The organism is Roseomonas sp. AR75 (genome assembly GCF_005222815.1).
Classification (GTDB): domain Bacteria; phylum Pseudomonadota; class Alphaproteobacteria; order Acetobacterales; family Acetobacteraceae; genus Falsiroseomonas.
In genome coordinates, this window is the sequence record NZ_STGB01000004.1 from 111,832 (window position 1) to 163,734 (window position 51,903).

Annotated in this window: 64 protein-coding genes and 1 tRNA gene (2 of these 65 cut by a window edge); 37 read left to right on the top strand and 28 right to left on the bottom strand. The window is 70.7% G+C overall.

Annotated features, from left to right (window positions below; genetic code table 11):
- From E4T13_RS14435 to E4T13_RS14460, 6 genes are all read left to right on the top strand, one after another.
- On the top strand, positions 1-497 hold the 3' portion of the coding sequence (locus tag E4T13_RS14435) for a hypothetical protein (protein WP_137179014.1). Its footprint begins 166 nt before the window's first position; the window shows 497 of its 663 coding nt (coding positions 167-663); its start codon lies beyond the left edge, outside the window; its stop codon occupies positions 495-497.
- A gap of 88 nt (positions 498-585) precedes the next feature.
- Positions 586-999, top strand: coding sequence for a cytidine deaminase (locus tag E4T13_RS14440; RefSeq protein WP_137179015.1), 414 nt, complete (start codon positions 586-588; stop codon positions 997-999).
- A 38-nt stretch (positions 1,000-1,037) separates the two neighbouring features.
- Positions 1,038-1,412, top strand: a complete 375-nt coding sequence (locus E4T13_RS14445) for a hypothetical protein (protein ID WP_137179016.1) — start codon at positions 1,038-1,040, stop codon at positions 1,410-1,412.
- Positions 1,413-1,474: 62 nt separating this feature from the next.
- Positions 1,475-2,452: a patatin-like phospholipase family protein gene (locus E4T13_RS14450; RefSeq protein ID WP_137179017.1), complete on the top strand. Its 978-nt coding sequence runs from the start codon at positions 1,475-1,477 to the stop codon at positions 2,450-2,452.
- A 52-nt stretch (positions 2,453-2,504) separates the two neighbouring features.
- Entirely contained in the window at positions 2,505-3,788 is a 1,284-nt protein-coding gene (locus E4T13_RS14455) for an AmpG family muropeptide MFS transporter (RefSeq protein WP_306768494.1), read from the top strand.
- The gene (locus E4T13_RS14460; RefSeq protein ID WP_137179018.1) at positions 3,785-4,129 is read left to right on the top strand and encodes a DMT family protein; all 345 of its coding nucleotides are present in this window, start codon (positions 3,785-3,787) and stop codon (positions 4,127-4,129) included. The genes E4T13_RS14455 and E4T13_RS14460 overlap by 4 nt, the downstream gene beginning before the upstream one ends.
- Positions 4,130-4,135: 6 nt before the next feature.
- On the opposite strand, the gene E4T13_RS14465 is transcribed toward E4T13_RS14460, so the two are convergent.
- Complete coding sequence (locus E4T13_RS14465; protein ID WP_206030184.1) at positions 4,136-4,888, bottom strand: cyclase family protein; 753 nt, start codon at positions 4,886-4,888, stop codon at positions 4,136-4,138.
- A 146-nt stretch (positions 4,889-5,034) separates the two neighbouring features.
- Between E4T13_RS14465 and ald the strand changes: the two genes are divergently transcribed.
- Complete coding sequence (gene ald, locus E4T13_RS14470; RefSeq protein WP_137179020.1) at positions 5,035-6,150, top strand: alanine dehydrogenase; 1,116 nt, start codon at positions 5,035-5,037, stop codon at positions 6,148-6,150.
- 76 nt (positions 6,151-6,226) lie between these two features.
- Positions 6,227-6,475: a GlsB/YeaQ/YmgE family stress response membrane protein gene (locus E4T13_RS14475; protein WP_137179021.1), complete on the top strand. Its 249-nt coding sequence runs from the start codon at positions 6,227-6,229 to the stop codon at positions 6,473-6,475.
- Between the two features lie 30 nt (positions 6,476-6,505).
- On the opposite strand, the gene typA is transcribed toward E4T13_RS14475, so the two are convergent.
- A complete protein-coding gene (gene typA, locus E4T13_RS14480) occupies positions 6,506-8,335 on the bottom strand; it encodes a translational GTPase TypA (protein ID WP_137179022.1) in 1,830 nt (609 codons plus the stop codon).
- 190 nt (positions 8,336-8,525) lie between these two features.
- The gene (locus tag E4T13_RS14485; protein ID WP_137179023.1) at positions 8,526-9,503 is read right to left on the bottom strand and encodes an adenosine kinase; all 978 of its coding nucleotides are present in this window, start codon (positions 9,501-9,503) and stop codon (positions 8,526-8,528) included.
- Positions 9,504-9,580: 77 nt separating this feature from the next.
- Here E4T13_RS14485 and E4T13_RS14490 point away from each other — a divergent pair, with 77 nt between their 5' ends.
- The 4 genes from E4T13_RS14490 to E4T13_RS14505 all read left to right on the top strand — a co-directional run bounded on the left by E4T13_RS14490 (position 9,581) and on the right by E4T13_RS14505 (position 12,584).
- The gene (locus E4T13_RS14490) at positions 9,581-10,237 is read left to right on the top strand and encodes an EI24 domain-containing protein (protein WP_137179024.1); all 657 of its coding nucleotides are present in this window, start codon (positions 9,581-9,583) and stop codon (positions 10,235-10,237) included.
- A gap of 330 nt (positions 10,238-10,567) precedes the next feature.
- A complete protein-coding gene (locus E4T13_RS14495; RefSeq protein WP_137179025.1) occupies positions 10,568-11,086 on the top strand; it encodes a polymer-forming cytoskeletal protein in 519 nt (172 codons plus the stop codon).
- Positions 11,086-11,646 carry a hypothetical protein gene (locus tag E4T13_RS14500; RefSeq protein WP_137179026.1) on the top strand — a complete coding sequence of 187 codons (561 nt, stop codon included), beginning with the start codon at positions 11,086-11,088 and terminating at the stop codon, positions 11,644-11,646. Before E4T13_RS14495 ends, E4T13_RS14500 begins: the two co-directional genes overlap by 1 nt.
- 20 nt (positions 11,647-11,666) lie before the next feature.
- Positions 11,667-12,584 carry an AEC family transporter gene (locus tag E4T13_RS14505; protein ID WP_137179027.1) on the top strand — a complete coding sequence of 306 codons (918 nt, stop codon included), beginning with the start codon at positions 11,667-11,669 and terminating at the stop codon, positions 12,582-12,584.
- A gap of 22 nt (positions 12,585-12,606) precedes the next feature.
- On the opposite strand, the gene E4T13_RS14510 is transcribed toward E4T13_RS14505, so the two are convergent.
- From E4T13_RS14510 to E4T13_RS14525, 4 genes are all read right to left on the bottom strand, one after another.
- Positions 12,607-13,029 carry a DUF3775 domain-containing protein gene (locus E4T13_RS14510; protein WP_137179028.1) on the bottom strand — a complete coding sequence of 141 codons (423 nt, stop codon included), beginning with the start codon at positions 13,027-13,029 and terminating at the stop codon, positions 12,607-12,609.
- A gap of 72 nt (positions 13,030-13,101) precedes the next feature.
- Complete coding sequence (locus E4T13_RS14515; protein ID WP_137179029.1) at positions 13,102-13,929, bottom strand: aldo/keto reductase; 828 nt, start codon at positions 13,927-13,929, stop codon at positions 13,102-13,104.
- Positions 13,926-14,948, bottom strand: a complete 1,023-nt coding sequence (locus E4T13_RS14520; RefSeq protein WP_170985003.1) for a WD40 repeat domain-containing protein — start codon at positions 14,946-14,948, stop codon at positions 13,926-13,928. The genes E4T13_RS14515 and E4T13_RS14520 overlap by 4 nt, the downstream gene beginning before the upstream one ends.
- Before the next feature lie 94 nt (positions 14,949-15,042).
- Entirely contained in the window at positions 15,043-16,023 is a 981-nt protein-coding gene (locus E4T13_RS14525) for a GTP-binding protein (protein WP_137179031.1), read from the bottom strand.
- Between the two features lie 182 nt (positions 16,024-16,205).
- Here E4T13_RS14525 and E4T13_RS14530 point away from each other — a divergent pair, with 182 nt between their 5' ends.
- Both E4T13_RS14530 and E4T13_RS14535 read left to right on the top strand, forming a co-directional pair.
- Positions 16,206-16,778 carry a hypothetical protein gene (locus E4T13_RS14530; protein ID WP_137179032.1) on the top strand — a complete coding sequence of 191 codons (573 nt, stop codon included), beginning with the start codon at positions 16,206-16,208 and terminating at the stop codon, positions 16,776-16,778.
- A gap of 116 nt (positions 16,779-16,894) precedes the next feature.
- On the top strand, positions 16,895-17,155 hold the full coding sequence (locus tag E4T13_RS14535) for a hypothetical protein (RefSeq protein ID WP_137179033.1): 261 nt from the start codon (positions 16,895-16,897) through the stop codon (positions 17,153-17,155).
- Positions 17,156-17,222: 67 nt separating this feature from the next.
- On the opposite strand, the gene E4T13_RS14540 is transcribed toward E4T13_RS14535, so the two are convergent.
- The gene (locus E4T13_RS14540; protein ID WP_137179034.1) at positions 17,223-18,551 is read right to left on the bottom strand and encodes an aspartate aminotransferase family protein; all 1,329 of its coding nucleotides are present in this window, start codon (positions 18,549-18,551) and stop codon (positions 17,223-17,225) included.
- An 85-nt stretch (positions 18,552-18,636) separates the two neighbouring features.
- On the opposite strand from E4T13_RS14540, the gene tsaB reads away from it, so the two are divergent.
- Together tsaB and E4T13_RS14550 are read left to right on the top strand one after the other, a co-directional pair.
- The gene (tsaB, locus tag E4T13_RS14545) at positions 18,637-19,320 is read left to right on the top strand and encodes a tRNA (adenosine(37)-N6)-threonylcarbamoyltransferase complex dimerization subunit type 1 TsaB (RefSeq protein WP_170985004.1); all 684 of its coding nucleotides are present in this window, start codon (positions 18,637-18,639) and stop codon (positions 19,318-19,320) included.
- Entirely contained in the window at positions 19,317-19,748 is a 432-nt protein-coding gene (locus E4T13_RS14550) for a GNAT family N-acetyltransferase (protein WP_137179036.1), read from the top strand. The genes tsaB and E4T13_RS14550 overlap by 4 nt, the downstream gene beginning before the upstream one ends.
- Here E4T13_RS14550 and E4T13_RS14555 read toward each other — a convergent pair.
- Positions 19,732-19,992, bottom strand: coding sequence for a sulfurtransferase TusA family protein (locus tag E4T13_RS14555; RefSeq protein WP_137179968.1), 261 nt, complete (start codon positions 19,990-19,992; stop codon positions 19,732-19,734). The genes E4T13_RS14550 and E4T13_RS14555 overlap by 17 nt on opposite strands.
- Before the next feature lie 159 nt (positions 19,993-20,151).
- On the opposite strand from E4T13_RS14555, the gene E4T13_RS14560 reads away from it, so the two are divergent.
- The 3 genes from E4T13_RS14560 (at position 20,152) to E4T13_RS14570 (ending at position 22,124) form a co-directional block, all read left to right on the top strand.
- Positions 20,152-20,601 (top strand): MucR family transcriptional regulator, encoded by a 450-nt coding sequence (locus tag E4T13_RS14560; protein ID WP_137179037.1) that lies wholly within the window; start codon positions 20,152-20,154, stop codon positions 20,599-20,601.
- Positions 20,602-20,749: 148 nt separating this feature from the next.
- The gene (locus E4T13_RS14565) at positions 20,750-21,238 is read left to right on the top strand and encodes a Fur family transcriptional regulator (RefSeq protein ID WP_137179038.1); all 489 of its coding nucleotides are present in this window, start codon (positions 20,750-20,752) and stop codon (positions 21,236-21,238) included.
- Between the two features lie 19 nt (positions 21,239-21,257).
- A complete protein-coding gene (locus E4T13_RS14570; RefSeq protein ID WP_137179039.1) occupies positions 21,258-22,124 on the top strand; it encodes a GNAT family N-acetyltransferase in 867 nt (288 codons plus the stop codon).
- A gap of 10 nt (positions 22,125-22,134) precedes the next feature.
- On the opposite strand, the gene E4T13_RS14575 is transcribed toward E4T13_RS14570, so the two are convergent.
- The gene (locus tag E4T13_RS14575) at positions 22,135-22,896 is read right to left on the bottom strand and encodes an SH3 domain-containing protein (protein WP_137179040.1); all 762 of its coding nucleotides are present in this window, start codon (positions 22,894-22,896) and stop codon (positions 22,135-22,137) included.
- Between the two features lie 177 nt (positions 22,897-23,073).
- On the opposite strand from E4T13_RS14575, the gene E4T13_RS14580 reads away from it, so the two are divergent.
- Together E4T13_RS14580 and E4T13_RS14585 are read left to right on the top strand one after the other, a co-directional pair.
- Positions 23,074-24,051, top strand: a complete 978-nt coding sequence (locus E4T13_RS14580) for a formylglycine-generating enzyme family protein (RefSeq protein WP_240791142.1) — start codon at positions 23,074-23,076, stop codon at positions 24,049-24,051.
- Between the two features lie 158 nt (positions 24,052-24,209).
- Positions 24,210-24,488, top strand: coding sequence for a PEP-CTERM sorting domain-containing protein (locus E4T13_RS14585; RefSeq protein WP_137179041.1), 279 nt, complete (start codon positions 24,210-24,212; stop codon positions 24,486-24,488).
- A gap of 48 nt (positions 24,489-24,536) precedes the next feature.
- Here the strand turns inward: E4T13_RS14585 and E4T13_RS14590 are convergent, their stop codons facing one another.
- Both E4T13_RS14590 and E4T13_RS29915 read right to left on the bottom strand, forming a co-directional pair.
- Positions 24,537-25,097, bottom strand: coding sequence for a histidine phosphatase family protein (locus E4T13_RS14590; protein ID WP_137179042.1), 561 nt, complete (start codon positions 25,095-25,097; stop codon positions 24,537-24,539).
- Positions 25,094-25,252 carry a hypothetical protein gene (locus E4T13_RS29915; protein ID WP_170985005.1) on the bottom strand — a complete coding sequence of 53 codons (159 nt, stop codon included), beginning with the start codon at positions 25,250-25,252 and terminating at the stop codon, positions 25,094-25,096. The genes E4T13_RS14590 and E4T13_RS29915 overlap by 4 nt, the downstream gene beginning before the upstream one ends.
- Between E4T13_RS29915 and E4T13_RS14595 the strand changes: the two genes are divergently transcribed.
- From E4T13_RS14595 to E4T13_RS14605, 3 genes are all read left to right on the top strand, one after another.
- The gene (locus E4T13_RS14595) at positions 25,251-25,937 is read left to right on the top strand and encodes a Tim44/TimA family putative adaptor protein (protein WP_137179043.1); all 687 of its coding nucleotides are present in this window, start codon (positions 25,251-25,253) and stop codon (positions 25,935-25,937) included. The two genes, E4T13_RS29915 and E4T13_RS14595, sit on opposite strands and share 2 nt — an antisense overlap.
- A gap of 53 nt (positions 25,938-25,990) precedes the next feature.
- Positions 25,991-27,166, top strand: coding sequence for a murein transglycosylase A (locus tag E4T13_RS14600; RefSeq protein WP_240791143.1), 1,176 nt, complete (start codon positions 25,991-25,993; stop codon positions 27,164-27,166).
- Positions 27,167-27,440: 274 nt separating this feature from the next.
- Positions 27,441-28,034, top strand: a complete 594-nt coding sequence (locus tag E4T13_RS14605; protein ID WP_170985006.1) for a PEP-CTERM sorting domain-containing protein — start codon at positions 27,441-27,443, stop codon at positions 28,032-28,034.
- 41 nt (positions 28,035-28,075) lie between these two features.
- Here the strand turns inward: E4T13_RS14605 and hemE are convergent, their stop codons facing one another.
- Entirely contained in the window at positions 28,076-29,158 is a 1,083-nt protein-coding gene (gene hemE / locus E4T13_RS14610; RefSeq protein ID WP_137179045.1) for a uroporphyrinogen decarboxylase, read from the bottom strand.
- A gap of 324 nt (positions 29,159-29,482) precedes the next feature.
- Between hemE and E4T13_RS14615 the strand changes: the two genes are divergently transcribed.
- Both E4T13_RS14615 and E4T13_RS14620 read left to right on the top strand, forming a co-directional pair.
- The gene (locus E4T13_RS14615; RefSeq protein ID WP_137179046.1) at positions 29,483-30,370 is read left to right on the top strand and encodes a pyruvate, water dikinase regulatory protein; all 888 of its coding nucleotides are present in this window, start codon (positions 29,483-29,485) and stop codon (positions 30,368-30,370) included.
- Positions 30,367-30,981 (top strand): Maf family protein, encoded by a 615-nt coding sequence (locus tag E4T13_RS14620; RefSeq protein ID WP_137179047.1) that lies wholly within the window; start codon positions 30,367-30,369, stop codon positions 30,979-30,981. The genes E4T13_RS14615 and E4T13_RS14620 overlap by 4 nt, the downstream gene beginning before the upstream one ends.
- A 3-nt stretch (positions 30,982-30,984) precedes the next feature.
- On the opposite strand, the gene E4T13_RS14625 is transcribed toward E4T13_RS14620, so the two are convergent.
- The 5 genes from E4T13_RS14625 to E4T13_RS14645 all read right to left on the bottom strand — a co-directional run bounded on the left by E4T13_RS14625 (position 30,985) and on the right by E4T13_RS14645 (position 36,844).
- A complete protein-coding gene (locus tag E4T13_RS14625; RefSeq protein ID WP_137179048.1) occupies positions 30,985-32,142 on the bottom strand; it encodes a Xaa-Pro peptidase family protein in 1,158 nt (385 codons plus the stop codon).
- A gap of 179 nt (positions 32,143-32,321) precedes the next feature.
- Positions 32,322-33,302: a tripartite tricarboxylate transporter substrate binding protein gene (locus tag E4T13_RS14630; protein ID WP_137179049.1), complete on the bottom strand. Its 981-nt coding sequence runs from the start codon at positions 33,300-33,302 to the stop codon at positions 32,322-32,324.
- 79 nt (positions 33,303-33,381) lie between these two features.
- Positions 33,382-34,284, bottom strand: a complete 903-nt coding sequence (locus E4T13_RS14635) for a glycosyltransferase family 2 protein (RefSeq protein ID WP_137179050.1) — start codon at positions 34,282-34,284, stop codon at positions 33,382-33,384.
- A complete protein-coding gene (locus E4T13_RS14640) occupies positions 34,281-35,402 on the bottom strand; it encodes a glycosyltransferase (protein WP_137179051.1) in 1,122 nt (373 codons plus the stop codon). The genes E4T13_RS14635 and E4T13_RS14640 overlap by 4 nt, the downstream gene beginning before the upstream one ends.
- The gene (locus E4T13_RS14645) at positions 35,399-36,844 is read right to left on the bottom strand and encodes a radical SAM protein (protein ID WP_137179052.1); all 1,446 of its coding nucleotides are present in this window, start codon (positions 36,842-36,844) and stop codon (positions 35,399-35,401) included. The genes E4T13_RS14640 and E4T13_RS14645 overlap by 4 nt, the downstream gene beginning before the upstream one ends.
- A gap of 106 nt (positions 36,845-36,950) precedes the next feature.
- Between E4T13_RS14645 and E4T13_RS14650 the strand changes: the two genes are divergently transcribed.
- Positions 36,951-37,460, top strand: a complete 510-nt coding sequence (locus E4T13_RS14650; RefSeq protein ID WP_240791144.1) for a YdcF family protein — start codon at positions 36,951-36,953, stop codon at positions 37,458-37,460.
- A 39-nt stretch (positions 37,461-37,499) separates the two neighbouring features.
- On the opposite strand, the gene E4T13_RS14655 is transcribed toward E4T13_RS14650, so the two are convergent.
- The 7 genes from E4T13_RS14655 to E4T13_RS14685 all read right to left on the bottom strand — a co-directional run bounded on the left by E4T13_RS14655 (position 37,500) and on the right by E4T13_RS14685 (position 42,913).
- Entirely contained in the window at positions 37,500-38,324 is an 825-nt protein-coding gene (locus E4T13_RS14655) for an EcsC family protein (RefSeq protein WP_137179053.1), read from the bottom strand.
- A 31-nt stretch (positions 38,325-38,355) separates the two neighbouring features.
- Positions 38,356-38,745 carry a type II toxin-antitoxin system death-on-curing family toxin gene (locus E4T13_RS14660; RefSeq protein ID WP_137179054.1) on the bottom strand — a complete coding sequence of 130 codons (390 nt, stop codon included), beginning with the start codon at positions 38,743-38,745 and terminating at the stop codon, positions 38,356-38,358.
- Between the two features lie 19 nt (positions 38,746-38,764).
- Entirely contained in the window at positions 38,765-38,989 is a 225-nt protein-coding gene (locus tag E4T13_RS14665) for an AbrB/MazE/SpoVT family DNA-binding domain-containing protein (RefSeq protein WP_137179055.1), read from the bottom strand.
- A 107-nt stretch (positions 38,990-39,096) separates the two neighbouring features.
- On the bottom strand, positions 39,097-40,422 hold the full coding sequence (hslU, locus tag E4T13_RS14670; protein ID WP_137179056.1) for an ATP-dependent protease ATPase subunit HslU: 1,326 nt from the start codon (positions 40,420-40,422) through the stop codon (positions 39,097-39,099).
- Positions 40,419-40,979: an ATP-dependent protease subunit HslV gene (hslV, locus tag E4T13_RS14675; RefSeq protein WP_170985007.1), complete on the bottom strand. Its 561-nt coding sequence runs from the start codon at positions 40,977-40,979 to the stop codon at positions 40,419-40,421. Before hslV ends, hslU begins: the two co-directional genes overlap by 4 nt.
- Before the next feature lie 75 nt (positions 40,980-41,054).
- On the bottom strand, positions 41,055-41,702 hold the full coding sequence (locus E4T13_RS14680; protein ID WP_170985008.1) for a choice-of-anchor E domain-containing protein: 648 nt from the start codon (positions 41,700-41,702) through the stop codon (positions 41,055-41,057).
- A 503-nt stretch (positions 41,703-42,205) separates the two neighbouring features.
- The gene (locus tag E4T13_RS14685) at positions 42,206-42,913 is read right to left on the bottom strand and encodes a PEP-CTERM sorting domain-containing protein (RefSeq protein WP_170985009.1); all 708 of its coding nucleotides are present in this window, start codon (positions 42,911-42,913) and stop codon (positions 42,206-42,208) included.
- 410 nt (positions 42,914-43,323) lie between these two features.
- Between E4T13_RS14685 and hisB the strand changes: the two genes are divergently transcribed.
- From hisB to E4T13_RS14725, 8 genes are all read left to right on the top strand, one after another.
- Entirely contained in the window at positions 43,324-43,965 is a 642-nt protein-coding gene (gene hisB, locus E4T13_RS14690; RefSeq protein ID WP_137179060.1) for an imidazoleglycerol-phosphate dehydratase HisB, read from the top strand.
- A gap of 2 nt (positions 43,966-43,967) precedes the next feature.
- Complete coding sequence (locus E4T13_RS29920; RefSeq protein WP_170985010.1) at positions 43,968-44,369, top strand: DUF2628 domain-containing protein; 402 nt, start codon at positions 43,968-43,970, stop codon at positions 44,367-44,369.
- A complete protein-coding gene (hisH, locus tag E4T13_RS14700) occupies positions 44,366-45,019 on the top strand; it encodes an imidazole glycerol phosphate synthase subunit HisH (RefSeq protein WP_137179062.1) in 654 nt (217 codons plus the stop codon). The genes E4T13_RS29920 and hisH overlap by 4 nt, the downstream gene beginning before the upstream one ends.
- Complete coding sequence (locus E4T13_RS14705) at positions 45,016-45,600, top strand: GNAT family N-acetyltransferase (protein ID WP_240791145.1); 585 nt, start codon at positions 45,016-45,018, stop codon at positions 45,598-45,600. Before hisH ends, E4T13_RS14705 begins: the two co-directional genes overlap by 4 nt.
- Before the next feature lies 1 nt (position 45,601).
- Positions 45,602-46,333, top strand: coding sequence for a 1-(5-phosphoribosyl)-5-[(5-phosphoribosylamino)methylideneamino]imidazole-4-carboxamide isomerase (hisA, locus tag E4T13_RS14710; RefSeq protein WP_137179063.1), 732 nt, complete (start codon positions 45,602-45,604; stop codon positions 46,331-46,333).
- Positions 46,334-46,335: 2 nt separating this feature from the next.
- Complete coding sequence (locus tag E4T13_RS14715) at positions 46,336-47,151, top strand: serine protease (RefSeq protein ID WP_137179064.1); 816 nt, start codon at positions 46,336-46,338, stop codon at positions 47,149-47,151.
- 115 nt (positions 47,152-47,266) lie between these two features.
- Complete coding sequence (locus E4T13_RS14720) at positions 47,267-47,989, top strand: DUF433 domain-containing protein (RefSeq protein WP_137179065.1); 723 nt, start codon at positions 47,267-47,269, stop codon at positions 47,987-47,989.
- The gene (locus E4T13_RS14725; protein WP_137179066.1) at positions 47,965-48,423 is read left to right on the top strand and encodes a hypothetical protein; all 459 of its coding nucleotides are present in this window, start codon (positions 47,965-47,967) and stop codon (positions 48,421-48,423) included. The genes E4T13_RS14720 and E4T13_RS14725 overlap by 25 nt, the downstream gene beginning before the upstream one ends.
- 306 nt (positions 48,424-48,729) lie before the next feature.
- On the opposite strand, the gene E4T13_RS14730 is transcribed toward E4T13_RS14725, so the two are convergent.
- Positions 48,730-48,805: transfer RNA gene (locus E4T13_RS14730), tRNA-Ala, on the bottom strand.
- A gap of 144 nt (positions 48,806-48,949) precedes the next feature.
- Here E4T13_RS14730 and E4T13_RS14735 point away from each other — a divergent pair.
- Both E4T13_RS14735 and E4T13_RS14740 read left to right on the top strand, forming a co-directional pair.
- Positions 48,950-49,687: a CoA transferase subunit A gene (locus tag E4T13_RS14735; RefSeq protein WP_137179067.1), complete on the top strand. Its 738-nt coding sequence runs from the start codon at positions 48,950-48,952 to the stop codon at positions 49,685-49,687.
- Positions 49,688-49,840: 153 nt separating this feature from the next.
- Positions 49,841-50,491, top strand: a complete 651-nt coding sequence (locus E4T13_RS14740; RefSeq protein WP_137179068.1) for a CoA transferase subunit B — start codon at positions 49,841-49,843, stop codon at positions 50,489-50,491.
- A gap of 31 nt (positions 50,492-50,522) precedes the next feature.
- Here E4T13_RS14740 and E4T13_RS14745 read toward each other — a convergent pair whose 3' ends face one another.
- Together E4T13_RS14745 and E4T13_RS14750 are read right to left on the bottom strand one after the other, a co-directional pair.
- On the bottom strand, positions 50,523-51,326 hold the full coding sequence (locus E4T13_RS14745) for an undecaprenyl-diphosphate phosphatase (RefSeq protein ID WP_137179069.1): 804 nt from the start codon (positions 51,324-51,326) through the stop codon (positions 50,523-50,525).
- A gap of 126 nt (positions 51,327-51,452) precedes the next feature.
- Positions 51,453-51,903, bottom strand: partial view of a TRAP transporter substrate-binding protein gene (locus tag E4T13_RS14750; RefSeq protein WP_137179070.1) — the 3' end only. 635 nt of this gene lie beyond the right edge of the window; only the last 451 of its 1,086 coding nucleotides appear in the window; its start codon lies beyond the right edge, outside the window; its stop codon occupies positions 51,453-51,455.

Genomic DNA, 51,903 nt, shown 5'->3' on the forward strand with positions numbered 1-51,903 from the left:
AGGACCTGACGGCCAACCCGTCCTCGGCGAACGGGATCACGGTGTCCAGCGATGCCGGGCCATTCTCCGACCTGCGCTCGGTGATCACGGTCGGCAACGGCACGGTCGTCGTGGACGTGCTGACGCGACTGAACGGCAGCAGCATCACATTCGCCTTCGCCACCCCCATCAATGCCTTCGGAATCGACATCTTCGACCTGGGCACCCAGAACACGCCGACCACGCTGCGGCTCATCATCGCGAGCGGCAGCCAGGACCTGTTCGCGGGCTTCACCGGCACGGACAACAACCGCCAATTCGGCGGGGTGATCGACACGGAGACCGCCTTCACCTCGGTGACTTTCACCAACTCCACGCTGAACGACCGCGTGGCGATGGACGACCTGCGCTACGGCCGCACCGGCCTGCCCGCGCCAGCCCCGGAGCCAGGGGCGCTGGTGCTGCTCGCCACCGCGCTGGCCGGCCTGTGCCTCGGCGGGCGGCGGTGGCGCGCCTGACGCCAAGGCACGCCGCCATGTGGCGGTCCGGTCGTGGTTGCGCGCCCAGACGGTTCCACGGTGCCGACCGCCAGCCTAGCTTTCGGGCATGACACAGGACGCCGACGCCGACCTCCTCGCCGAAGCCGAAGCCGCGCGTGCCTTCGCGCATGCGCCCTATTCGCGCTTCCAGGTCGGCGCCGCGCTGCTGTGCGCGGACGGGACGGTGCAGCGCGGCTGCAACGTGGAGAACGCCTCCTACCCCGCAGGCATCTGCGCCGAGCGCACCGCCGTTGCCGCGGCAGTCGCGGGCGGGCGCACACGGTTCGCGGCCATCGCCGTGGCGGGGCCGGACGGTGTCGCCATCACGCCCTGCGGCATCTGCCGCCAGGTGCTGTCTGAGTTCTCGCCGGACGGCGCGCTGCGGGTGATCGCGCGCGACGCCTCGGGCGCGATCCACGCCACCACCATCGGCGCGCTGCTGCCGGGCGCCTTCGGCGCGGCGGCACTCGGCGCGCGATGAGCGGGAACCGGCGGGCGCGCTGGCCTGTTCCGGACGGCATGCGCGCCTGGCTTCTCCTGCTGCCGCTGGCCGCCTGCGCCGCGGAACCCGCCTCGCCGACGCCAGCGGCCTGGATCGGCGCGACGGAGCTGGACCTTGTCACCGCGCTCGGCGTGCCGAGCCGCACCTACGAGGCCGAGGGCCGGCGCTTCCTGGCCTATGACGAAACCGGCTCGCCCGCCCCCGCGGTGGTGCCGTCCTTCGGCTTCGGCCTCGGCAGCGCCTCCGGCGGCTGGGGCAGCGGGACGGCCGTGGGCACGGGCATCGGCCTCTCCTTCGGGCCCTATGGCGGCTACGGCCCCTGCACCAGCAGCTTCGAGATCGCCAACGGATTCGTCGTCGCGGCGAGCCGCCAGCCGCCGGGCTGCCGCTGATCCCGGTTTGCGCAACGGCGCCCTCGCGCTAGCTTTTGCTGCGCCGCAGCACGGAGCCTCCCATGGCTACGCCTAAGGTCGCGATCGCCTGCCAGGGCGGCGGCAGCCACGCCGCCTTCGCCGCGGGCGTGCTGCACGAACTCCTCTCGCCCGCGCATCGCGACCGCTTCGACCTGCTGGCGCTGTCCGGCACCTCCGGCGGCGCGGTCTGCGCGGCGCTGGCCTGGTCGGGGCTGCTGGCCGCAGGGCCGGAGGAGTCGCGGCGCCGGCTGCACGGCTTCTGGCATGACCTCGGCGCGCGCGATCCGCTGGATGCCTGGGTGAATGCCTGGACCCAGCTGCTGTTCAGCCTGCCCTTCACCGTGAACGCCAGCCCCTATGCCTATTCCCCCGCCGCCGAGCCGCGGCTGCGCGAACTCCTGGCCAGATGGGTTCAGCCCGAGGCGCTGCCCGCCGACCGGGCCGCCCGCACGCGGCCCTTCCTGCGCCTCGGCGTCGCCGATGTGCTGAACGGCGGTGGCGCCGCGCTGGATGGCGAGAACGAAAAATTCTCGATGGATGACGTGGTGGCCTCGGCCGCGGTGCCGCCGCTGTTCCGCGCCGTCGCCGCGCGCGGCAAGCTCTGGTGGGACGGGCTCTATGCCCACAACCCGCCCATCGGCTCCCTGCTCGACCTGCCGGAGAAGCCCGACGAGATCTGGGTGGTCCGCCTCAACCCGCTGCGGCGGCGGGAGGAGCCGCGGACGGTGGACGCCATCGAGGACCGGCGCAACGAGATGGCGGGCAACCTGCCGCTCGACCAGGAGCTGACGGGCATCGCCCTGGTGAATCGCATGCTCGCCGCCGCGCCGGCGCTGAACGCACGCTTCGGCTATCGCCCGATCACCGTGCGGGAGGTCGCGATGCCGCTCGAGGAGCTGCCCTACCAGTCCAAGCTCGACCGTTCGCCGGCGCAGCTGCATCGGCTGATGGCGCTCGGCCAGGATCTCGCGCCGACGCTGTTCGGTGCGGCCTCGGTGGTGGTGCCGCCGGAGGGCTGACGCGACGCGGGCCGAAGGTCTAGACCGGGGCAAGCCTCGCCCGGAGACCCGATTGGCCGCGCTGTTCCGAGACCGCCGCTTCCTGGTCATGCTCGCGCTGGGCTTCGCGGCCGGCATCCCGCTGCCGCTCACCGGCTTCACGCTGCGGCAGTGGATGAGCGAATCCGACATCCCGCTCGCCGCCATCGGGCTGACGGCGCTGATCGGCCTCGCCTACGCCTTCAAGTTCCTCTGGTCGCCGGTGCTGGACCATGCGCCGCCGCCGCTGTTCCGCGGGCTGGGCCGGCGGCGCGGATGGCTGGCGACGATCCAGCCGCTGCTCGCCGCCGCGATCCTGGCGCTCGGCTTCACCGATCCGGCACGCGGCGCGCAGCTGACGGTGGCGATCGCGGTGCTCGTCGCCTTCCTCTCCGCCACGCAGGACATCGTGGTCGATGCCTACCGCATCGAGGTGCTGGAGGAACGGCAGCAGGGCTATGGGCTCGCCTGCTACATCTGGGGCTATCGCGGCGCGCTGCTGGCCTCGAACGCGGGCGCGCTGGCGATGGCGACCTTCGCCGGCTGGGCCGCGGCGTTTGCGATGTGCGCGGGGCTGATCGGCATCGGCTTCCTGGCCGTGCTGCTGGGGCCGGAGCCGGAGGCGCGGGCCGTGGCCGCCACCAGCTGGTCGCAGCGCATCCGCGCCGCGGTGGTGGATCCCTTCGCCGACTTCATGCGGCGGCGCTACTGGGTGGCGATCCTGGCCTTCGTCACGCTGTTCAAGCTCGGCGAGGCGCTGGCCGGCGTGATGACCGCGCCCTTCTATCGCGAGCTCGGCTTCTCCCGCCTCGAGGTCGCGGCGGTGAGCAGCGTCTTCGGCCTGGTGGCGACGCTCGCGGGCGCGCTGGCCGGCGGTTATGTCGTGGCGCGGCTGGGCACGGCGCGCGCGCTGATCGTCACGGGCATCCTGCAGATGCTGTCGAACCTGATGTATGTGGCGCTGGCGCAGGCCGGCCATTCGATGCCGATGCTCTGGGCGCAGGTGGGCGTCGAGAACTTCACGGACGGATTGGCGGACGCCGCCTTCGTCACCTACCTGAGCATGCTGACCAGCCGCGCCTTCACGGCCACGCAGTATGCGCTGCTGTCCTCTCTGGCAGCGGTGCCGCTGCGCACGCTGGCCGGCACATCCGGCTGGCTGGCGGAGGGGCTGGGCTGGTCCTGGTTCTTCGTGCTGACCACGGCGGCCGCGCTGCCGGCCATGGCGATCATGCTTTTTCTTCTTTCGCGCCTGCCGCCGCGCGAGGATGCGCCGCCGGCCGAGGTCGCCCCGATCCCCGACGAGGTCGCACGATGAGTGCCTATTGGCTGACGCCGCTGCTGCTTGTCGGCTCCAACGTGCTGATGACCTTCGCCTGGTACGGCCACCTGAAGGCGCCGTCCTGGCCGATGTGGTTGGCGATCCTGGTCTCCTGGGGGATCGCCTTCTTCGAATACTGCCTGGCCGTGCCGGCCAACCGGATCGGCTACGGCACCTTCACCGGACAGCAGCTCAAGGTGATGCAGGAAGTCATCACGCTGGCCGTCTTCGCGGTGTTCAGCGTGGCGTTCCTCGGCGAGCAGCTCCGCTGGAACTTCCTGGCCGCCGGCGCCTGCCTGGTGGCGGCCGTGGTGTTCATCTTCCTGCCGGTGGAGTAGCGCCCGCTACACCAGCGCCAGCACCCGCCCATGCCCGCCGGTGCCGCCGGCGATCTTGGGTGCGCCGGCGACCAGCGTGGTGCCCGTCGCCGGCACGGCGCCGAGATTGGCGATGCATTCGATGCCCCAGCGGCCGCTGCCCAGCCACGCCTTGTGGAAGCCGAAGCTGGTGGAGCCGCCATGGTCCAGCGAGAGCGTATCGACCGCCACCGCCGCCACGTTGCGCTCGATCAGCAGCGGCGCGACATCCGGGCGGAATCCCGGGAAGCGCAGCGCGTTGCCCGACGCATTGCGGAAGCCCGGGCCGTTCGCGCGCGCATCCCAGCCGGAGTTCAGCGCCACGCAGGCGCCGGCGGGGATGCGGCCATGCTGGCGCTCCAGCGCGGCGATGTCCTCGGGCGTCGCCTGGTAGTCGTTGTCGGCCTCGGCCTTGGCACGCACATCCAGCACCACCAGCGGGCAGACCAGGTTGTCCGCGGGGATGCGGTCCACCGTGGCGCCATCGGTGGTGAAGTGGATCGGCGCGTCGAAATGCGTGCCGACATGCTCGTAGTAGGTGAACTTCATCACGTTGTAGCCGTCGCGCGCCAGCGTCATGGCCTGTTCCATCTCGAAGGCCGGCGCCCCGCCGAAGGTGGGAAAGTCCTTTCGCAGCGTGTGCGTCAGGTCCACCACGCGGCTGACCGGCGCGCTGCGCACCGCCTGCGCAGCCGCGGGCTGGACCGACAGTGCCGCGACCGAGGCGGCCATCGCGGCCATCACCCCGCGCCGTCCCAGGGACCGCGCAACCTTCCCCATCACGCAGGCATCGCACATCGCCACGAAACTCCTCACCTTGGCGTGCGAGACTGCCGCATGGACGGGCCGCGCCGCCAGCGCGATCCTGCGGGCGACGGAGGTGACCCATGCGCGTCGGCGTGCCGAAGGAAGTGAAGGTGCATGAATACCGGGTCGGGCTGACGCCCGGCTCGGTGCGGGAGCTGGTGGCGCACGGGCACAGCGTGCTGGTGCAGCACGATGCCGGCGCGGCGATCGGTTTCCCCGACGCGGCATACGAGGCCGCCGGCGCGACGATCGCCGACGACGCCCGAAAAATCTTCGCGACGGCGGAGCTGGTGGTGAAGGTGAAGGAGCCGCAGCCGCACGAGTGGAGAATGCTGCGGCCGGGGCAGGTGCTGTTCACCTATCTGCATCTCGCGCCCGATCCGGAACAGACGAAGGGCCTGATGGAATCAGGCGCCAGCGCCGTGGCGTATGAGACGGTGACGGAGGCCGAGGGCGGGCTGCCGCTGCTGCGCCCGATGAGCGAGGTGGCCGGGCGCATGGCGCCGCAGGTCGGCGCCCGCTGCCTGGAGAAGGAGGCAGGCGGCGCGGGCATCCTGTTGGGCGGCGTGCCGGGCGTGCCCGGCGCGCGGGTGGCCATCATCGGCGGCGGCGTGGTGGGGGCGAATGCCGCGCGCATCGCGCATGGCATGCGCGCCCAGGTGACGGTGCTGGACCGCGCGCCGCGCGCGCTGCATGCGCTGGATGTCGAGTTCAACGGTGCGGTGGACACGCGCTTCGCGACACATGAGGCGATCGAGACGACGGTCGCCGAATCCGACCTGGTGATCGGCGCCGTGCTGGTGCCGGGTGCCGCGGCGCCGAAGCTGGTGACGCGGGCGATGATCGCCGCGATGCGGCCGGGCAGCGTGGTGGTGGATGTCGCCATCGACCAGGGCGGCTGCTTCGAAACCTCGCGCCCCACCACCCATGCCGATCCGACCTATGTCGAGGAAGGCGTGGTGCATTACTGCGTCACCAACATGCCCGGTGCCGTGGCGCGCACCAGCGCGGTGGCGCTGAACAACGCGACGCTGCCCTTCACGCTGCAGATCGCGGACAAGGGGCTGGCGCGGGCCTGCGCGGAAAACCCGCATCTGGCGCAGGGGCTGAACGTGCATGCCGGCGCGGTCACGCATCCGGCAGTGGCGGCGGCGCTTGGCCTCGGGCATACCCCGCTGGAGCGCGCCTTCGCGTAACGAACGGATGGGAACCGTTCGGCGCCAGGGCGCTTACCGCTTCCGCAACACGCTTCCGCAACCGGGGGACACCGCCATGGGCTTCATCTGGACCATTCTGATCGGCTTCCTGGCCGGCGTAGTCGCCAAATTCCTGATGCCGGGCAACCAGTCCGGCGGCTTCATCGTGACGACGCTGCTCGGCATCGTCGGCGCGGTGGTGGCCACGCTGATCGGCCAGTCCATCGGCTGGTATCGTGCCGGCGAGGGCGCCGGCTTCATCGGCGCGGTGGTCGGCGCCGTCATCCTGCTGGCGCTGTTCCGCGCCTTCGCCGCGCGGCGCTGAACGCCGCGCAGGGCCGGGAAGGAGGCGGCCTCAGGCCGCCTCGCTCTCCTGCCGGCGGGCGTACTTCTTGCGCTCATGCGGGTCGAGGAAGCGCTTGCGCAGGCGGATCGCGCCGGGCGTCACCTCCACCAGCTCGTCATCCTCGATGTAGCTGATCGCCTGTTCGAGGCTCATCCGCCGCGGCGGCGTCAGCAGCAGCGCCTCATCCTTGCCGGCGGCGCGGATGTTGGTCAGCTTCTTCTCCTTGATCGGGTTCACTTCCAGGTCGTTGTCCCGGGAGTGCTCGCCGAGGATCATGCCGATGTAGACCTTCACGCCGGGGTCCACGAAGAGCGTGCCGCGCTCCTGCAGGTAGAACAGCGCGTACTGCACCGCTTCGCCGTCGCTGTTGCTGATCAGGCTGCCGTTGCGGCGGCCTTCGATCGGGCCGGCCCAGGGCGCGTAGCCGTGGAACAGCCGGTTCATCATGCCGGTGCCGCGCGTGTCGGTCATGAACTCGCCGTGGTAGCCGATCAGCCCGCGCGACGGGATCAGGAAGGTCAGCCGCACCTTGCCGCCGCCCGAGGGCCGCATGTCCTGCATCTGGCCCTTGCGCATCGAGAGCTTCTCGACGACGACGCCGGAATAGCCCTCATCCACGTCGACCAGCACTTCCTCGTAGGGCTCCTCGCGCTCGCCCGTCTCCGGGTTGTCGCGGGTCAGCACGCGGGGGCGGCCGATGGTCAGCTCGAAGCCTTCGCGGCGCATCTGCTCGATCAGCACGCCCAGCTGCAATTCGCCGCGGCCCGCGACCTCGAAGCTGTCCGCTTCCTGGCTGTCGGTGACCTTGATGGCCACGTTGCCCTCGGTCTCCTTGTAGAGACGCTCGCGGATCTGGCGGGAGGTGACCTTCTTGCCCTCGCGGCCGCCGAGCGGGCCGTCATTGATGCGGAAGGTCATGGCGAGCGTCGGCGGGTCCACCGGGATGGCGGGCAGCGGCTCCGTCACCTCCGGGGCGGCGATGGTGTCGGGGATGGTGGCGTCGGACAGGCCGGCAATGGCGATGATGTCGCCCGCCTGCACCTCATCGACCGGCACGCGGTCGAGGCCGGAGAAGGTCATCAGCTTGGTCAGGCGCCCGGTCTCCACCACCGAGCCGTCCTGGCGCAGCACACGCACCGGCATGTTGATTCGTGCGGTGCCCTGCTCGACGCGCCCGGTCAGGATGCGGCCGAGGAAGTTGTCGCTCTCCAGGATCGAGGCGTTCATCGCGAAGGGCTTGTCCAGCTCGACCTTCGGCGGGGGAACGTGGCTCAGGATCAGGTCGAACATCGGCGCCAGATCCTTGCGCGGACCGTCGAGCGCCAGGTCCGCCCAGCCCTGCCGGCCGGATGCGAACAGCGTGTGGAAATCGAGCTGCTCGTCGGTCGCGCCCAGCGCGGCGAACAGGTCGAACACCTCGTTGTGGACCTCGTCGGGGCGGGCGTCGCCGCGGTCCACCTTGTTGATCACGACGATCGGCTTCAGGCCGCGCGCCAGCGCCTTGGTCAGCACGAACTTGGTCTGCGGCAGCGGTCCTTCGGCGGCATCGCACAGCACGATGGCGCCATCGACCATGGACAGGATGCGCTCCACCTCGCCGCCGAAATCGGCGTGGCCGGGCGTGTCCACGATGTTGATCTTCACGCCCTTCCATTCCACCGCGGTGGACTTGGCGAGGATGGTGATGCCGCGCTCGCGCTCCAGGTCGTTGCGGTCCAACGCACGTTCGGCGACCTGCTGATTGGCGCGGAAGGCGCCGGCCTGCTTCAGCAGGTTGTCCACCAGGGTCGTCTTGCCATGGTCGACATGCGCGATGATCGCGACGTTGCGGAGTTGCATGGATCGAATCCGGTTCCGTTCGGCCCGACCCCGCAAGACCCCGGGCAACCGTCATCCGACGGTCATCCAGGGCGAAACGCCGGGCCTTTGGCTTGATGCGGCGCACACATAGGCGCGCGAGGCCGAAAAAGCGAGCGGGAATCGGTGCGGGGCGCCCTCCCCGCCTTCTGGCGGGAAGGGAGAGGCAGGATCAGCCGACCAGGGCCTTCAGGTCCGCCTGCGGCCGGGCGCCGAAATGGCTGATGACCTCGGCGGCAGCCACGCTGCCCCAGCGGCCGCATTCGGCCAGCGCCAGGTCCTTCGCATGCGCGGCCAGGAAGCCGGCGGCATAGGCATCGCCCGCGCCGGTGGTATCCACGACCGTGGTCGGCACCGCCTTCGCCTCCACCGTCTCGGCGCCGGCCGTGATCACGCTGCCCTTCTCGCTGCGGGTCACCGCGGCCAGGCCGACCTCCTGCCGGACGGCGGCCAGCGCCGTCGCGAAATCCTCGGTCTCGTAGAGCGAGAGCAGCTCGGCCTCGTTGGCGAAGAGGATGTCCGTCTCCTCCTTCACGAAGGCGCGGAAGGCGGCGCGGTGGCGGCCGACGCAGAAGGGATCGGACAGCGTCAGCGAGACCTTGCGGCCCGCCGCATGCGCGGCCTTGGCCGCCTTGCGGAAGGCGGCCTGGGCGGCCGGCGGGTCGAACAGGTAGCCCTCGAGGTAGGTGACGGCGGCGGAGGCGACCTCGGCCTCGTCCACGTCATCCGGGCCGAAGGCGACGCAGGCGCCAAGGAAGGTGTTCATGGTCCGCTGCGCATCCGGCGTCACCAGGATCAGGCAGCGTGCGGTTGGCGCGCCGCCCACGAGCGGCGCGGAGGGAAACCGCACGCCCGCCGCGCGGATGTCGTGCGCGAAGACCTTCCCAAGCCCGTCATCCGCGACCTTGCCCAGATAGCCCACCCGCGCGCCGAGCGCCGCGGCGACGGCGCAGGTGTTGCCCGCGGAGCCGCCCGAACTCTCCACCCCCGGCCCCATCGCGGCATAGATCCGCTCGGCCGCCGCGGCGTCGATCAGCGTCATGCCGCCCTTGGCCATGCCCTGCGCGGCCAGGAACGCATCGTCGGCGCGCGCGAGGACATCCACGATGGCGTTGCCGATGCCGAGCAGGTCGAGGGCAGGGGAGGTCATGTGTCTCTGGCGCCAGAAGGGGAATTGAAGGCGGCGGACGTTGCCGGAAGCGGCCGGGCGCCGCTAGTCCCTGGCCGATGCTCGCACCCCTCTTCCTCGCCCTCGGCCAGCTCGGCGATCCCGCCTTCCGCCGGCCCCTGCTGCTCGGTGCCTTGCTGGCGCTGCTCGGCGGCATCGCGCTCGCCGCCGGGGTGAGCTGGGGCGTCGGCTGGCTTGCGGGCGGGGAGGGGTGGCTGGCCTCGCTGGCCGCCGCGGCTGGCGGGCTGCTGGTGATCCTGGCGATGTGGTGGCTGTTCGTGCCGATGCTGCTGGCCATCGCCAGCATCTTCACCGATGGCGTCGCGGCCGCGGTGGAGCGGCGGCACTACCCGGCGCTGCCGCCGCCGCACGGCGCTTCCACCGCGGTGCAGGCCTGGGCGGGCGTGAAGCTGGCGCTGCAGATGGCGGCGCTGACCATCGTCATGCTGCCGCTGTCGCTGCTGATCCCGGTGATCGGCGCCGTCGCGCTCTGGGCGGTGGCGGCGGTCGGGCTGGGCGAGGGGCTGTTCCAGGGCGTGGCGCTGCGGCGCATGGCGCCCGCGCCGGCCAAGGCGCTGGCGCGCAGCCTGCGCACGCGCATCTGGGCGGTAGGCGGCGTCTTCGCGTTGATGGGCGCCGTGCCAGTGCTCAACCTGCTGGTTCCGGTGCTGGGAACCGCGGCGATGGTGCATGTGCTGTACCGCGCCGGGCGCTGAAACGAACCGCGCGCGGACGCATATGCGAAGCTTGTGGACAACTGCGCCGGAGGGCGGAGCGGGCCGTTGTCTCGGCGCGGCGGCCCATGTTAGCCCGGAGGTCGGCGCCGCGGGGACCAGGGATGCCCCGGGGCGCCCGGCGCGCCGCGCCGAACCGTCTCATTCCGGCGCGGTTTCGCCGCGTCGTGTCGCAGGGGGGCCAGCCGCGCCATGAACGTGTTCCGCCGCCGCGATTCCTCCGCCCCGGAACCGCAGCCGGCCACCGTGCCGACGGCGCGCGATCCCGATCTGGGCGTTCCGCCTCGCCTTCCACCCAGGGACAATCCGACCATGAGCCTCGCGCCCAAGCCCGGCCCCGCGCCCACCCTTCCCGCCGGCCCGACCCCGCCCTCCGGCACGGCCATCCCGCCGCGGCCGACGCAGCTCGGCGGCGCCACGCCGGTCGGCGCGCCGCCCGCGCCGACGCCGCGCCCCGCCACGGACCGCCGCACCCTGGTGGTCGGGCGGGGCATCAGCCTGCAGGGCACCGTCAGCGAGGCCGAGCGCCTGGTGGTCGAGGGCACGGTCGAGAGCCAGATGATCCAGGCGACCGAGCTTTCGATCAGCGAGACCGGCGTCTTCAAGGGCGAGGTCCAGGTCGAGGATGCCGAGATCGCCGGCGTGTTCGACGGCACCATCACGGCGCGCGGCGCGCTGGTGATCCGCGCCACGGGCCAGGTGATCGGCGTGGCGCGCTGCCGCCGGCTCTCGGTCGAGGAAGGCGGGCAGATCTCCGGCCGCATGGAGATGATCGGCGACACGCCGGCACCCGTGGCGCCCGCGCCGCGCCCGGTTCCCGCCGAAGCCTGATGCGCGGCACGGCGCCGGACCGGATGCGGCCGGCGCACCCTGCCCTGCTGCTCGCCCTGCTGCTGCCCGCCGCCTGCGCCCAGCCCGGCCCGACCGAGACGGCGCAACTGCTGGAGGAGGTGATGGCGACGCATCAGGCGAGCATCGAGGGGGTCGGCGGAAGGCCGGCCGCGGCCGCCATCGCCGCGGCGCCCTCTTCCGCCCCCGCGCGCCAGGCCGCCGCACCCATCCGCACGCCGGCCGCCGGCCCGGCGCCCGGCGCCGCCGGGGAGCTGGTCGGCCTCTCGCCGGAGGCGCTGCGGCAGCGCCTGGGTGAGCCGCGGCTGCGGCGCACCGAAGGGCCGGCCGAGGTCTGGCACTACCAGGCCAGCACCTGCCATCTCGACCTGGTCCTGTATCGCGAAGCCGGGCCGGTCCCGGGCCTGCGCGTGGCCTATGCCTCGGCACGCGCCTCCGGAACGGCGCGCCGCGCGGAGGCGGCCTGCCTCGGCGATATCGCGCGCGACGCGTCGCGGCCCGGCGCGCCCGCCACGACGGAGCCGGCGCTGCTGGGCGCCTAGCGCCGGGCGGCTGGGAACCGATGAATCTCGCCCCCTGGGCCGACGCCTTCGTGCCGGTCTTCGGCCTGCTCGCGCTCGGCGCGCTGCTCAAGCGGCGGCTGCTGCGCGATGACGCGATCTGGGCCGGGATCGAGCGGCTGGTCTTCTGGGTGCTGCTGCCCTGCCTGATCGCAAGCGCGCTGTCGGCCGTCCGCTTCGACACGCTGCCGGTGTTCGGGATGCTGGCCGCGCTCTGGGCCGCGCTGTCGGCGGGCACCGTGCTGGCGGTGCTGCTCTCCCGCGCGCTGGGGCACGGGCATGCGGCGATGACATCGGTGCTGCAGGGCGGCATCCGCTTCAACAACCTGATGGGCTTCGCCATCGGCGGTGCGATCTGGGGGGCGGAGGGCATCGCCTATGCGGCGGTGGCCACCGGCATCATCGTGCCCTTCGTGCAGGCGGTCGCGACCGTCGCCTTCGTGCTGGGCCGCGGCGGCGCGGTGCGGGTGCCCGCGCTGCTGCGCCAGGTGCTGATGAACCCGCTGATCCTCGGCTGCATTGCCGGCTTCGCGATCAGCCTGGCGGGCGGGCTGCCGCCGGGGTTGCAGCCGGCGGTGCGCAACCTGGGGAATGCTTCGATCGCGCTCGGCCTGCTCTGCGTCGGCGCGGCGCTGACGCTGCAGGGGCTGGGCGACCGGCCGGCGACGCAGGCAGCGACCGCGGCGCTGAAGCTGCTGGTCATGCCGCTGATGACCTGGGCGCTCTGCGCGGCGCTCGGGCTCGGCCCGCTGGCGACGGCCATCGCGGTGCTGTTCATGGCGCTGCCGACGGCGGCGACGAGCTATGTGATGGCGCGCGCCATGGGCGGCGATGCGAAGCTGATGGCGGCGATCACCACCAGCGAGCACCTGGCGAGCATGCTGACCCTGCCGGTCTGGGTCTGGCTGCTGGCGCGCTGAGGCGAAGCCCCCGCGCCCCGGATCAGCGCTCGATTTCCTCGATGGAAAGCCCGAAGGCGGCGACGCCCTCGGCCAGCAGGTCGCCGAGATTGTCCATCGCCAGCAGGTAGTCGGCGGCGTCCTTGCCCTCGTTGCGCTCCGCCGCCAGGGCGCGCGCCTCCTCCCACTCCTCGCGGCCATAGTCGCCGCGGCCGGTCCAGGCGAGCGCGATCAGGCTGGCCTGCTCGTCCTCGTTCAGCTCGGCGATGAAGGCGTGCAGGCTTTCCTCGGTGAGGTCGTCGGGGTCCTCGGCCAGCAGCGCGGCCTCGCTGTCGCCATCCTCGCCGTCGTCGAGGTCGCCCGCCTCCTCCTTGCCCTGCAGCGCGCGGGCGTGGTCCACGATGGTGGCCACGGCCTCCAGGCTGATGCCGAGATCGACATCGTCATCATCCGGCGTGCCCGACATGGCACCCCCCTCCTTGTCTGGCGACATTAGACCTGGGAACGGCGAACGGTTCCATCGCCGCGCAACCGCGGCTCAGCCATTCGCCCAGTCCGGCGCGAAATCCGGGTTCACGAAGCGACGGTCCTTGGGCAGGGTTCCAATCGCGGCAAGGTCATCCGCGTCCAGCCGCAGCGACGCGGCGCCCAGGTTCTCCTTCTGCCGCGCCGGTGAGGCGGCCTTCGGCACCATCGCCACGCCGTCCTGCGCCAGCAGCCAGCCCAGCGCGACCTGCGCCGGCGTCGCGCCGTGCTTCGTCGCGATGCGCGCCAGCACCGGCTGGTCGAGCCCGCTGCCCTTCGCCAGCGGCGAATAGGCGGTCAGGCCCATCCCCGCCGCACGACAGATGCCGAGCAGCTTCGACTGGTCGAGCATGACGTGGAACTCGACCTGCAGGCTGGCGAGGTTCACGCCTTCGGCGATCGCGCGCTGCAGCAGCTTCGGCGGGAAGTTCGACACGCCGATGGACTTCGCCTGCCCTTCCGCGCGGATCGCGGCGATGCCCTTGAGCGCATCCGCCAGGTCGAGCTGCGGGCTCGGCCAGTGGATCAGCAGCAGGTCCACATAGGGCGTCGCGAGGCGCTTGAGACTGTCGGCGAAGGCGCGGCGGATCGCATCGCCATTCGGCTTGTCCCACCAGATCTTCGTCGTCAGGAAGATGTCGCCGCGCGGCAGGCCGCTGGCGGCGATGCCGGCGCCCACCGCATCCTCGTTGCCGTAGCGCTCGGCCGTGTCGATGTGGCGATAGCCGAGGCCGATCGCGGATTCCACCGCGCGCGTGCACTCCGCGCCCGTCATCGGCCAGGTGCCGAGGCCGATGCGCGGCATGCGCATGCCGTTGGCTTCGAGAATGGGAACGGTCATGGGCGCCTCGCGAGATCGATGATGCCGGCGCGGCCGGCTTCGGTGCCGAAGGCCAGCAGCGCGCCATTCGGGCTCCAGGACAGGGCAGAGACCGGGCTGCCGGAGGGTGGGGCGACCGGCACCACCTTGCCGCTGCCGATCTCCGCGATCAGCACGAGGCCATCGCCGAAGCCGGCGGCGACCACCTCGTGTTGCGGATGGCAGGCGACAGCGGTGCAGAACACTGCGTCGCCGCCGGCGAGTTCCGTCGGCGCCTTGCCCATCGGGCCGCCGCCGAAGAAGGGCCAGAGCACGATGCTCTCCGCGCCGCTCGTCGCCAGCCAGCGGCCGCGGGCGGTGAAGGAGAGGCTGCGGGTCTTCCCGGGATAGCCGGACATGCGCATGTGCTGCCCGTCCGTCAGACGCCAGCCATGCAGCGAGGGTTCCTGCATCGCGGTGACCACATGCGTGCCGTCGGGCGAGAAGGCGATGGCGTGGTGGCTGCCCTTCCATTCCAGGCTGCGCGGCTTGTCTTCCTTGGCGCCGACGAACCACAGCGAGGCGCCGTTGTAGTGGCTGGCGGCGATACGCTTGCCCTTCGTGTCGAAGGCGATGCCGCCGACGCTGGACGGATGCGCGAGCGTCTTCAGCGGGCCGCCGGGGCCGAGCAGGTGCAGCGCCTTGCCCACCGCCGCGGCGCGCAGGCCGGACTCATGCGCGGCGACATGGTCCACCCACTTGCCCTTGTAATCGGCGAGCGTCGTGGTCGCGCCATCGGGCGCGGTGCGCATCAGCTTGCCGTCGTCGCCGCCGGTCAGCCAGCCCTCCTGCATGTCGGCGGATGCCGAGAGGATGGCGCCGTCATGCGCGGTGACGGGCTTCCAGTCGCCGGTGGTGCCGGCAAGGTGCAGCGTGCCGTCGGCCAGCGCGAAGGCGAGCGCGTTGCGCGCATCGAAGACGGCGCCGACCACCCAGGCGCCGAGCTCCTCGGCGCGGCCGCGCGTGGCGAGAAGGAAATCGGATTCGGCGACGTCAGCCATCACGACATGGTCCGCAAAGAGGAAGCACCTTCACCTGCTCCCTCCCGCGAAGCGGGGGAGGGCCGGGGTGGGGGCATTCGACCTGGCCGGGACATCACCCCTCCACCTGGCACGCCTCGAACCCCCTGCGCAGTTGCGGCCGGTTCAGGTCGCGGCCGATGAAGACGATCTTGGACTTGCGCGGATCGCCTTCCTTGACCTCGCCGATGTAGTCGCCATCGGCGATCATGTGCACGGCCTGGAAGGCGAAGCGGCGGCTGTCGCCGGCATAGTACAAGATGCCCTTGGTGCGCAGCAGGTCCTGGCCCTTGGTCTGGAGAAGCTGCGAGATCCAGGCGTTGAACTTCTCCGCGTCGATCGGCTTCGCCACCTCGAAGCTGACGCTGTTCACCTCGCTGTCATGCTCGTGGTGGTCCTCGCCGGAGAGGAAGTCCGGCTCCTTCTCCAGGATGCGGGCGAGGTTGAAGGCGTCGCGGCCGATCACGCTGTCCAGCGGCACGTCGGACTTCGTCGCGCGGCGGATCTCGGCATAGGGGTTGATCTGCTTGATCAGCCGCTCGACCTCGGCGGCCTCGTCCGCGCTGACAAGGTCCATCTTGTTCAGCACGATGATGTCCGCGAAGGCGATCTGCTCCTGCGCCTCGCTGCTGTCCTTCAGCCGCGCGGGCAGGTGCTTGGCATCCACCACCGTGACGATCGCGTCGAGCTTCGTCGCGCGCTTCACGTCCTCGTCGACGAAGAAGGTCTGCGCGACGGGCGCGGGATCGGCGAGGCCCGTGGTCTCCACGATGATGCCGTCGAAGCGGCCCTTGCGCTTCATCAGGCCGGAGATGATGCGGATCAGGTCGCCGCGCACGGTGCAGCAGATGCAGCCGTTGTTCATCTCGAAGACTTCCTCGTCGGCGTCCACGACGAGGTCGTTGTCCACGCCGAGCTCGCCGAACTCGTTGATCACCACGGCGAATTTGCGCCCGTGGTTCTCGCTGAGGATGCGGTTGAGCAGCGTGGTCTTGCCGGCGCCGAGATAGCCGGTGAGGACGGTCACGGGGATCTGCGCGTCCTGGGTCTGCGACATGGCGAGGGGTTCCGCGGAAGCTTCAGGAAGCCGCTTATATGGGAGCGCGCCGACGGGTCCAGCCGTGCGCCGCCGGGCGGGGTGCCATGCAGGCGCGCGCCGGGCCGCCCGTTGCGATCGTGGAAGGGCCGCATGGGCTTCGCCGCCGGGACTATGCTGGCCCCGCAACGGGGGGTGGCGGGATGAAGTATGTCGGCATGCAGGAAGTGGTGTTCGACCAGCAGAACATCGCCTTTCCCGGCCTCGGGAACTGCCACGGCATCGTCTATGTCAATGCCAACGGGCTGTTCGCCTATCACCTCTCGGGCGATCCGCGGCCGGTGCGCACGGCGGCCTTCGGTCAGTTCGTCGCGAACCACGTCAATGGCGGCGGGCCGGGACTTGGCCTGATCGGCTTCTGCCCGACGAACCGCTTCGGCAGTGACGCCGGCCAGCGCGGGGAGCTGCAGCCCTTCGCGGCCGCGCTGAACTACAACGGCCCGATCCGCGGCTTCCGCTGGAACATCGCCGCCCTCGGCTGGGGGAATATGGGGACGACCTACGTGGATGTTTACTTCAACCAGGGCGCCATCGTCTGCAGCTACGAGCGGTTCGAGGACGTCAAGGAGCCGCTTGCCCCCAATCCGGAGCCGGCAAACCACCAGTCGGTGCTGCTTGGCCCCATGGCCGTCGCGGCGCCGATCGCGCTCGCGCAGGTCACGCCCTTTGCCCTGCGGACCGGCGTGCCGAGCTTCGTCAATCCGAGGACGCTGTAGCCGCCACCGTTGCAGTGTCAGGCGCGCCTGCCTACAAAAGATTGCAATAATCTCGACCGGTCTCTTTTTTGCTCTGCTATTGTCCGTTGCATCAACCGATGGGCGAACCCCCCGCCATGGACGGACATTGGCCCCCCCTTGTCGTGGTCGCGAATGACTGGGACGGACCGTCGAGCCTGCCCGCCGCGCGCCGACGGCGCTTCGCGGTCGAGCTCGACCGGAACGGCCTGTTCCTCAGCCTCGGCCGCACGGATTTCTATCTGTGCATGGAGCCCGGCTCGGCCTGGTCGGCGCATCGCGCCGCCGGCGAGCTGGAGGTGCAGGCCTGGCGGCTGCACCTGATCATCGGCCGCGCCCCCAAGGTCCAGGCGGCATAGGCCGGAGGGGTCCGGGGACGCTCAGCGTCCCTGGCGGGGTTCCAAGGGGCAGCGCCCCTTGGGAAGGTCAGGCCGGCACGGCGCGGATCGCGTCTGCCAGCGTCCCGAAGATCCTGTCCACCTGCGGCTTCTCCACGATCAGCGGCGGCGAGAGGGCGACGATGTCGCCGGTCACGCGCGTCAGCACGCCGTGGTCGAAGCACCAGCGGAACACCTCCATCGCGCGCTGCGTCGGTGCGCCGGCGCGCGGTTCCAGCTCGATCCCCGCGACCAGACCGATGTTGCGCACGTCGATCACGCCCGGCACGTCGCGCATCGCATGCGCCGCGCCCTCGAAATAGGGCTCCATCGCCAGCGCGCGGCCGGGCAGGTCTTCCGCCCGGTGCAGCTCCAGCGTCGCGATCGCCGCGGCGGAGGCCAGGGGGTGGCCGGAATAGGTGTAGCCGTGGAACAGCTCGATCCCCGCGGGCGAGCCGTTGACGATGGTGTCGTGCACCTCGTCGGTCGTCGCCACCGCGCCCATCGGCACCGCCGCGTTGGTCAGCCCCTTCGCCATGGTCATGATGTCCGGCGTGACGCCGAGGCGTTCCGCGCCGAAGGGCGTGCCGAGCCGGCCGAAGCCGGTGATCACCTCGTCGAAGATCAGCAGGATGCCGTGCCTGGTGCAGATGTTCCGCAGGCGCTGCAGATAGTCCTTCGGCGGCACCAGCACGCCGGTGCTGCCCGCCACCGGCTCCACGATGACGGCGGCGATGGTGTCGCCATGCAGCGCCACCAGGCTTTCCAGCGTATCGGCCAGATGCGCGCCATGCTCGGGCAGTCCGCGGGCGAAGCGGTTCTGCGCCGGCAGATGCGTGTGCGGCAGGTGGTCCACATAGGGAAGCTGCGCGCCGAACTGCTTGCGGTTCGCGCCGATGCCGCCCACGGACATGCCGCCGAAGCCGACGCCGTGATAGCCGCGCTCCCGCCCGATCAGCCGCACGCGCTGCGACTGCCCGCGCGCCTTCTGCCAGGCCAGCGCGATCTTCAGCGCGGTGTCCGCGGCCTCGCTGCCGGAATTGACGAAGAAGACATGGTCGATGCCGTCCGGCGTCATCTCCGCCACGCGCGCAGCGGCTTCGAACGCCACGGGATGGCCGAGCTGGAAGGTCGGCGCGAAATCCATCACGGCGGCCTGCTTCTGGATTGCCTCGGTGATCTCCTTGCGGCCATGGCCGGCATTGCAGCACCACAGGCCCGCCGTGCCGTCCAGGATCTCCTGCCCGTCGGCGGTCCAGTAGTGCATGCCCTCGGCGCGCGCGAGCAGGCGCGGATGCGACTTGAAATAGCGGTTGTCGCTGTAGGGCATCCAGAAGGCGTCGAGATTGTTCGGACGCGACGGCGAGATCTCGTTCATGCGCGGCTCCGGCGGGCGGGACGGCTCGCAGGGAACACCCGCACGCCGCGCGGGGCAAGCGGGCAGCGCGCTCGGCGCCCGCCGCATGGACGCGCCCGCCGGGTACGCCTATCCCCGCGCCATGCGACTTCTCGCCCTCGACGGTTCGCTTGCCCGCGCCTCCGCCGCGTTGTGGGTGGATGGCGCGGTCGTCGCGCGCCGGGCGGTGCCGGGTGACCGGGTGCAGCCTACCGTCCTGCCGGTCATGGCGCAGGAACTGCTGGCCGAGGCGGGACGGCGGCTGGATGCGGTCGCGGTGGTGGTCGGCCCCGGCAGCTTCACGGGCCTGCGCAGCGCGACCGCGCTGGCCGAGGGCATCGCGCTCGGCCTCGGCGTGACGGTGATCGGCGTCACCACCGGGGAGGCGCTGGCTGCCGCCCTGCCACCGGCGCTGTGCGAGGGCCGCGAGGTCTGGGCGGCGGTGGACACGAAGCGCGGCCGCGTCGCGCTGGAGCGGATCGTCGCCGGCATCGCCGCCGCGCCGCCCACCGTCTTCGCCGAAGCCGACCTGCCACGCCCGGATGGCCCCGTGACCGTCGTCGGCGATGCCGCGCCCGTCGTGGCTGCCCGCCTGCTGGCGCGCGGCTGCGACGCGGTGCTGAGCGACAGCCGCCTGCCCGACGCCGGCGCCGCTGCCTTGGTCGCCGCGCTCCGATTCGAGCGACAGACGCCGATGCGCGGCGCGGCGCCGATCTATGCCGAGCCGCCGGCGGTGCGCCGGCCCGGATGATCGCCGCGACGACGGCGGAGGCGCCCGCGCTCGCCGCGCTGCATGCCGAGGCCTTCCCGCCGGCCGAGCGCTGGGGCGCCGACGCGATCCGGCTGATGCTGGAGATGCCAGGCGCCTTCGGCCTGGTGCTGCCGGGGACGGGGTTCGTGCTGGCCCGTGTCGCGGCCGACGAGGCGGAGATCCTGACGCTTGCCGTCGTGCCGGCGGCGCGGCGCGCGGGCCATGGCGGCGCGCTGCTGGTTGCGGCGATGGCGCAGGCCGCCGCGCGTGGCGCCGCCACGATGTTCCTGGAGGTCTCCGCCGGGAATGACGCGGCGCGCGCGCTCTATGCCGCGGCGGGCTTCGCCGAGGCCGGGCGGCGCCGGCGCTACTATGCCGATGGCAGCGACGCGCTGGTACTGCGACGCGGCCTCATCCGCCCTTCCTGATCCACAGCAGCACCGCGCCGCCATCCGGTTCCGGCGCCTGGCGCAGCACCGCATGGCCCTGTTCCGTCGCGGTGCGCGGCACGTTGCGCAGTGGTTCCTCGCCCTTCAGGCGCACCCGCAGCACCTGGCCCGGCTGCATACGATCCAGCGCCAGGCGGGTGCGGACGAAGGTCATCGGGCAAGTCTCTGCCGTAATGTCGAGCAACGCATCGTGAGTCTGTTCTTGGGACTCGCAGATTTCCATGCGATCAACCTCTCGGGGGCACCGTAATGGATATTGCGAAACGGTGGTCTTCACCAGTATATGGGGTCCCGTGCACGCGGCGCATCACGGGAAGCGACCAGGTGCGATGCGGTCTCCGGCACTTCCGGGCGACCCGGCTGGACGACAGGAAGACGACTCATGTCAGAGACCACGGCAAACCAGGACCTCCTCGGCCTGACGGCGGAAATCGTCTCGGCCCATGTCTCGAACAACCCGGTTTCGATCTCGGATCTGCCAAGCCTGATCCAGGAGGTCTACCGGACCTTGTCCACCATGGGACAGCCCGCCGCTCCGCCGGCGGAAAAGCCGCAGCCCGCGGTGCCGATCAAGAAATCCATCACGCCCGAATACCTGATCTGCCTGGAGGACGGGCGGAAGCTGAAGATGCTGAAGCGGCATCTCAAGACCGCCTTCAACATGACCCCGGATCAATACAGGGAGAAGTGGGGCCTCGGCCCCGACTACCCCATGGTGGCGCCGAACTATACCAAGCACCGCTCCTCGCTGGCCAAGAAGATCGGCCTCGGCACCAAGCCGCGCGGCCGTCCGCCCGGCCGCGGCCGCGGCGCGGCCCAGCGCGACGCCTGAGCACCCCGCCGCCGCGCCGGCGGTTGCCGGCGCGGCCTGACGGTCCCGACGCCCCGTCTCCAGGGATTTGGCGGTGAGGCCCGGGCGGGGCTATGCAGAGGTGTCGCCGGGCGCCAAGGCCCGCCCGCCGGAGAACGCCGCGCCCAGCATGCAGACATCCGCCGCCCCAACGCCACCCAACGGCAATCGCCCCGATCCTTCGCGGATCGAGCAGCTCTGCGTCGAGCGCGGGCTGAAGATGACCGGCCAGCGCCGGTTGATCGCGCGCGTGCTGAGCGAGGCCGAGGATCACCCGGACGTCGAGGAACTCTACCGCCGCGCCAGCGCGCTCGACGCGCGCATCTCCGTCGCCACGGTCTACCGCACCGTCCGCCTGCTGGAGGAGAAGGGCATCGTCGAGCGCCGCGACTTCGGCGGCGGGCGCGCGCGGTTCGACCCGACCGACCGCGGCCATCACCACCATCTGATCGACGTGGACAGCGGCAAGGTCATCGAGTTCGAGGACGCCGATTTCGAGCGCGTCGCCCGCGCCATCGCCGAGCGCCTCGGCTTCACCCTGATCGGCCAACGGCTCGAGCTGTTCGGCCGCCGTCCGGAGGAAGCGCCGCCCGCCCGCCCCGGCCGCAAGCGCCGGTGAGCAGGCGAGGATTGCAGCGATGAGCGTGGACGGACCCCTGCCGGACGATCCCGCGCCGATCAGCCCGCCCGCGGCAGAGCCGCCCACCGGCCCCTTCGAGGAGTTGCGCGCGGGCAACCTCGGATTGCGGCTCGCCGAAAGCCCGGCCGAGGTGGACGCCGCGCAGGCGCTGCGCTTCCGCGTCTTCTACGAGGAGATGGGCGCGCGGGCCGATGCCGCCGCCGCGGCCGCGAGGCGCGATGCCGACGAATACGACGCGGTCGCCGACCACCTGCTGGTGCTGGACCACGACCTCGGCAATGGGGCGGAGGCGGTGGTGGGCACCTATCGCATGATCCGCCGCGAGGGCGCGCGGAAGCTCGGGCGCTTCTACTCGGAAAGCGAATACGACGTCTCGGCGCTGGCGGGCTTCCCGGGCGAGGTGCTGGAACTCGGCCGGTCCTGCGTCGCGGCGCCCTATCGCACGCGCGGCACGCTGCAGCTGCTGTGGCGCGGCATCGCGGTGTTCGTCTTCCGCCACCGCATCGACCTGATGTTCGGCTGCGCCTCCCTGCCCGGCACCGACCTGGATGCGCTGGCGCCGCAGCTTTCCTACCTGCATGCGAACCACCTGGCGCCGCCGGCGCTGCGCGCCCGCGCGCTGCCGGACCGCTATGTGGCGATGGACCGCATGCCGATCGGCCAGGTGGACACGAAGGCCGCGCTGGTGGCGCTGCCGCCGCTGGTGAAGGGCTATCTCCGCCTGGGCGGCTTCGTCGGCGACGGCGCCGTCATCGACGACCAGTTCAACACCACCGATGTCTGCGTCGTGGTGAAGACCGACCTGATCACCGACAAATACATCCGCCACTACGAGCGCACGGCCGGCGGCGCGAAGGAGGAGTAGGCGCGCGCGGTCAGCGGTCCAGCAGGGAGCCGTGCACCCAGCCCCAGGGCTCGCCCTCGCCCACCTGGTACCAGCCGCCCGGCGCTTCCGCGAAGATGTCGAGCGTGGCGCCGCGGGGGGCGACGCGCAGCACCTCGCCGCCGCCGGAGGGGCTGGACCGCACATTGGCCGGGCTGCGCACGCTGACGGTGCCGATCGCCGTGCCGCCCGCCGGTGCCGGGGAGGGCAGGCGCTGCGGCCCGGGTTCCAGGATGCCGCTGCCGGCCGGGGCCTGCGTCGCCGGGGCGGGCGCAGGGGCGGGCGTCGCGCTGAAGACGACGGACGGGTCCACCGAGGGCGCCGGGGGCAGCGGCCGGACCGCGGTGCGCGCATGCGCCGGACCGCCGCCATCGAAGCAGCGGTCCACCATCTCGTAATAGACCCGCGTCGCCTCCGGCGAGCTCGCGGCGAGGTGGAACTCCACCTCTCCCGCGGCGTCGCCCTGGAAGGCGACGACGGCGACGAAGGGCAGGAAGGGCTCGTTGCGCTGGCCGCCGGGATTGACCTGGCCGCAGATCGCGATGGTGTCGGGCATCGCCTGGCGATAGGCCTGCATCGCCCGCAGCGTCAGCGGCCCTTCGCGACGCAGCCGCGCGCGCAGCCGCTCCTCGGCGGCGCGCTGCGCGGTGGCGGCGCGGCCTTCCGGGACGGTGGCGGGCGCATCGGCACGCGGCGCGGGGTCGTCGCAGCCCGCCAGCAGCGCCAGCACGCAGATCGCCCTCCAAGCGCGCAATCCGACCCCTCCTTTTTCCGTCGCAACGAGCAGTGTAACAGACGACTCGACATCGCGCCCCGCCACTGCGATCGCGGCAACGCGCGACGCATCACATGGTGGCGATCCACCGCGGGGCTGCCCTGCCGCGCCGCTTTGGGGCATGCTCGCCAGGACGTCGGCTGGGGAGCGGCAGGCATGCAGGACGAAATGCTGGCAGCCACGACTGCGGCCGGACCGGACCCGGCGCCGGAGGGCATGGCCTGGATCCCCGGCGGGACCTTCCGCATGGGATCGAACGAGCACTATCCCGAGGAAGCCCCGGTGCACCGCGCCGCGGTGGACGGCTTCTGGATCGACACGACCCCGGTCACCAACCGCCAATTCGCCGCCTTCGTCGCCGCCACCGGCCATGTCACCTTCGCGGAGACGGTGCCGAACGCAAGCGACTACCCGGGCGCGCTGCCGCACATGCTGTTCGCCGGCAGCCTGGTGTTCCGGAAGACCAAGGGCCCGGTGGACCTGACCCAGTGGGGCCTGTGGTGGGAGCTCTGCCGCGGCGCCTGGTGGCGGGAGCCCTATGGGCCCGGATCCTCGATCGCCGGGCTCGAGGACCACCCGGTCGTGCATGTCGCCTATGGCGACGCGCTGGCCTATGCGCGCTGGGCCGGCAAGGACCTGCCGACCGAGGCGGAGTGGGAGTTCGCCGCGCGCGGCGGGCTGGACGGCGCGGCCTTTGCCTGGGGCACGATGATGCGGCCCAAGGGGCGCATCATGGCGAACACCTGGCAGGGCGCCTTCCCCTACAGGAACACCAGGGAGGATGGCTGGGAGGCGACCAGCCCGGTCGGCAGCTTCCCGGCCAATGGCTACGGCCTGTTCGACATGATCGGGAATGTCTGGGAGTGGACGCAGGACTACTGGGCGCCGAAACATGAGGCGGACTCGCCGAAGACCTGCTGCATCCCCCGCAACCCGCGTCGCGGCGACGCGGAGGGCAGCTTCGACCCCGCCCAGCCGGAGATCCGCATCCCCCGTCGCGTGCTGAAGGGCGGCAGCTTCCTCTGCGCGCCCAACCATTGCCGGCGCTACCGCCCGGCGGCGCGCCATGCGGAGGCGGTGGACACTTCCACCTGCCATGTCGGCTTCCGCTGCGTGCGGCGGCCGGGCGGCTGACCGGGCGGGCACGGATCCCCGAGTCGGAATTCTTGACAGGTCTCTGCGAGACCCGGAAATGACACACGCTTTTTCAAGGACTTGCCGCGTGGCACGCTGATTGCAACCCGACCTGGCGAAGCGCGGTTCCGTCGAATCCGCGCCACGAGGATCGAGTGATGTCGCAGATCAGGATCGCCACCTTCGCCGCCGCCCTGGGCATGCTCGCCACCGTCGGCACCCCCGCCGTCGCGGCCTTGATCACCGAGACGCCGGAGCAGGTGCTCGCCGCGGCCGTGCCGGCCGCCGAGGAAGACCGCATCGTGCTGGTCAGCACCTCCGCCGAGGTCGGCCAGATGACGACCACCAGCGCCGCCGCCGTTCCGGCCCCGGCCGCGCTCGCGCTGTTCGGCGTCGGCCTGCTCGGCCTGGCCGCGGCCCGCCGCCTGCGCCGCTGATCCTTCCCGGACCTTGCCCCCCGCGGCCGATCCGCGGGGGATGCAGGGTCAATGATGCTTCCAGACGATGCTCTCGGGCGGCGGCGCCGTCGGGTCGCAGGCGAGCCACTCGCCATTCGACACGCTGCGTCCCGTCATCGAGAGGATGAAGCCCCAGTGGCTGACCACCACCGTGTGGGCCCAGTCATCCAGCACCGCCATCTCGCCGCGGAAGCGCCGGGCACGGGCCTCCACCTGGTCGGCCGGTTCCTCCTGCAGGGGCCACCACACCTCCTCGATGTGGTCGAGCGCGACATCGGGCCAATGGCCGCGCAGCGCCGTGGCCGGGCTGCCGATGTCGCAGGTGAAGGCGTAGCGTTCCCGCACGATCGGATTGACCGTCACCGGCAGCTTGAGCCGGCGCGCCAGCGGCGCGGCGGTCTGCAGCGCGCGGGTGTAGGGCGAGACGATGATGCGCCGGATCTCCTGCGCGCCGGCCAGTGCCTCGGCCGCCGCCTCCGCCTGTGCATGGCCGAGATCGGTCAGCTTCGGGTCCTTGATGCCGGGGTCACGGCGCGTTGCGGTGAAGTGCAGGTTGAACTCGCTCTGGCCGTGACGCAGCAGGATCATCGAGAAGCCCCGGTCTTGTGCAGGCAGGTGTTGCGCGACGCGATATAGCCGGCCGGCGCGCCATGCGCGAAGATGGGCCGAGTGACGATGTGAATCTTGCCGTTGCGGCCCGGGCCCATGAGCCCTAAGTGATGGGCAAGTGAGGAGTCATCCATGTCCGGCGGCTTTCCGGTCGACCTGATCCTGTTCGCGATGGTCGCGGCCTTCCTGGTCCTGCGTCTGCGCAGCGTGCTCGGCCGCCGCACCGGCTTCGAGCGCCCGCGGCGCGAGGGGCCGCATCCCTATGATCCGCAGGCCGCGCGCGGCGCGCCGGCGACCGATGCGCTGCCGGAGCTGCCTTCCCCGCAGATCCAGCCGGACGGTACGCGCCGCATCGTGCCCGATCCGCGCAGCCCGGTGGGCCAGGCGCTGATGCGCATCCGCGGCGTGGATCCCGCCTTCGAGCCCGAGGGCTTCCTGCACGGCGCCGAGGGTGCCTTCCGCATGATCGTCGAGGCCTTCGCCCGCGGCGACCGCGACACGCTTCGCATGCTGCTCTCCGACGACACCTATGCCGGGTTCGAGGGCGAGATCTCCCGCCGCGAGGCCGCCGGCGAGAGCCAGCGCAGCGAGGTCCGCGCGATGCAGGAGACCAAGGTGGAGGCCGCCGACCTGCGCGGCACGGTGGCCGATGTCACGGTGCGCTTCGTCTCCGACCAGGTGAACATGACCACCGCGAAGGATGGCAGCGTCGTCGCCGGCGCCGAGGCGGTGACTGAGCTGGTGGATGTCTGGACCTTCCAGCGCGACCTGCGCAGCCAGGACCCGACCTGGAAGCTCGTCGCCACCCAATCCGCCTGAGGCTTTCGCAAGCATCCCCCCGAAAGCCCTCTCCCCCTTCAGGGGGGAGAGGGTTGGGTGAGGGGGGCCGGCCACCGGTCAGCGCCTCCCGCCGAACCCGCTTCAGCGCTCCCGCTGTCGTCCTGTCGGTTTTCCTGACAGCCCTGCTGACCGGTTGCGCGCCGGTCACCTACCCGCATGATGCCGGCTTCGCCGATCTCCCCGGCTGGCCGGAGGACCGCCACGCGGAGGCGATCCCGGCGCTGAAGCGCAGCTGCGACGCCATCGCCCGCCTGCCTAGCGAGCGCAGCCTGGGCGGCGAAGCCATGCTGGCCCGCGACGCCGGCGCGCTGCGCCCGGCCTGCGCGGCGCTCGCGACCCTCGCGCCTGGCGATGCCGCGGCGCGCGCCTTCCTCGAACGGCATTTCCGCCCCGTGGCTCTCGGGGAGGGGCTGCTCACCGGCTATTTCGAGCCGGAGCTGCGCGGCGGCGCGACACGCAGCGCGCGCAACGCCACGCCGCTGCATGCGCGACCGCCGGAGCTGGTGGAGGCCGATCTCGGCACGCATGCCGCCGACCTCCGCGGTCGCCGCGTCGCGGGGGTGGTCCGGGAGGGCAGGCTGGTGCCCTTCCTCGACCGCGCGGCCATCACCGCCGGCGCGCTGGACGGGCGCGGGCTGGAACTGGCCTGGGTGGACGATCCCGCCGATGCCTTCTTCCTGCAGGTGCAGGGCTCGGGCCGCGTGCGGCTGGCGGATGGGCGCGTGCTGCGGCTCGGCTATGCCGGCTGGAACGGGTTTCCGTACGTGGCCATCGGCCGCTTCCTGGTGGAGCAGGGCGTGCTGGCGCGCGAGACCGTCTCGCTGCAGAGCATCCGCGCCTGGATGCGGGAGGCGGGGCCGGACGCGGCGGCGGCGCTGATGGCGCGCAACCCGAGCTACGTCTTCTTCCGCGTGCTGGACCTGCCACCGGACCAGGGACCGGTCGGCACGCTCGGCGTGCCGTTGACGCCAATGCGCTCCGTGGCGGTGGACCGCACGAAGCTGCCGCTCGGCCTGCCGCTGTGGGTCGCCGGGCGCGACCCGCTGGACGGCGCGCCGCTGCGGCGCCTGGCGGTGACGCAGGACACCGGCGGCGCGATCCGCGGGCTGGCGCGGGCGGACCTCTTCACCGGCTGGGGCGAGGAGGCCGCCGAGCGCGCCGGGCGGATGCGCGACCCGGCGGCGATGTGGGTGCTGGTGCCGCGGTGACGCCCGACCCCTGATCTCTCGGCCCGCTGCCGCTGGACCAAGGCGGAGCAACTGTCACCGTCAAGTTCCACCCGAGGCTTTACTCCGCCTGTCGGGAAAACTTACATGATGTGAGTGTCAGCCAGTCAGGACCGCGGAAAATCATATCCAGAGCAAATAGTTAATGTTATGGCATGGTATTTGCTCATCCGTGTAAATGCAGATTCGGCGCGCCGCGTTGCACGACGAACGACTCGGGTCGCGTGGGCGCACCGCAACGAAAGCAGCGCGATCCATGAAAATGCCTATCGGCCCCGGCCTCGTTCTGCTCGCAGCGATGGGGGCATCACCGTCCTCAGCCGCCATCGTGATCGACCAGAACGCACCGACAAACAACGCCTACATATCAACCTTAAGGCTGCCCGGGCGGGCGCAATCCTTCACGCCCGCGGCGAGCAACTCCGCCGGCGCGGGCATCTTCCTCAAGGAAGGGGTCGGGTCGGGCAGCAGCGACATCACGATTTCACTGTGGACCGCTCTGCCCAATGCATCCGGCACGCAACTCGCAGCGGCAACCGTCTCGGTGTCTGGTCCAGGCGTGTGGGCCGATGTCTTCTGGTCCCCCGTGGCGGTGACGGTCGGCGCGACCTACTATCTCGACTTCGCCAGCACCAACGGGGATCTCGGCATTGCTGGCGATGAATTCAACGGATATGCCGGCGGGAACGTGTTCGCCGCTGTAGGATACTTAGCCTTCCCGGACTTCGACTACACCTTCCGCACCTACACGGACGATCAATACGTCGCCGCCGTCCCGGAACCGGCTTCGCTCGCCCTGTTCGGCCTGGGACTGATCGGTCTCGGTGCGCTGCGCCGCCGCGCCGACTGATCCTGCCCCGCCCCGGGCACGGTGCCCGGGGCGTCCGCCTGTCACCCCCCGCTGCGCACCAGCCGAACCAGCGCCGCGACATGCTCCGGCGGCGTCACCTTCTCGATCCCATGGCCGAGGTTGAACACGAAGGGCCGGCCCCGCATCGCCGCCAGGATCTGCCGTGCCTCGGCTTCCAGCGCCGCGCCGCCGGTGACCAGCGACAGCGGGTCGAGGTTGCCCTGCAGCCCGATATGCGCGGGCACCGCCGCGGCCGCCAGGCGCGGGTCCATGGCGGTGTCCATCGCCACCGTGTCCACCCCCGTCCGCTGCACGTATTCGCCGATCAGCGGCCCGGCCAGGCGCGGGAACCCCACCACCGGGATCGAGGGATGCAGGCGCTTCACGTTGCGCACGATGGTCGCCGTCGGTTCGATCACCCAGCGGCGGAACTGGCTCGGCGGCAGCATGCCGGCCCAGCTGTCGAACAGCATCACCGCCTCGGCGCCGGCTTCGATCTGCGCCAGCAGGTAGTCCGTCGTCGCCTCCACCAGGGTGCGGATCAGCCGGCCGAACAGCGCGGGATCGGCATAGGCCATGCCGCGCGCGGTGTGGAAATCGCGGCTGCCATGGCCCTCCACCATGTAGGCCGCGACGGTCCAGGGGCTGCCCGCGAAGCCGATCAGCGCCACCTTCGGCGCGTGCTGGTCGAGCGCGAGGCGGGTCAGCCGCACCGTGTCGAAGATCGGCGCCGCGCGGTCCCGCACGCGGTCGAGTTCCAGCGCTGCGACCGCGGCGGCGTCGCGCAGCGGCTCCAGCACCGGCCCTTCGCCCTCCGCGAAGCGGAGCGGCTGGCCGAGCGCCCAGGGCACCATCAGGATGTCGGAGAACAGGATCGCGCCATCCATCCCGAAGCGGCGGATCGGCTGCACCGTGACCTCGGCCGCCAGCTCCGGCGTGGTGCAGAGCGCGATGAAGCCGCCCGCCTTCTCCCGCACCTCCCGGTATTCGGGCAGGTAGCGCCCGGCCTGGCGCATCAGCCACATCGGCGGCGGCCACAGCGCCTCACCGGAGAGCGCCCGCAGCAGCGGCTTGCGCGCTTCTCCGGCGCCCTGCGCCCCCTTGTTGTCACTCTCTGCCGACAAGCCTGCCTCCCGAGGAACCGACGCCCATCATCCTAAAAGACTCTGAATCCTTGAAGTGGGGGTTGCTGTTGATGCCTGTGGTCATCGGGGATAGGTGCTTTGCCCCGAACCCTCCACAGCCTTGTCCACGCGAGGATCACCGCGCAAGCCGGTGCTGCCGCACGGAAATCCAGGATCTCCCCGCAAGCCGGGCGGGCGGCGGAAATCTCGTCCCGTGGTCGGCTTCGGCGGGGGGTTCTCCCCGTCATGCGGCAGGACGCCCTTGACCGGGACGGGTTTTCCCCGTCATCCCCGCTTTCCGCGGAGCGCCCCCGGAGCCCATCCATGCCGCAACGCACGATCAACCTGCACCTCGTCTCCGACAGCACCGGGGAGACGCTGAACTCCGTCGCGCGCGCCACCCTGTCGCGCTTCGACGAGCCGCATGTGATCCATCACCGCTGGTCGCTGATCCGTTCCCGCCTGCAGCTCGACCGCGTGCTGGACGGGATCGAGGCGGAGCCGGGACCGGTGCTGTTCACGGTCGCCGACCGCAGCCTTCGCCACGCGCTGGAGGAACATTCCGCGCGGCTCGGCGTGGCCTGCCTGTCCGTGCTGGACCCGGTGATGGAGCTGCTGCAGACCGAACTCGGCGAGCGCGCGCGGGAGAAGCGGGCGGCGCAGCATGTGATGGACGCCGACTATTTCCGGCGCATCGACGCGATGCACTACGTGCTGGCGCATGATGACGGCCAGGGCGTGGCCGGCATCCATGAGGCGGATGTGTGCCTCGTCGGCGTCTCCCGCAGCAGCAAGACGCCGACCTGCTTCTACTTGGCGAACCGCGGCATCAAGGCGGCGAATGTCCCGATCGTGCCCGGCGCCACCATGCCGCCGGAACTGAACGAGGCGCCCTGCCCCGTGGTCGGGCTGCATATCGAGGCCGGCGCGCTGATCGAGATCCGCCGCCATCGCCTGCGGCTGATCGGCGCCGCCGGCGTGCGCAGCGACGCCAACGACTATGTGGACCACGAGGCGGTGAAGGCGGAGATCCAGGCGGCGCGCCGGCTCTGCACGCAGCATGGCTGGCCGGTGATCGACGTGACGCGCCGCTCCATCGAGGAGACGGCGGCGACGGTGCTGCAGCTCATGGATGCCTGGCACGAGCGGCGGCGCCAGCCCGCCATGCCGCATGAGCCGGAGGACCCCGCCGCCGACGTGCTGGGCCGATGACGCTTCAGGCGGCGACGCCGCCGCTGGTGCTTGCGTCGCAAAGCGCGACCCGCCGCATGCTGCTGGACCGCGCGGGCCTGGTCTTCGAGGCCGAGGCGGCGGCGGTGGACGAGGCCGCGCTGAAGGAAGCGGCGCAGGCCGAGGGCATCCCGCCGCAGGATGCCGCGATCATCCTGGCCGAGGCCAAGGCCGAGCGCATCGCGCGCCGCCGGCCGGAGGCGCTGGTGATCGGCTGCGACCAGCTTCTGATCTGCGAGGACCGCTGGTTCGACAAGCCGCCCGACCTGGCCGCGGCACGCGCGCAGCTTCTGGCGCTGCGCGGGAAGACGCACCGGCTGGTGACGGCGACTGTGGCGTGGCGCGGCGGCGAACGCGTCTGGCAGGATGTCTCGACCCCCCGGCTGACGATGCGCGCCTTCTCCGACGCGTTTCTCGACGCCTATCTCGCGGCCGAGGGCGAGGTGCTCTGCGCCAGCGTCGGCGGCTACCGGCTGGAGGCAATGGGCGTGCACCTGTTCAGCCGGGTGGAGGGCGAGCACAGCGCCATCCTCGGGCTGCCCATGCTGCCGTTGTTGCACTTCCTGCGCGGGCACGGGGTGCTGCGGGGATAGCGCCTATGCGCCCACGACCAGCAGGTTCTGGAAGCCGTTGGTCAGCTTCTCGCCGCCGCCGGGGCGGCAGACGATCACATCCTCCACGCGGGCACTGAAGGAACGCTCCTGCAGGATGGAGGGCTCGACGGTGAACATCATGCCCTCCCGCAGTACCGAGTGGTCCGACTTCGTCAGGAAGGGCGGCTCATGCACGTCCCAGCCGATGCCGTGGCCCAGGCGGTGGCGGAAGTTGGGGCCGTAGCCGGCCTCCTCCACCACCTTGCGCGCGGCGGCATCCACCTGCGCCGCCGTCGTGCCGACCTTCAGCGCGGCGATGCCGGCGGCCTGCGCCGCCATCACGGTCGCATGCACCTTGCGCTGTTCTGTATCGGGTTCGCCGAAATGCACGGTGCGGCCGTAGTCGTAGCAGAGCCCGTCATGCGAGGCGCCGAAGTCGAACAGCACGGAGCAGGGCGGGTGGATCGGCCGCTTCCAGCTTTCGAGGCGACGGCCCATCAGCAGCGGGTGGTTCGGGCCGGTGTTGTAGAGCGAGGTGGTGAAGGTCTGGCCGAGGCTGCCCTGCCGCTGCATCTGGTAGTTGATCTCGGCGATCGCATCGAGCTCGGTCATGCCGAACTTCAGGTGCTTCAGCGTCTCGGCGAAGGCGGCTTCGGTGCGGCGCCCGGCCTCCTGCATCGTGGCGATCTCCTCGGCCGACTTGATCACGCGCAACGCGCGCAGGATGTCGGTGGCGGAGAGGAAGACGGCGTCGGGCAGCAGCGCCTGGATGTGGACCGCGCTCTCGCCATGCGCGCGGTCGCTGATGGCGATGCGCGGGCGGGCGGGCACGCCGAGGCTGGCGAAGATGTCGCGCGCGAGGGCGGCGGGATCGTCGTGGTCGCCGAGGACGCGGATCTCGATCCCCTTGCTCTCGCCGCGCCCCTTGAACTCCGCGGTCATGCGCGGCAGCGCCAGGATCGGCGCGTGGCCCGGCGTCAGCCAGGCGCCTTCCAGCCAGCCGCCGGGATGCAGCGTGGTGCCGTAGTTCGGAATGTCGCGCGGGATGCCCGCGAGGTAGTGCAGGTCGGTCCCGAGCGGGATGAAGGCCAGATCCGCCTTGCCTTCCAGCAGTGTCTGGAAGGCGGGAAGGCGATCAGCCGCGGTTGCGGAGGGGTGCATCCTGAAGTCCTACAAGCAAAGGTGCTGGCGGCCGCCAAAGGCGGCCGAGGCCGCGAATGCGGCCCGCGCGCAGACTGACCTTATGGTCCCGTGCAACAGTGCGTCACGCCGGAGGCGTGCCTTCGGCACGACGCGCGCAAGCCAAGCCGCCGGAGGCGGCGCCGGCGCCTGAGGCACCACTACGTAGGCGTCGCGCCGGACGCGATGACCAGCGGGCGCCAGGTGTCCACTTCGCTCTGCACGAAGGCCTCCATCTCCGGGCCGAAGCGGTTGCCGGTCTCGACCGCCCAGCCCTTGTAGCGTTCCAGCACGGCGGGGATCTGCTGCACCTCGCGGAACACCGCGGCGATGCGGTCCTGGATCGGCTTCGGCGTAGCGGCGGGCACGGCAATGCCGGCCCAGCCCTCGGCAACGAGGTCGCGGAAGCCGTTCTCCACGAAGGTCTGCATCTGCGGGAAGTCCGGCGCGCGTTCCGGCCCGGTGATGCCGATGCCCTTGATCTGGCCGTTGCGGATGAAGCCGACCGAGCTGGCGATGCCGTCCAGCGTCACCGGCACGACGCCCGCCATGGTGTCCGTCACCGCCTGGCCGCCGCCGCGATAGGGGATGTGCGTCATCTCGATATTGGCGGCCTGGGCGAAGCGCAGCATGAAGAGATGCGGCATGGAGCCGACGCCCGAAGTGGCATAGGCCATGCCCGGGCTGCGCCGCGCGGCGGCGGCGAGCTCGCCCGGGTTGTTGAACTCCGTGCGGTTGTTGGCCATCAGCGCGTAGTAGCCGCGCTGGATCATCGCGACATGGGCGAAGCTGCGGATCGGATCCCAGTTGATGCGGCCGCGATAGAGCGTGGCGCCCACGGCGAAGGCGCTGACCACCGTCAGCAGCATGGTGTAGCCGTCCGGTGGCGCCTCCGCGCCGAGGCCGGTGCCGAGGGTGGCGCCGGCGCCGGGACGGTTCTCGATGATGATCGGCTGGCCGAAGCGTGCGACGAGGTGGTCCAGCAGCATGCGCGCCAGCGCGTCGGTGGAGCCACCGGGGGCGAAGGGGATGATCAGCCGGATGGGCCGGTTCGGCCAGGGGGATTGCGCCAGCGCGGGCGCGGCAAGGCTTGCCGGCACGGCTGCAAGCAGCGCGCGGCGGCGGAACATGGTGCTGTCCATGAGGTTCGTTCCCGGTCGATACGGTCATGTCACCATGGCGCGCGCGCCGGCTCAAGGGCTGTTTCGGCCCCGCATGCGCCTATCGGAAGAACCGCCGCAGCTTCCACAGCAGGAAGGAGAGATCCGTCGTCGCCCGGCGCTTCGCCAGCTCGGTGTAGAGGGCGATCTTCTCCTCGGAATAGGGCCAGTCGAGATGCCGGGCGATCGGACCGTTCTCCAGGTAGCCCATGGGGATGCCGCGCTTCGCCCAATGCGCCGAGGCGAAGCCGTCCACGCCGCCGATGAAACTGGGATACTGCTGGTCGTAGGGCACCGCTTGCAGCAGCGGCGCGGGGCACGCCCAGCATTGCCCCAGCACGAAGTCGGAGACGCCGAGCAGCACCTGCTCGGCGAAGGTTTCGGCGCCCTCCGCCTTCGTCTTGTCCACCGCGGCGAAGGAACTGCGCGGCGCGCCGCTTTCGGCGGAGGGCACGAAGAAGCGGCGGACATCGGCGGCGTGGCGGAAGCCATGCTCCTCGCAGTTCAGGGTGCGCATGCCGAGGACGGCATCGGTGCTGCCGGTGGCCAGCCGCACGGCGTGGAAGGCCTTCTGCACATGCACGAGGAACAGGGAGGAGAGCATCTCCACGTCGTTGTCGAAGAACACGACCAGCGCGTCCTGCGGCAAGAGCGCCTGGAGCTGGCGCATCGCGCGGCTTTTCCCGACATTCTCAGCGTTCCGTTCCAGCCGGAGGTTGCCCTGCTTCGCGGCGATCGCTTCCAGCATCTCCGCGGTGCCGTCGGTGCTGGCATTGTCCACCACCAGCATCTCGAAGGGCATGCCGGCATTGCGGTAGATCGCGGCGATCGCGCGTTCCGTCATCTCGCGCCGGTTCCAGGTGACCATCGCGACGACCACGCGGTCGAAGACCTGCCAGGGATAGCGGGCGGAGGCGTCGTATTCGAACAGCGTCGGGTTGTACTGCGTGCGACGGTCGGTCATCGCTTCGCCTCCACGCGCGCCAGCAGGTCGCGGAAGCCGGCGACATAGTCGAAGCGGTCGCGCTCCGCAGCGGCCGCGCGCGCCGCATCGGACATGCGCGCCAGCCGCGCCGGCGCGGCGAGCAGCGCAACGATGGCCGCCGCGGCGGCATCGGGGTCGTCGTAGTCCACATGCAGGCCGCTGGCGTCATGCGCGACGAGATCGGTGGCGGCGTTCATCCTGCCCCTGCCCTGCGCGAAGACGACGGGAACCGTGCCACGGCGCATCGCTTCCTGCACCACCATGCCGAAACTCTCGTAGCGGGAGGGGTGCAGCAGAAGCTGCGCGCGATCCAGCCAGGGCGTGGGATCGCCGACGGCGCCCACCCATTCGATGCGGTCGGCGACGCCTGCCTGCTCCGCCAGGCGTTGCAGCGGCGCGGGATCGTCGCCCTCGCCGAGCAGCGCCAGGCGCATGCCCGGCAGGTGGCGCAGCACCGGGATCAGCGCGCGCAGGTTCTTCACCGGCGTGATGCGGCCGATGGCGACGAAATGCAGGTCGCGCGCGGCGTGCTGCGGCGTCTGCAGCACCGGGAAGACCGGGTTGAACACGTTGATGGGCCGCCCCGCGCAGCCGGCGAAGCGTTCCATCTCCCGCCGGTGCATCGCGCTGGCCACGATGATCGCATCCGCCTGGCGCGCCAGCGCGCGTTCCAGCAGCGCGTATTGCGCAGCGTACCACCATGCCGTGCTGCCGGGCGTGCCGAAGAATTCCTGCCGCGTCGTGCAGGACAGCGAGAGATGTACCAGCCGCCGCGGCTTCAGCGCGCGCAGCGCCGGCGCGAAATGCGCGTCCATCGCGACGACGACATCGGCGTCGCGCAGCAGGGCGGGATCCAGCGCGCGGGCCAGGTGGCGTGCCTTGAGCCAGGGCTTGAACCGCCAGCGCGCATCGCGCGGCGGGTCGAAGGGCGGGATCTGGTGTTCCGCGAAGGCGGCGCCGCTCGGCCGTTCGTCGCTGATCACGGCGATGTCGTGGTCGCGCGCGAGATCGGCGGTCAGCGCGCGAAGGATGCTGATGCCGCCGCCGACCGCGGCGAGGCCCTGGTTGTTGAGGAAGACCAGCCGCCGTCCACTCACGCCGCGGCGCGCAGGCCGAGGATGCGCTTCACCTTCATCCCCAGCCGTTCCATCAGGCTGTAGCGCAGGTTCCAGGACAGCAGCTCCTTCGCCCGCTTCACCTCATCCTTGGTCATGTGCTTCGTCGGCATGACGGGACGGGTGAAGCTGCCGAAATCCTCCCAGTCGATGGCGTCGGGATCACCGAGCGCCATGCTCTCCTTCAGCTCCTTGTGCATGGGCGTGCCGGGATAGGGCATGAAGTAGGCGAGCTGGATGGAATCCGGCTTCACCTTGCGCAGCCAGCTTCCGGTATTGTGCACCGTCTCCCAGCTTTCATCGGGCATGCCGACGATCAGGTGGGTGTGGCAGCGGATGCCGCGCGCCTTGGTCCAGCCGATCACCTTCTCGAACAGGTCGAGGGATTGCGGGCCGTCGGATTTCGCCACGGCGCCGAACATCTCGGGGTCGCCGGATTCCAGGCCGTAGTGGATCTCGCGGCAGCCGGATCTGTGCATCAGGTCCAGCATCGGCTCGTCCACCACGTCGTAGCGTGTCTCGCACACCCAGCGGATGCCGAGGTCGCGGCGGATCAGCTCCTCGCACACCGCCGCCGCGTGCTTGCGGTTGATGGTGAAGACCTGGTCGCGGAACAGGATCTGCTTCACGCCGTGCTCGCGCACCAGGCGTTCGATGTCGTCGCCCACCTTGGCGGGGCTGCGATAGATCAGCCGGTTGCCGAAGCCGAAGGGATAGGGGCAGTAGCCGCATTTGTACGGGCAGCCCTTCGTCGTGAAGACGGTCGCGTAGCGCATCTTCTCGCCGAAATAGTAGTCGCTCTCGTAGCGGCTGAAATCGAGCAGGTGGTAGGCGGGGAAGTCCACGAAATCGAGCGTCTTCATCGCGGTGCGGGCGGGCTGCGGGCGCGGCGCGCCATCGCCCCAGGCGCTGCCGCCTTCGAGCTGGGCGATGTCCTCGCCGGCGATCAGCTTCGCGACGTTGCGGCCGGTGAGCAGCTCCTCCGCCTCCTCCATCACGAAGTCGGCGTGGCCCTGTTCCAGGAGGCGGCGCTTGAACCATTTGGCGGTGGGGCCGAGCAGGATCACGCGCAGGCCCGGCGCCGCTTCGCGCGCGGCGCCGATCAGCGCCAGGTCGGGCTCGAGCGAGGGGATGTTGACGACGGTGACAAGAACACGCGGCCGATCCGCCGCGATCTGGCGCAGGAAGGCGGCGCGGTCGAAGGCCGCGGTGGCCTGGCCATCGACATAGCGATACGCCACCCCCTCCTGCTCCAGCACGCGGGCGATGTAGAGCAGGGTGGAGAAGGGGATGTCGTAGTAGCCTGGATCGTGGCCGGGCACGGTGCGGTCGCTGGCCAGCGAGGTGCCCATGCCGCCCGCCCATTCGCGGAACACGTTGCGTCCCGGCGGGCTCGGCAGTTGCATGAGGTAGGCGGCGACCATGCGGGCCTCTTCCTGTCGCGAGCGGCCGTCGGAGTGCGAATGAACGACGTGGCATCATACCGGAAATGCAGCAGAGCGTCACGCGCAACCACGGTGAGGTCCCCGCGTGGCAGGTGAGCCGGTCGTGGTGATCATGGGCGCGGCGGTGCGACCGGGCGGCGGGCCGAGCCGCGCCCTGGCGGAGCGCGTGCGTGCGGCCTGGCGCTGGGGCGAGGCGCAGCCCGTGCCGCCGCGCTACATGCCCACCGGCGCGGTGGGTCGGCACGGGCCGGCGGAGAGCGCCGTGATGGCGCGTCTGCTGCAGGAGACGGGCGTCCCCGCCGAGCGCATCACGGAGGAGCCCACCGGCACCGACACGCTGTCTTCCGTGCTGGCCTGCCTGCGGCTGCTGGGGGCGGCGCCAGGGCCGGTCTTCGTCGCCACGCACCGCTATCACCTGCCGCGGACGTTGCTGCTGTTTCGCCTGGCCGGATGCCCGGCGCGCGCCGTGCCGCCGCCGCCCGGTCCCGCGGCGCGCGCGAGCCTCGCCCGCTGGCGCTGGCGCCTGCGCGAGATGCCCGCGCTGCCCTATGACGCCGCACTGATGCTCTGGGCGCGCCTGACCCGCCGGGCATAGGAAGGCAGGGGTGCGGGGACGATCGTCGTCCCCGCCGCTCTACGCGTTGAACCGTGCGTCCCGCGTTTCCTGGATCGCCTCGTAAGCCGCCCTGACGGTCGCCGCGCCATAGGTCCGTTCCAGCCGGCGCACGGTGAAGTGCCCCTGGCCGACGCCGCGGAAGTGCTCCAGGAACGCCAGGTTCACCGCGGCGCCCGCCGCGGCGCCGATGATCGGCGCTGCCTGGGCCGAAAGCTTCAGCGCCACGGGCCCGCCGAAGCGCGCCGCGATGGTGCCGAGGAAGCCGGGCAGCATCAGCCCGGCCACGCCCTTGCCCGCGACGGTCTTCAGCGCCTCCGCGAGCGCGATGCGCACCGCGAAATAGCCGCTTTCGGTCGCGTCGTCGCGCGGGTCGCGGCCGCCGAGGGCGAAGACCTTCAGGCATTCCGCCGCGATCTCCGGCCGTTTCAGGTCCTCGCCGTTCTCGGCCGCGATGGCGGCGATCTGGCGCAGCAGCAGCGTGGTTGAGACGGGCAGTTCCACCAGCGTGCCCGGCAGGCCGAGCGCCCCGCCGGCGGCGCCGGATGCGGCGGCCATGCCGCGATGGAACCAGGAGGATTCGACCGGCAGCGGCGTGCGCGCGGGGTCGCTGCGCAGCGCCGCTTCCATGGCGGCGGAGAGCGCACGGCGCACGGTGCTGTCGACGATGCCCTGCACCGGGCCGGGCAGCCGGTTCTTGAGCGCCTCGACCGGCTTGCCGACAAGCTGCGACAGCCGCGCGGCGAAGGAGAGGTCCTCGAGCTGCGTCACGGCGCGCGCGAGGTCGGCGCGGGCGGCGGCGGGCAGGGCGGCGTCGGCGCCCCGCAGGGCGATGGCGGTGGACATGGGGTCTATATCGAAACGGGAGGGCGCGAGTTCACCCCCTGGCCGCGGCATGGTGACGCAGCCAGTCGGCGAATTCCTCCTCCGTCATGGCGCCGGCGGCGAGGTCGAGCATCGCGACCACGCATTCGGCATCGGACGCCCCGAGGGTGACGCCGTTCAGGATCAGGACGGTTTCCACGCAGACGAAGGCCGTGCGCTTGTTGCCGTCCACGAAGGGATGGTTCCGTGCGATCCCGTGGCCGAGCGCTGCTGCCAGGGCGCAGAGATCCTCGACGCCATAGCCCCAGGCATTCCGCGGGCGGGCGAGCGCACTGTCGAGCAGCCCGGCGTCGCGCACGCCCTCGGCGCCGCCATGCTCGGCAATCTGTTCCTCATGTACGGCAAGCGCGAGGTCAGCCGTGATCCACTCCGGCTCGGTCATGGCACGCTGTCACGGCGGGCTATTTGGCGAGTTCGCGCAGCACGGCGCGGCGGCGGCGCATGACCTCCCGCGCCGCCTCCATCTGACGTTCGAAGTCGGGATCGGCCCGCGTCAGCCGCAAACCGTCGGGGCCTTCCACCACATGCAGGGTGTCGCCCTCCCGCAGGCCGAGGCGCGTCAGAAGATCCTTCGGGAACACCACGCCCACGGAATTGCCGACCGATCGCAGCTTCACGCTCGCCATGCATTCTTTCGGCCTAGCGGGCCGACTCCCGAAGTGTCAACAGGAGTTATAACCCCTCTGTTGCCAACACGGCAACAGGCAACTACCGCTGACTACGTTGTTGCCGTTCACAAAATAAACCTGCTCAGATCGGCGCTGGCGGCCAGTGGCGCCACGCGGTTGCGGACCATCGTGCCGTCCACGACGATCGTCTCGCCGCCGCGGTCGCTGGCAGTGAAGGAAATCTCGTCCAGCAGGCGCTCCAGCACCGTCGCCAGGCGCCGCGCGCCGATGTTCTCCACCGTGGCGTTGATGTCTGCCGCGAGTTCCGCGAGCGCATCCACCGCCTCCGGCGTGATGTCGAGCGTCACGCCCTCGGTTCCCATCAGCGCGACATACTGTTTCGTCAGGGAATGCTCCGGCTCGGTCAGGATGCGCCGGAAGTCCTCCTGGGTCAGCGCCTTCAGCTCCACCCGGATCGGCAGCCGGCCCTGCAGCTCCGGCAGCAGGTCGCTGGGCTTGGCCATGTGGAAGGCGCCGGAGGCGATGAAGAGGATGTGGTCCGTCTTCACCGGGCCGTGCTTGGTGGTGACGGTCGTGCCCTCGATCAGCGGCAGCAGGTCGCGCTGCACGCCCTCGCGGCTGACATCGCCGCCGCGGAAGCCGCCTTCGCTCGTGCGGGCGCAGACCTTGTCGATCTCGTCGACGAAGACGATGCCGTTGTTCTCGGCGTTGGCGACCGCCTCGCGAGTCAGCTGCTCGTTGTCCAGCAGCTTGTCGGCCTCGTCCTTGGTCAGCGCGACGCGGGCCTCGGCCACCGTCATCTTCCGCGGCTTGGTGCGGCCGCCGAACATCTTGCCCAGCATCTCCTGCATGTTCTGCATCTGGATGCCCTGGGCGCCGGGCAGGTCCATCATGCCGATGGGCATGCCGCCGCCGGCATCGGCCACCTGCACCTCGACCTCGCGGCCTTCGAGCTGGCCTTCGCGCAGCATGCGGCGGAACTTCATCTTCGTCTCGCCGGAGGCGCCCTCGCCAACCAGCGCGCCGACCAGGCGCTCCTCCGCGGCGAGTTCGGCCTTGGCCTGCACGTTCCTGCGCGCGATGTCGCGGGTCTGGGTGATGGAGGCCTCGACCAGGTCGCGGACAATGCTTTCCACGTCGCGGCCGACATAGCCGACCTCGGTGAACTTGGTCGCTTCCACCTTGAGGAAGGGCGCGTTGGCGAGCTTCGCGAGGCGGCGCGCGATCTCGGTCTTGCCGCAGCCGGTCGGGCCGATCATCAGGATGTTCTTCGGCACCACCTCCTCGCGCAGGCCGGGCGCCAGCTGCTGGCGGCGCCAGCGGTTGCGCAGCGCGATGGCGACGGCGCGCTTGGCCTCGTTCTGGCCGACGATGTGGCGGTCGAGCTCGGAGACGATCTCGCGAGGCGAAAGGTTCACCGCTTCACTCACGACTCAAGGGTCTCCAGAACGATGTTGCCGTTGGTGTAGACGCAGATCTCGCCGGCGATCTTCATGGCGCGGCGGCAGATCTCCTCGGCGGCCAGGCCCTCCACCGGCAGCAGCGCGCGCGCCGCGGCCAGCGCGTAGTTGCCGCCGGAGCCGATGCCGATCACCGCATCCTCCGGCTCCAGCACGTCGCCCTGGCCGGTCAGCAGCAGGGAGCGCTTGCTGTCCGCCACGGCGAGCAGCGCTTCCAGCCGGCGGAGATAGCGGTCGGTGCGCCAGTCCTTCGCCAATTCGACGCAGGCGCGTTCGAGCTGGTCGGGGAAGCGCTCGAGCTTGGCTTCCAGGCGTTCGAGCAGGGTGAAGGCGTCGGCGGTGGCGCCGGCGAAGCCCGCGAGCACGCGGCCATTGGCGATGCGGCGCACCTTGCGCGCATTGCCCTTCACCACCGTCTGGCCGAGCGAAACCTGGCCGTCGCCGGCCATGGCAACGCGGCCATCCTTGCGGACGCAGAGGATGGTGGTGCCGTGCCAGCCGGCGAGGTCGTGGGGGGTATCCGTCATGCCGCCCATGTGGCGCGGGCGGCGGGTCTCAACAAGCCGGGGGTCGAGCGGCTCCGCCGGGGGCGGAGGCGCCGTTCAGGAGCGCCGCTTGATCTGGCGCACCACGCCGAGGCCGACCAGCGACAGGCCGAACAGCGAAAGGGTCAGCGGCTCGGGGATGCCGACGTAGGTGTAGGTCACCAGAAGCTCGGCACCCGCCGTGTTTGCGAAGGTGTAGGTCTGGGTGCCCATGTTCCCGTTGGACGGGTTCTGGTTGATCGGGCTCATCGAGGGCGGCAGCACGTTCTCAGGCGTCAGCCCGAGGTCGAAGGTGACCACGCCAAGTCCCGTAAAGAGCGCGAGGGAGCCGGCATCGTTGAAGGTGACGGAGTCGCTGCCGCTGCCGGAGGTGGCGGTGCCGACGACGGTGCGGTTGCGCGGGACCGTGACGGAAACGGCGCTGTCGACGTCAACCACGAAGAGGCTGGTCGAGTTCAGCGACAGGTCGTAATCCACGCCCATCGTCGTGGAATAGGTGACGCTGACGAGCGCGCCATTGTTGCCGCGCCTGACGGACAGGGTGCCGTCGGATGTCCCGATCAGCTCCACCTTGATGCCGGTCAGCGTGCCGAGCGAGGCGTCGAACTGCGCGATATTCAGCGTCGTGCTCGTGGCGGCGGGCAGGTTAGCCGGGCCATAGGACGCGGTCTCGACGATCGACGCTGCCTGCACCGATGCAGACACGCCCAACACCAGCCCAGCAACCACAAAACCAGCGAGACGCATCGTTCGGTCTCCGAAAAACCATGCAAACACGGTGCACCTGGGCGCACCAAAACCCCTCAGCACAACCATAGCAAGCTTCGTGCCGAACGCAATTCCCTTTCTGGATCAGGCAGTTGGGAATCGTTGGCGCGATGGGAAGCAGCCTGCCCTGTAAACTGGACCGACAGATCGGACCCAGCGAGGCCGTCTCCCGGCATGAGTCGCGACTCGCCAGGAACAACAGCGAATTCTTCCCGCGAGATTTGTCTTCAATTTGTGGCGTGCTTGGCGCCCCGGGCGACCTGGGCCGACGGCTCTCGGCGCCACTTCCCCTTCGTGCACCGCGATTCCTAGGCTGATGCACCTGCAATCCACGGTTGCTGGAGCAGGCGGTGCGACCATTGCTCCGGGTTCGGCGCCGCCGCTGCCGCGGCGCGTCAGGGTCTCTGACCTGTAAGCTGCGCCGACAGGGGAAGGTCCCCTCAGGCCCGGCCGCGTCGCGCGGCGGCAAGGCCGGCCAGGCCGAGGCCGAACAGGGCAAGCGCAATCGGCTCGGGCACCGTGGTCACGGGGATCAGGTTCGACGTCACCTCGAATTCGGCGATGTCGAAGCCGTCGAAGTTGTTGGAGACGCCGCTGCCGGGGGGCACCTGCGGCACGTCCACGAGGCGGATCGAGTTGTAGAAGCCGCTCACCACGGTGAAGTTGAAGGTCGGGTTGGTGCCGGCCGGGCTGCCCCCGCTGACATAGGAGGTCGTGATGACGGCGTTGTTCACGCCGGACCAACCGGCCGCGTTCGGCGCATGGCCGTTGCGCAGCGTGCCGACCTGGACCCAGCCAGCGAGGTTGTTGCCGAGGAAGAGATTGGCCGTTTCCGGAAAGCCGCTGGTCCCGCCGGTCAACTCGATCGCCTGGCCGCTGGAAATGTAGCGGCCGGCGGAGGGCGCGATCAGGAACTCGATGCTGCCGCCGCGCCCGAGCGAGGTGATGCTCGTCAGGCTGTTGTCGAACATGTTGCCGATGACCGACCGTTCGGGCGCCACCGTCATCGAGGTGCCCCGCGGCCCCTGGTTGAGGGTGATCGCCCCGAAGGCCGGGATGGTGTCGTGCACGATCGGCGCGGCCCATGACGGGAGGGCGATCGTGAGGCCGCCGGCCACCAGGGCCACGGCGAGCAGGGGGCGAGCCATCCATATCTCCAAGGGGCGCGGCGGGCCTTTTGGCGCGCCGGGCCGTGTCATGCGTGCCGTTGCGCAGCGCCAGCGGGAAATGACTCCGCGCATTCCCGGGGCGCCGCAGGCAACAGCAGCGTGCCGTCATTGCCATTCACTCGGGGCGAGTATGCAGCAAAACGCGTGCCATGCTCTTAAATACTTGAAAAACCATCATTATGACGCGGCGCTGGAATGAAACCGGTTCGATCAGTCAAGAATCCCGACACCTCCGTGAGTGTGGCGAGAGGCGATGGCTTCGAAGGGAGGCCGGTGCGGGCGGATCCTCCAGGCCGGCGGCACGCGGTGCAGGACGGCCACCTGATCCGTCAGGCCGGACGGGGGCGAACCCCTCGCCAAGCCGGGCCGCCCGGCGTAAACCGCGCGCCATGACTGGCAGCCGCAACCAGGAGGCGCAGGCCACGCCGCCTGCCGCGACCCGCCGCGCCGAGATCGTGCGCGCCACCTCCGAGACCGACATCCGCCTGTCCGTCGACCTCGACGGCACGGGACGGGCCGAGGTCGCCACGGGCGTCGGCTTCCTCGACCACATGCTTACCGCACTGGCACGTCACGGCATGCTGGACCTGACGGTCGCGGCCAAGGGCGACCTGCATATCGACGACCACCACACCACCGAGGATGTGGGCATCGTGCTCGGCCAGGCGATCCGCCAGGCGCTGGGCGACAAGCGGGGCATCCGCCGCTTCGGCCAGTGCCTGCTGCCGATGGACGAGGCGCTGGCCGAGGCCGCCATCGACATTTCCGGCCGGCCCTTCCTGGCGTGGTCGGTGCCCTTCGCCCGACCGAAGATCGGCAGCTTCGACACCGAGCTGGTCGAGGAATTCTTTCGCGCGCTGGCCTTCAATGCGGGCATCACCCTGCATGTGACCTTGAAGGCAGGCAGCAACGCGCACCATGTCGCGGAGGCCTGCTTCAAGGCGGTGGCGCGTGCGCTGCGGATGGCGGTGGAGCTCGATCCACGCGCCGCGGGCGCCATCCCCTCCACCAAGGGCATGCTGGAAGGCTGAGGGTGCGTCTCTATACGGTGCATGGCGAGCCGCCCCGCCAGGAGACAGGCCCGGAAGGCTGGCCCGCGCCCAAGCAGCGCCCGCCCGTGCTGCTGCGCGACGGCTTCTCGATCTATCCCTTCCTGTTCGGCTTCCTCTGGTTCCTGGCCAAGCGGCTTTGGATCGAGGCGCTGGTCATGCTGGCGCTGAGCGTTGCGGCCGCGCTGCTGCTGCCGGCACCCTTCGCCGGCTTCGCCCTGCTCGCGCTGCACCTGATCGCCGGCTTCGAGGGCCGTGACCGGGAACGCGCGCGCCTGGCGCGTCGCGGCAGGCCGGTGCTGGCGGTGGTCGCGGCGCCGGACATGGACATGGCGTGGTTCCGCCTGGCGGCGCAGCGGCCGGACCTGGTGCAGGCGCCGCCATGAGGATTGCGGTCGTCGATCCCGGCTCGGGCAACCTCGCTTCCGTCCGCCGCGCGCTGGAGCGGGTGGCACGGGAGGAAGGCATCACGGCCGAGATCGCCGTGACCACCGAGGCGCAGGTCGTGCGCGAGGCCGACCGCATCATCCTGCCGGGGCAGGGCGCCTTCGCCGCCTGCCGCCGCGGGCTCGATGCCCTGTCCGGCATGGTGGAGGCGCTGACCGACGCCGTGATCGCCGAAAGGAAGCCGTTCCTGGGTATCTGCGTGGGCATGCAGCTGATGGCCGAGCGCGGGCTGGAGCATGGCGTCACGCCGGGCCTCGGCTGGATAAGCGGCGAGATTGCGCCGATGGACCCGCGCGACGGCGCGGGCGCCGAGCTGCCGCTGCCGCAGATGGGGTGGAACGCGCTGCATCGCGCTGCGCCCGCGCATCCGCTGCTGGAGGGCATCGCGGAAGGCGGCCACGCCTATTTCGTGCATTCCTATGCGCTGGCGGGCGGGCGCCAGGAGGAGCTTCTGGCCGACACCGAGTATGGCGGCCCGGTGGTGGCGATGGTCGGGCGCGACAATCTCGCCGGCACGCAATTCCACGCCGAGAAGTCCGGCCAGGTCGGGCTGCGCATCCTCGCCAATTTCCTGGCGTGGCAGCCATGAGCCAGGCCGAGCGCGCGGTGGCGCATGCGATGCTGGTGGAGATCGTCGCCAGCCTCGACCCGCATGACCTCGAGGATCTCTGCGAGGCAACCAACGCCGCGATCATCGAGGGCGGCGGCTTCGGCTGGATCCAGTCGCAGGACCGCGCCGCGCTGGCGCGGCATTTCCGCGGCGTGCTGCTGGTGCCGGACCGCACCTTGTTCGTCGCGCGGCTGGACGGCGTGGTGGTGGGTTCCGCCCAGCTCGTCCGCCCGCCCCGCAACAACGAGGCACAGGCCTTCGCCGCGCAGCTCACCCACGCCTATATCGCGCCCTATGCGCGCGGCTTCGGCCTGGCGCGGCGGCTGGTCGCGCGCGTCGAGGAGCATGCGGCGGCGATGGGCTTCCGCGTGCTGAACCTCGATGTGCGGGAGACGCAGGCGCGCGCCATCGCGCTGTTCGAAGCGCTCGGTTATGTGCGTTGGGGTACGCATCCCGCCTATGCGCGCGTGGATGGCCGCACGGTGGCGGGGCATCACTACTACAAGCTGCTCGAACCCGGCCGCGGCCGCGCGACCGAGACGCTGATCGGCCCGAACTGACATGGCCTTCACCCTCTATCCCGCCATCGACCTGAAGGGCGGACAGGTCGTTCGGCTGAAGCGCGGCGAGATGGACCAGGCGACGGTGTATGCCGAGGACCCCGCCGGCCAGGCGGCCGCCTTCGCCGCGCAGGGTTTTTCGTATGTGCATGTCGTGGACCTCGATGGCGCCTTCGCCGGCAAGCCCGCGAATGCCGCGGCGGTACGCGCGATCCTTGCCGCCGTGCCTGGCCTGCCGGTGCAGCTCGGCGGCGGCATCCGCGACATGCGGACGGCCGCGGCGTGGCTGGAGGCCGGCGTCGCGCGGATCATCCTGGGCTCCGCCGCAGTGAAGGACCCGGATTTCGCCCGCGCCGCCTGCAAGGCCTTTCCCGGCCGCGTCGCGCTCGGCCTCGATGCGCGCGACGGGTTCGTCGCGACCGAGGGCTGGGCCGAGACCAGTGGCATCACCGCCACCGATCTCGCCCGGCGCTACGCGGATGCCGGCGCGGCCGCGATCATCTACACCGACATCGCCCGCGACGGGATGCTTGCGGGCGTGAACGTCGCACAGACCGCGGCGCTGGCGCGCGCCACGGCCATCCCCGTGATCGCCTCCGGCGGCGTCGCCGGCGTGGAGGACATCGTGGCGCTCCGCGCCGCGGAGGCGGGCATCGCCGGCGCGATCCTCGGCCGTGCGCTGTACGACGGCCGCGTGGATCCCGGGGCGGCGCTGGCCGCGGCGCGCGGCTGAGCATGCGCCCGCTGCGCCGCGCCGCGGGCTGCCTCGCTGCGCTGGCGCTGCTGGCCGGCTGCGCGGAGGAAATGCAGCTCACCGCCGCGTCGCTGCCCGGGCTCGGCGCGACCGAGGTGCGGCAGACGGTGGCGATGACGGAATCGCCCTGGCGCTCGCTCGGCGCCGTCGCCACGGCGGTCGGCGGTCGCTGCACCGGTGCGCTGATCGGCCCGCGCATCGTGCTGACCGCGGCGCATTGCCTGCTCAATCCCCGCAACGCACGCATGGTGCGGCCGGACCAGGTGCAGTTCATCCAGGACCATGCGCCGGATGGCCGCCCGCGCCGCGCGGCGGTGCAGTCCTATGTCACCGGCCCCGGCTTCCGCGCGCTGCCCGGTCCGCGGCCGGAACCCGGCGTGCCGCCGGATTCCGACTGGGCCATGCTGCTGCTGGCCGAAAACGTGCCGCCCGCGCCGGCGGAGCTGCAATTGCCTGTCGTGCCACTGTTTGCCCGGCCGGGCACGCCGCTGGCGCTGGGCGGCTACCAGGCGGACCGCCCGACGGTGCTGGTGGCGGACCTGTCCTGCAGCGTGCTCGGCTACGGCCGTGACCAGGGCGGCCATGTGATGCTGCGCCATTCCTGCTCCGCCACCAGCGGATCGAGCGGCGGCCCGGTGCTGGTGCGGCTGTCGAGCGGGCAATGGGTGGTAGCCGGCGTCGGCTCCATGGCGCTGACCAACGAGGCCGGCGGCTGGGCGGTGCCGGCCGCGACGATCTACCGCGCCGCGCAGCAGGCGCGCGGCGAGGGCGGCACGGCGACGAAGGCGGTGCCGTAGGCGCCGTTCAAGGCGCGCGCGGCGGCACAGAGCGAGCATTCTGGCCGATGACACGGGGCATCCGCCGCCCGAGCAATTGCTTGTGCGGTCCAGTGCTGCCGCCTAGATTCGCGTTGTGTCCGTCGCAGCGAAGACCAGGGAGCCGCTCTATCCCGTTGCCTACGCGGCGACGCTGGCGGGTCTTGATCCGAAGACGGCGCATCGCTGGCTGCGGGGATATGACTTCGTGCACAAAGGGCAGCAGCGCCGTTCCGAGCCGGTGGTGCCCCCGCCTCACGGGCTCCCGGCGAACGACCTTCTGAGCTTCGAGGAGTTGCTGACACTCAGGATGGTGCGCGGCTTCCGTCAGCACGGACTTGGATTGCCCACCATCAAGCGCGCCGCGAAGGCAGCAGCAACCCGTTATGGGATGGCCAACCCGTTCGTCAGCAAGGCGTTCCGCACCGATGGCCGTCAGGTCTTCGTCGAACTCGAGCAGCAAGGCGCCATTCGAGGCGATGAGAAGGTGCTGGTGCATGCCCTGACCGGGCAGCAGCAGTTCGTTCGCGTGGTTGAGCCGTCGCTATTCAAGGACGTGGTGTTCGTTGGAGATGTGCCCGGCGAGTGGTTCCCAATCGGCCAGGACCATGCCGTGGTGGTCCGGCCAGACCGCGCTCTTGGAGCGCCCCATATCACCGGCACAGGTGTGCGAACGGACGTGTTGGCGGACACGGTGCAGGCAGAAGGCGGCGACGAGGCGGCCGAGCTGGCCGCTGCCAGCTGGTATGGCCTGACGCGCGAACAGGTGCGCGATGCCATAGTGGCTGAGACTGAATGGCGATCCCGCAAAGCGGCCTGATTTTCGTCTTGGACGAAAACAACGCGGGGGTCTTGCCGGCGCTCCGGGCATGCCGCGCCATCGGCCATGAGCGCGTCACCGATCTGCCAGCGCAAGGCATCGCACCAGGCACCCTTGATGCTGACCTTCTCAGGCGACTTGGGGCGCGGGGACTGTTTGCCTTGGTGGCAAGAGATGGGCGAATGCTTGAACCGCTGATGCAGCGGCAAGCTTGGCGGGAGTCGGGCGTTACCGTCTTCCTGCTCGGCAAGAAGTGGGGAACCCTGAAGCTGGCGGAGCTATCGCGCCGGTTGCTGTTCCTCTGGCCAACGCTGGTGGAATATGCCGAGCAGGGTGGACAGGGCGTCGCGTGGCGCGTCTCGCCAACGATACCTGGACCGGCGACGAATGCCTTTCGCCTCGTTACGTCGAGGGGTGATGAGGGGCTGGTGTAGGCGTTGCCTCGCGGCGCCGCTGGCCTCCCATGCAGCCAACCCCTGCAACCAAGGCAACGGCGGTCAGCCAGCCTTTGCCACAAGCCGGCACCGACGCGCATAGCCCCGCGGACTAGCCCTCGCGCGACGAGGCCGCCCGGGCGGCGCGGGTTGCGATCTCATGCTCCGTCGCGATGGTGGCGGTTCAGTTGCTCAGCTGCGACGGGATTGCGGCCCCCGGATAATCCCGCCTACTGCCTGGTTGCATCGCGGATGCAGCAAAATCAAAACCGCCGGTCCCGATGCCTCGGAACCGGCGGTTCAAACTGGTGGAGCCAAGGGGAGTCGAACCCCTGACCTCTTGAATGCCATTCAAGCGCTCTCCCAACTGAGCTATGGCCCCGCAGTGCTTGGGAGGCCGGCCGTATAGCCGCCGGCCCCTACAGGCGCAAGGGTGCCCCGAGCCCCTTCCAACCCCGCGCGCGGCCCAATAGGGTGCGGTGCAGCGAATACGCCCAGCGAACCCAACGGGGGACACAAGGCCACCATGCGCAAGGTCCACAAGGACGCCAGCGACGCCCTCGCCGGGCTGCTCAGGGACGGCATGACCATCATGTCCGGCGGCTTCGGCCTGTGCGGCGTCCCCAGCCTGCTGATCGACGCCATCCGCGACAGCGGCGTGAAGGACCTGACCGTCATCTCCAACAATGCCGGGATCGACGGCGTCGGCCTCGGCATCCTGCTGGAGACGCGGCAGATCCGGAAGATGATCAGCAGCTATGTCGGCGAGAACGCGACCTTCGCCAAGCAATACCTGGCCGGCGAGCTGGAGATCGAGTTCAACCCGCAGGGCACGCTGGCCGAGCGCATCCGCTCCGGCGGCGCCGGCATTCCCGCCTTCTACACCAAGACCGGCGTCGGCACGCAGATCGCGGAGGGCAAGCCCACCGCGGAGTTCGACGGCGAGACCTATGTGATGGAGCGCACGCTCTTCGCCGACCTCGCCATCATCCACGCCTGGATGGGCGACCACGAAGGCAATCTGCGCTACCGGAAGACGGCGCGGAACTTCAACCCGATGATGGCGACCGCCGCCCGCATGACGGTGGCGCAGGTGGAGCACCTGGTGCGGCCCGGCGAGATCGACGCGGACGACATCCATACGCCCGGTGTCTTCGTGAAGCGCCTGGTGCTCTGTCCGGCCGACTACGAGAAGCGCATCGAAAGCCGCACTGTCCGCAAGCACCCCGCGGCGGCTGCCGGCCCCTCCCACCTGCCGCGCTGATGATGCCCTCAAACGCCGGGCGCGGCCTCCGGCCGCTTGGCTTCGCGCAGGCCGCTGTTGCACCGCTGCCTGCGTCCTGTCTGTGCGCGGGCCGCATTCGCGGCCTCGGCGCGCTGCTGCGCGCCGCCATGTCTTTCTCTCGGAGGTAGCTCCATGCCCTGGACCCGCGACGAGATGGCGGCGCGCGCCGCCCGCGAATTGCAGGATGGCTTCTACGTCAACCTCGGCATCGGCATCCCGACGCTGGTGGCGAACCACGTGCCGCCCGGGATGACGGTGCAACTGCAATCCGAGAACGGCATGCTCGGCCTCGGCCCCTTCCCCTACGAGGGCGAGGAGGACCCGGATCTCATCAACGCCGGCAAGCAGACCATCACCCAGCTTCCGACCAGCAGCTTCTTCGACAGCGCGCAGAGCTTCGGGATGATCCGCGGCGGGCATATCGACCTGTCCATCCTGGGCGCACTGCAGGTGGCGCAGAACGGCGACCTCGCGAACTGGATGATCCCCGGCAAGATGGTGAAGGGGATGGGCGGCGCGATGGACCTCGTCGCCGGCGTGAAGAAGGTGATCGTGCTGATGGAGCATTGCGCCCGCGGCGACGAGCCGAAGCTGCTCAAGGCCTGCAACCTGCCGCTGACCGGCAGCCGCGTGGTCGACATGGTCATCACCGACCTCGGCGTGTTCCGCATCGACAAGAAGGGCGATGCCGGCATGACGCTGGTGGAATGCGCCCGCGGCGTGACCGAGGCGGAGATCCGCGCCAAGACCGAGGCCGACTACAAGGTGGCGGTGGCCGCCTGAACGTGCAGGGGCGGGGCGCTGCCCCGCCTGCTCACCGCGCCAGCAGCACCGCCAGCATCACAACGCCCAGCACGATCCGGTAATAGCCGAAGGGCGTGAAGCCGATGCGCGCGATGACGCTCATCAGCCAGCGCACCACAAGCAGCGCCACCACGAAGGACACCGCGAAGCCCACCCCGATCTGGCCGAGGCCCGACAGGTCCAGCTCGTTGCGCGCCTTGAACAGCGAATAGGCCGTGGCCGCCAGCATCGTCGGGATCGCCAGCACGAAGGAGAACTCGGCCGCCGTGCGCCGGTCCACGCCGACCAGCAGCGCGGTGATGATGGTGGCGCCGGAACGCGAGGTGCCGGGGATCATCGCCAGCGCCTGGCCGAAGCCGATCAGCAGCGCGGCCAGCGGCCCGATTTCCGGCACCGCGCGGATCGTCGGGTTCGGGCGCCAGCGCTCGATCGCGATGATGGCGATGCCGCCCAGGATGAGCGCGGCGCAGACCACATAGGGGTCGAACAGCAGCCGCGTGATGGTGCCGTGAAGCGTCGCGCCGATCACCGCCGCCGGCAGGAAGGCGAGCAGCAAGTTGGTCACGTAGAAGCGCTGCGGCCCTGGCCGCCAGAAGTTCAGCAGCAGGTCCACCAGGGTGCGCCAGAACAGCACCACGACGGCAAGGATGGCGCCGAGCTGGATCGAGATCTCGAACACCTTGCCGGGCGGTCCCTCGAAGCCGATCAGCTCGCCGAGCAGGATAAGGTGGCCGGTCGAGGAGATCGGCAGGAACTCGGTCAGTCCCTCCACCACGCCCATGATGAAGGCGGAAAGGATCGCGCTGGCGTCCATCGTGGGGAAGGGCTCCGGAACTGCGAGGTGTAAGCCACGGATGCCGCCGCGGGCCAAGTCCGCGGAACATGAAGAAACGCAAAGCCCCGCCGCGCGCGAGCGCGGCGGGGCCTTGCCCGGGCTGCCTCAGCGCACCGTCTGGGCGGCGCTGAAGGCGAAGTTGTCGAAGCTGTTCTCCGCGATGCGGAACCACTGGAACTGCTCGGTGCGGAAGCGGTTGTAGCTTTCCAGCATCTTCGCGAAGCGCGCGTTCTGCCCGGCGATCTCCGCGTTCTGCTCCTCATTCGCCTTCCAGGCCGCTTCCATGATCGGGCGCGGCCAGAAGCGGAGCTGGGCGCCGGCCGCGACCAGCCGGCGCAGTGCTGGCGGGTTGGCGGCGTCGTAGCGGGCGACCATGTCTGAATCGGCTTCCGCGCAGGCGACTTCCAGCGCGTGCTTGTAGAGGTCCGGCAGCGCCGCCCAGGCGCGCTGGTTGGACATGAAGTGCAGCCGCGCGCCCGGCTCCCAGAAGCCCGGCGCGTAGTAGAAGCGGGCGACGCGCACGAAATTGCCGCGCTCGTCGTCATGCGGGCCGACG

Bases quoted from the DNA above. Each gene is read 5' to 3' on its own strand.
- E4T13_RS14630 (WP_137179049.1), bottom strand. From the start codon at position 33,302: ATGGACAGCACCATGTTCCGCCGCCGCGCGCTGCTTGCAGCCGTGCCG.
- E4T13_RS14460 (WP_137179018.1), top strand. From the start codon at position 3,785: ATGAGTGCCTATTGGCTGACGCCGCTGCTGCTTGTCGGCTCCAACGTG.
- E4T13_RS14615 (WP_137179046.1), top strand. From the start codon at position 29,483: ATGCCGCAACGCACGATCAACCTGCACCTCGTCTCCGACAGCACCGGG.
- E4T13_RS29915 (WP_170985005.1), bottom strand. From the start codon at position 25,252: ATGGATGACTCCTCACTTGCCCATCACTTAGGGCTCATGGGCCCGGGC.
- E4T13_RS14490 (WP_137179024.1), top strand. From the start codon at position 9,581: ATGCTCGCACCCCTCTTCCTCGCCCTCGGCCAGCTCGGCGATCCCGCC.
- E4T13_RS14605 (WP_170985006.1), top strand. From the start codon at position 27,441: ATGAAAATGCCTATCGGCCCCGGCCTCGTTCTGCTCGCAGCGATGGGG.
- E4T13_RS14645 (WP_137179052.1), bottom strand. From the start codon at position 36,844: ATGGTCGCCGCCTACCTCATGCAACTGCCGAGCCCGCCGGGACGCAAC.
- E4T13_RS14520 (WP_170985003.1), bottom strand. From the start codon at position 14,948: ATGGCTGACGTCGCCGAATCCGATTTCCTTCTCGCCACGCGCGGCCGC.
- E4T13_RS14530 (WP_137179032.1), top strand. From the start codon at position 16,206: ATGAAGTATGTCGGCATGCAGGAAGTGGTGTTCGACCAGCAGAACATC.
- ald (WP_137179020.1), top strand. From the start codon at position 5,035: ATGCGCGTCGGCGTGCCGAAGGAAGTGAAGGTGCATGAATACCGGGTC.
- E4T13_RS14550 (WP_137179036.1), top strand. From the start codon at position 19,317: ATGATCGCCGCGACGACGGCGGAGGCGCCCGCGCTCGCCGCGCTGCAT.
- E4T13_RS14660 (WP_137179054.1), bottom strand. From the start codon at position 38,745: ATGACCGAGCCGGAGTGGATCACGGCTGACCTCGCGCTTGCCGTACAT.
- E4T13_RS14735 (WP_137179067.1), top strand. From the start codon at position 48,950: ATGCGCAAGGTCCACAAGGACGCCAGCGACGCCCTCGCCGGGCTGCTC.
- E4T13_RS14665 (WP_137179055.1), bottom strand. From the start codon at position 38,989: ATGGCGAGCGTGAAGCTGCGATCGGTCGGCAATTCCGTGGGCGTGGTG.
- hisH (WP_137179062.1), top strand. From the start codon at position 44,366: ATGAGGATTGCGGTCGTCGATCCCGGCTCGGGCAACCTCGCTTCCGTC.
- E4T13_RS14715 (WP_137179064.1), top strand. From the start codon at position 46,336: ATGCGCCCGCTGCGCCGCGCCGCGGGCTGCCTCGCTGCGCTGGCGCTG.
- E4T13_RS14515 (WP_137179029.1), bottom strand. From the start codon at position 13,929: ATGACCGTTCCCATTCTCGAAGCCAACGGCATGCGCATGCCGCGCATC.
- E4T13_RS14540 (WP_137179034.1), bottom strand. From the start codon at position 18,551: ATGAACGAGATCTCGCCGTCGCGTCCGAACAATCTCGACGCCTTCTGG.
- E4T13_RS14445 (WP_137179016.1), top strand. From the start codon at position 1,038: ATGCGCGCCTGGCTTCTCCTGCTGCCGCTGGCCGCCTGCGCCGCGGAA.
- E4T13_RS14440 (WP_137179015.1), top strand. From the start codon at position 586: ATGACACAGGACGCCGACGCCGACCTCCTCGCCGAAGCCGAAGCCGCG.
- E4T13_RS14655 (WP_137179053.1), bottom strand. From the start codon at position 38,324: ATGTCCACCGCCATCGCCCTGCGGGGCGCCGACGCCGCCCTGCCCGCC.
- E4T13_RS14595 (WP_137179043.1), top strand. From the start codon at position 25,251: ATGTCCGGCGGCTTTCCGGTCGACCTGATCCTGTTCGCGATGGTCGCG.
- E4T13_RS14510 (WP_137179028.1), bottom strand. From the start codon at position 13,029: ATGTCGGGCACGCCGGATGATGACGATGTCGATCTCGGCATCAGCCTG.
- E4T13_RS14450 (WP_137179017.1), top strand. From the start codon at position 1,475: ATGGCTACGCCTAAGGTCGCGATCGCCTGCCAGGGCGGCGGCAGCCAC.
- E4T13_RS14580 (WP_240791142.1), top strand. From the start codon at position 23,074: ATGCAGGACGAAATGCTGGCAGCCACGACTGCGGCCGGACCGGACCCG.
- E4T13_RS14495 (WP_137179025.1), top strand. From the start codon at position 10,568: ATGAGCCTCGCGCCCAAGCCCGGCCCCGCGCCCACCCTTCCCGCCGGC.
- typA (WP_137179022.1), bottom strand. From the start codon at position 8,335: ATGCAACTCCGCAACGTCGCGATCATCGCGCATGTCGACCATGGCAAG.
- E4T13_RS14525 (WP_137179031.1), bottom strand. From the start codon at position 16,023: ATGTCGCAGACCCAGGACGCGCAGATCCCCGTGACCGTCCTCACCGGC.
- hslV (WP_170985007.1), bottom strand. From the start codon at position 40,979: ATGACGGATACCCCCCACGACCTCGCCGGCTGGCACGGCACCACCATC.
- tsaB (WP_170985004.1), top strand. From the start codon at position 18,637: ATGGACGCGCCCGCCGGGTACGCCTATCCCCGCGCCATGCGACTTCTC.
- E4T13_RS14570 (WP_137179039.1), top strand. From the start codon at position 21,258: ATGAGCGTGGACGGACCCCTGCCGGACGATCCCGCGCCGATCAGCCCG.
- E4T13_RS14585 (WP_137179041.1), top strand. From the start codon at position 24,210: ATGTCGCAGATCAGGATCGCCACCTTCGCCGCCGCCCTGGGCATGCTC.
- E4T13_RS14740 (WP_137179068.1), top strand. From the start codon at position 49,841: ATGCCCTGGACCCGCGACGAGATGGCGGCGCGCGCCGCCCGCGAATTG.
- E4T13_RS14555 (WP_137179968.1), bottom strand. From the start codon at position 19,992: ATGGAAATCTGCGAGTCCCAAGAACAGACTCACGATGCGTTGCTCGAC.
- E4T13_RS14465 (WP_206030184.1), bottom strand. From the start codon at position 4,888: ATGGCCGCGATGGCCGCCTCGGTCGCGGCACTGTCGGTCCAGCCCGCG.
- E4T13_RS14485 (WP_137179023.1), bottom strand. From the start codon at position 9,503: ATGACCTCCCCTGCCCTCGACCTGCTCGGCATCGGCAACGCCATCGTG.
- E4T13_RS14620 (WP_137179047.1), top strand. From the start codon at position 30,367: ATGACGCTTCAGGCGGCGACGCCGCCGCTGGTGCTTGCGTCGCAAAGC.
- E4T13_RS14560 (WP_137179037.1), top strand. From the start codon at position 20,152: ATGTCAGAGACCACGGCAAACCAGGACCTCCTCGGCCTGACGGCGGAA.
- E4T13_RS14625 (WP_137179048.1), bottom strand. From the start codon at position 32,142: ATGCACCCCTCCGCAACCGCGGCTGATCGCCTTCCCGCCTTCCAGACA.
- E4T13_RS14535 (WP_137179033.1), top strand. From the start codon at position 16,895: ATGGACGGACATTGGCCCCCCCTTGTCGTGGTCGCGAATGACTGGGAC.
- hisA (WP_137179063.1), top strand. From the start codon at position 45,602: ATGGCCTTCACCCTCTATCCCGCCATCGACCTGAAGGGCGGACAGGTC.
- E4T13_RS14685 (WP_170985009.1), bottom strand. From the start codon at position 42,913: ATGGCTCGCCCCCTGCTCGCCGTGGCCCTGGTGGCCGGCGGCCTCACG.
- hisB (WP_137179060.1), top strand. From the start codon at position 43,324: ATGACTGGCAGCCGCAACCAGGAGGCGCAGGCCACGCCGCCTGCCGCG.
- E4T13_RS14705 (WP_240791145.1), top strand. From the start codon at position 45,016: ATGAGCCAGGCCGAGCGCGCGGTGGCGCATGCGATGCTGGTGGAGATC.
- E4T13_RS14725 (WP_137179066.1), top strand. From the start codon at position 47,965: ATGGCGATCCCGCAAAGCGGCCTGATTTTCGTCTTGGACGAAAACAAC.
- E4T13_RS14565 (WP_137179038.1), top strand. From the start codon at position 20,750: ATGCAGACATCCGCCGCCCCAACGCCACCCAACGGCAATCGCCCCGAT.
- E4T13_RS14505 (WP_137179027.1), top strand. From the start codon at position 11,667: ATGAATCTCGCCCCCTGGGCCGACGCCTTCGTGCCGGTCTTCGGCCTG.
- E4T13_RS14745 (WP_137179069.1), bottom strand. From the start codon at position 51,326: ATGGACGCCAGCGCGATCCTTTCCGCCTTCATCATGGGCGTGGTGGAG.
- E4T13_RS14635 (WP_137179050.1), bottom strand. From the start codon at position 34,284: ATGACCGACCGTCGCACGCAGTACAACCCGACGCTGTTCGAATACGAC.
- E4T13_RS14500 (WP_137179026.1), top strand. From the start codon at position 11,086: ATGCGCGGCACGGCGCCGGACCGGATGCGGCCGGCGCACCCTGCCCTG.
- E4T13_RS14590 (WP_137179042.1), bottom strand. From the start codon at position 25,097: ATGATCCTGCTGCGTCACGGCCAGAGCGAGTTCAACCTGCACTTCACC.
- E4T13_RS14475 (WP_137179021.1), top strand. From the start codon at position 6,227: ATGGGCTTCATCTGGACCATTCTGATCGGCTTCCTGGCCGGCGTAGTC.